This is a genomic window from Blautia sp. AM28-27 (assembly GCF_003480905.1).
In the GTDB taxonomy this organism is placed as follows: domain Bacteria; phylum Bacillota; class Clostridia; order Lachnospirales; family Lachnospiraceae; genus Fusicatenibacter; species Fusicatenibacter saccharivorans.
This window is the reverse complement of the sequence record NZ_QUJK01000021.1, coordinates 7560-48054: the sequence shown is the minus strand read 5'-3', so window position 1 is coordinate 48054 and position 40495 is coordinate 7560. Positions and strand designations below refer to the sequence as shown.

The 40495-nt window shown below is 42.9% G+C and carries 33 protein-coding genes; 18 read left to right on the top strand and 15 right to left on the bottom strand.

Going from position 1 to position 40495, the window contains the following annotated elements; genetic code table 11:
• Window positions 1-219: 219 nt before the first annotated feature.
• From DW743_RS16280 to DW743_RS16265, 5 genes are all read right to left on the bottom strand, one after another.
• Complete coding sequence (locus tag DW743_RS16280; protein ID WP_028086473.1) at window positions 220-399, bottom strand: hypothetical protein; 180 nt, start codon at window positions 397-399, stop codon at window positions 220-222.
• 124 nt (window positions 400-523) lie between these two features.
• Complete coding sequence (locus DW743_RS16275) at window positions 524-1531, bottom strand: ATP-binding protein (RefSeq protein WP_243004563.1); 1008 nt, start codon at window positions 1529-1531, stop codon at window positions 524-526.
• Between the two features lie 30 nt (window positions 1532-1561).
• Window positions 1562-1945 (bottom strand): AlbA family DNA-binding domain-containing protein, encoded by a 384-nt coding sequence (locus tag DW743_RS18560; protein ID WP_243001899.1) that lies wholly within the window; start codon window positions 1943-1945, stop codon window positions 1562-1564.
• 139 nt (window positions 1946-2084) lie between these two features.
• Window positions 2085-2258 carry a hypothetical protein gene (locus DW743_RS18015; RefSeq protein ID WP_158565955.1) on the bottom strand — a complete coding sequence of 58 codons (174 nt, stop codon included), beginning with the start codon at window positions 2256-2258 and terminating at the stop codon, window positions 2085-2087.
• A gap of 23 nt (window positions 2259-2281) precedes the next feature.
• Window positions 2282-2965, bottom strand: a complete 684-nt coding sequence (locus DW743_RS16265; RefSeq protein ID WP_243004562.1) for an 8-oxo-dGTP diphosphatase — start codon at window positions 2963-2965, stop codon at window positions 2282-2284.
• Window positions 2966-3321: 356 nt separating this feature from the next.
• On the opposite strand from DW743_RS16265, the gene DW743_RS16260 reads away from it, so the two are divergent.
• Together DW743_RS16260 and DW743_RS16255 are read left to right on the top strand one after the other, a co-directional pair.
• A complete protein-coding gene (locus DW743_RS16260) occupies window positions 3322-3645 on the top strand; it encodes a MobC family plasmid mobilization relaxosome protein (RefSeq protein ID WP_117761217.1) in 324 nt (107 codons plus the stop codon).
• On the top strand, window positions 3612-4982 hold the full coding sequence (locus DW743_RS16255) for a relaxase/mobilization nuclease domain-containing protein (RefSeq protein WP_117761215.1): 1371 nt from the start codon (window positions 3612-3614) through the stop codon (window positions 4980-4982). Before DW743_RS16260 ends, DW743_RS16255 begins: the two co-directional genes overlap by 34 nt.
• A 76-nt stretch (window positions 4983-5058) precedes the next feature.
• Here DW743_RS16255 and DW743_RS16250 read toward each other — a convergent pair whose 3' ends face one another.
• From DW743_RS16250 to DW743_RS16220, 7 genes are all read right to left on the bottom strand, one after another.
• On the bottom strand, window positions 5059-5790 hold the full coding sequence (locus DW743_RS16250) for a pilin N-terminal domain-containing protein (RefSeq protein WP_117761213.1): 732 nt from the start codon (window positions 5788-5790) through the stop codon (window positions 5059-5061).
• On the bottom strand, window positions 5775-6656 hold the full coding sequence (locus tag DW743_RS16245; RefSeq protein WP_117761211.1) for a class C sortase: 882 nt from the start codon (window positions 6654-6656) through the stop codon (window positions 5775-5777). Before DW743_RS16245 ends, DW743_RS16250 begins: the two co-directional genes overlap by 16 nt.
• Window positions 6657-6753: 97 nt before the next feature.
• Window positions 6754-8298 carry a SpaH/EbpB family LPXTG-anchored major pilin gene (locus DW743_RS16240; protein WP_117761209.1) on the bottom strand — a complete coding sequence of 515 codons (1545 nt, stop codon included), beginning with the start codon at window positions 8296-8298 and terminating at the stop codon, window positions 6754-6756.
• A 31-nt stretch (window positions 8299-8329) separates the two neighbouring features.
• Window positions 8330-16441, bottom strand: coding sequence for a Cna B-type domain-containing protein (locus DW743_RS16235; RefSeq protein WP_117761207.1), 8112 nt, complete (start codon window positions 16439-16441; stop codon window positions 8330-8332).
• Between the two features lie 36 nt (window positions 16442-16477).
• A complete protein-coding gene (locus DW743_RS16230) occupies window positions 16478-17923 on the bottom strand; it encodes an Rrf2 family transcriptional regulator (protein WP_117761205.1) in 1446 nt (481 codons plus the stop codon).
• Between the two features lie 273 nt (window positions 17924-18196).
• Window positions 18197-19855, bottom strand: a complete 1659-nt coding sequence (locus DW743_RS16225; protein WP_117761203.1) for a PucR family transcriptional regulator — start codon at window positions 19853-19855, stop codon at window positions 18197-18199.
• 298 nt (window positions 19856-20153) lie between these two features.
• Window positions 20154-21029, bottom strand: a complete 876-nt coding sequence (locus DW743_RS16220) for a tyrosine-type recombinase/integrase (RefSeq protein WP_242998507.1) — start codon at window positions 21027-21029, stop codon at window positions 20154-20156.
• Between the two features lie 217 nt (window positions 21030-21246).
• Between DW743_RS16220 and DW743_RS16215 the strand changes: the two genes are divergently transcribed.
• Together DW743_RS16215 and DW743_RS16210 are read left to right on the top strand one after the other, a co-directional pair.
• Window positions 21247-21621 carry a helix-turn-helix domain-containing protein gene (locus DW743_RS16215; protein ID WP_117456480.1) on the top strand — a complete coding sequence of 125 codons (375 nt, stop codon included), beginning with the start codon at window positions 21247-21249 and terminating at the stop codon, window positions 21619-21621.
• 108 nt (window positions 21622-21729) lie between these two features.
• Window positions 21730-22971: an IS256 family transposase gene (locus DW743_RS16210; RefSeq protein ID WP_117761201.1), complete on the top strand. Its 1242-nt coding sequence runs from the start codon at window positions 21730-21732 to the stop codon at window positions 22969-22971.
• Between the two features lie 237 nt (window positions 22972-23208).
• Here the strand turns inward: DW743_RS16210 and DW743_RS16205 are convergent, their stop codons facing one another.
• Together DW743_RS16205 and DW743_RS16200 are read right to left on the bottom strand one after the other, a co-directional pair.
• Window positions 23209-24558, bottom strand: coding sequence for an aminomethyltransferase family protein (locus DW743_RS16205; RefSeq protein ID WP_117761199.1), 1350 nt, complete (start codon window positions 24556-24558; stop codon window positions 23209-23211).
• 20 nt (window positions 24559-24578) lie between these two features.
• Window positions 24579-25523 (bottom strand): NmrA family NAD(P)-binding protein, encoded by a 945-nt coding sequence (locus DW743_RS16200; protein ID WP_117761197.1) that lies wholly within the window; start codon window positions 25521-25523, stop codon window positions 24579-24581.
• Between the two features lie 248 nt (window positions 25524-25771).
• Here DW743_RS16200 and DW743_RS16195 point away from each other — a divergent pair, with 248 nt between their 5' ends.
• Window positions 25772-27319: a PucR family transcriptional regulator gene (locus tag DW743_RS16195; protein ID WP_117761195.1), complete on the top strand. Its 1548-nt coding sequence runs from the start codon at window positions 25772-25774 to the stop codon at window positions 27317-27319.
• 85 nt (window positions 27320-27404) lie between these two features.
• On the opposite strand, the gene DW743_RS16190 is transcribed toward DW743_RS16195, so the two are convergent.
• The gene (locus DW743_RS16190) at window positions 27405-28325 is read right to left on the bottom strand and encodes an MFS transporter (protein ID WP_158568550.1); all 921 of its coding nucleotides are present in this window, start codon (window positions 28323-28325) and stop codon (window positions 27405-27407) included.
• Between the two features lie 370 nt (window positions 28326-28695).
• Between DW743_RS16190 and DW743_RS16185 the strand changes: the two genes are divergently transcribed.
• The 13 genes from DW743_RS16185 to DW743_RS16125 all read left to right on the top strand — a co-directional run bounded on the left by DW743_RS16185 (window position 28696) and on the right by DW743_RS16125 (window position 40203).
• A complete protein-coding gene (locus tag DW743_RS16185) occupies window positions 28696-29217 on the top strand; it encodes a DUF5720 family protein (RefSeq protein WP_117538719.1) in 522 nt (173 codons plus the stop codon).
• Window positions 29218-29247: 30 nt separating this feature from the next.
• Window positions 29248-30120 (top strand): DUF6017 domain-containing protein, encoded by an 873-nt coding sequence (locus DW743_RS16180; protein WP_117538720.1) that lies wholly within the window; start codon window positions 29248-29250, stop codon window positions 30118-30120.
• 72 nt (window positions 30121-30192) lie between these two features.
• On the top strand, window positions 30193-31176 hold the full coding sequence (locus DW743_RS16175; RefSeq protein WP_117538721.1) for a DUF3991 domain-containing protein: 984 nt from the start codon (window positions 30193-30195) through the stop codon (window positions 31174-31176).
• A 13-nt stretch (window positions 31177-31189) separates the two neighbouring features.
• A complete protein-coding gene (locus tag DW743_RS16170) occupies window positions 31190-31414 on the top strand; it encodes a hypothetical protein (protein ID WP_087301649.1) in 225 nt (74 codons plus the stop codon).
• 34 nt (window positions 31415-31448) lie between these two features.
• Complete coding sequence (locus DW743_RS16165) at window positions 31449-31733, top strand: helix-turn-helix domain-containing protein (RefSeq protein WP_117538722.1); 285 nt, start codon at window positions 31449-31451, stop codon at window positions 31731-31733.
• Window positions 31734-32651: a hypothetical protein gene (locus DW743_RS16160; RefSeq protein WP_117538723.1), complete on the top strand. Its 918-nt coding sequence runs from the start codon at window positions 31734-31736 to the stop codon at window positions 32649-32651.
• Between the two features lie 30 nt (window positions 32652-32681).
• A complete protein-coding gene (locus DW743_RS16155; RefSeq protein ID WP_117538724.1) occupies window positions 32682-34706 on the top strand; it encodes an LPD1 domain-containing protein in 2025 nt (674 codons plus the stop codon).
• Between the two features lie 16 nt (window positions 34707-34722).
• Window positions 34723-35553: a hypothetical protein gene (locus DW743_RS16150; RefSeq protein ID WP_117538725.1), complete on the top strand. Its 831-nt coding sequence runs from the start codon at window positions 34723-34725 to the stop codon at window positions 35551-35553.
• On the top strand, window positions 35550-36653 hold the full coding sequence (locus tag DW743_RS16145) for a DUF3846 domain-containing protein (protein ID WP_117538726.1): 1104 nt from the start codon (window positions 35550-35552) through the stop codon (window positions 36651-36653). The genes DW743_RS16150 and DW743_RS16145 overlap by 4 nt, the downstream gene beginning before the upstream one ends.
• 6 nt (window positions 36654-36659) lie before the next feature.
• Window positions 36660-37460, top strand: a complete 801-nt coding sequence (locus tag DW743_RS16140) for a hypothetical protein (protein ID WP_006861277.1) — start codon at window positions 36660-36662, stop codon at window positions 37458-37460.
• 51 nt (window positions 37461-37511) lie between these two features.
• Entirely contained in the window at window positions 37512-37982 is a 471-nt protein-coding gene (locus DW743_RS16135) for a PcfB family protein (RefSeq protein WP_040782631.1), read from the top strand.
• On the top strand, window positions 37979-39823 hold the full coding sequence (locus DW743_RS16130) for a VirD4-like conjugal transfer protein, CD1115 family (protein ID WP_117538727.1): 1845 nt from the start codon (window positions 37979-37981) through the stop codon (window positions 39821-39823). Before DW743_RS16135 ends, DW743_RS16130 begins: the two co-directional genes overlap by 4 nt.
• 239 nt (window positions 39824-40062) lie before the next feature.
• Window positions 40063-40203, top strand: a complete 141-nt coding sequence (locus DW743_RS16125) for a Maff2 family mobile element protein (RefSeq protein WP_117761191.1) — start codon at window positions 40063-40065, stop codon at window positions 40201-40203.
• Window positions 40204-40495: the final 292 nt, after the last annotated feature.

The following is a 40495-nucleotide window of genomic DNA, read 5'->3' as shown; positions in this document are numbered from 1 at the left end:
ATATCTAATCCATTTCGGAATAAATATCTTCTGCTTTTAAGTTAATGACATTGCATAAATACAGGCTTTCGGCATTTTAGTCCGTTACTCGAACTCCTTTGCGGACTGCGTTTCATGACACGCAAAGGCTGTTATTAGAGGTTTATATTTCGAACATGTGTTCTGTTTTTGCGTTTTTCGCACCGCTTATGAAGAAATAAACTCCAAAATAACTCCATTTTACTCTTTATTATTTTGTTGTTCTTCTCTTGCGTACAGGAGATCCAATGCCTGACATACAACACCACTCATGCTCTGATAGTGTCTTTCTGCATACTCAACAAGTCTCTGTTTTTGTTCTGGAGTCACCCGTACTCGTATGTTTTCTTCTTTGCCATCTTTTGGTGTTTTTCTAGCCAAACATATCACTTCCCTTCCACAAGTACAGTTTACTACTGATTACTACAAAATGTCAATCTATTTTTGTTATTTATATATATATTCTCTTGGACTAATCTTGAGTTATCTTGGACTAATTTACTTCTCACTCCTGTAGATCTTTATCTACAATCTCCCAGTAACCATTCTTTGGAGATCCATGTCTTATAAGAATACCATACTCTTTTAACTTCTTAATATTGTTCTCAATATTTCGACTGGCAACCCCAATTTTTTCAGCTAACTTAACTGCTGATAATTGATGATCTTCTGAAAGTAACTTTATAATCTTTTGCTGTGTATTGTTGAGGTCTGTTCTCCACACTACCTCCGATGCTTCTCCGATGCTTTCTTTTCCATTTGTCATCGGAAATGAACTACGGAACAGCTCTACCCGAAACATATTATCGAATTCCTGAAATCTCGGCTTCGAAAGTCCATACTCTTCTGCAGCATTAAGGATTCTTTTTATTCCGCTTCCCCATGCTTCTACAAGTCCCATCTGACTGAATATATTGGCAATGCCTTTATTCCGGATCTTCGAATGACCATTCATGACTTCCTCATAAGTTAATCCGTTATATAATCCACCCGTAGAAGTCACCTCCAGTCTTTCATCATAAACTGCGACCTGAATACAAGATTCATCCAACAGGTTACGGTGACAATGGGCGTTAATGATCATTTCCCTGATTGCTTCCGGTGGTAGCTCATATTTCTCTTTTCGCACCAATCCGTCAATTGTTGCTCCAAGTCGAATATTTCTCAATACAAAATCTACTGCTTCTTCGATTTGTGTATAGATTGGTCCTATAAATTCTCTCTTATCAAGAAATACTGCACGATCTATTCCCTTGAATACCGCACATTGGGTTTTAGAAAATGAGAAATAATCTGATGTCAGCAACGCATAGGCATTCGTTGCCAGAAGCTGTCCCTCACTCTGCTTTAAGATCTTCCAGTTTATCAGCTGCTCTTTCTTCACAGAATGCTCTGACATTCCTGCTTTTTTCCGGAACTTTTCAATATCCTGGCAAAGTTTCTCTGTAGCTTCTTCTGAAACTGGATATCCTACACAGGTAAGTTCATCCCAGGAGATTCTGTCTCCTTCCATCTCCAATTCTTTTATTTTCTCTGAAAATGCCTACCTTGATGTACCTGCAACACGGATATAAGTACCATTATCTTTTCCCTTTGATTTTAGATAATATGGTCTATTCTTTCCTGCTTCTACTGATACAACAATAACTGTTTTCCCGTTTACCGTCTGCGGCTCAATATCAGGAATGATCTGTGGCACACAGGAATCAGAAACTGCATTGGCAATTCCATCCATCAGCTGAAACAACACATCATTTTCCACACCAACAATCTGGTGTGTTTTATCATCTACTCCAAAAATCAGCTTGCCACCTTGTGTATTGGCAAAAGCTACGATTGTCTTCATGTACTTTTCACTTTTATCAGGTAAGGATACCTTGTACTCAATATTTTTCGATTCCCCGGAAAACATAGTATCTTCTACCATTCTTTCACTCCTAATCTATACTCGCACCATTGGTGCGAATAATTCTATTTCCAGAGTAAACCTCTCTGGATCATTAACACTATTATACATTCTATCCTTCTTTTCTAGCAAGCAAGAAAACAAAACAGTTCATTTTTTCTTACCATTTTCTTCTGTTCTTTTTAGATGCCAGATAAAGTCTCGTCATCTCATCCATGAAAGTAGTTTTGTCCTCATTGTTCATAGTTCCACTGGCAAATAAAGCAGCTGCCTGTTCAAGAATCTTCCTTGCCTGTTTAGCACCAGAATATTCACTTGGCTCATCATTACCCAAGCACACATTTCTCATATAATTCTTTAATACAAGTCTCCCACATATCCATCTGCTTCCAGATGCATATAGCACTCATCCACCTTCTCTGATTCCAGAATCCGCAAAACGTGTTCCATACCTGTAGCAAGTTCTTTTGTTTTTAACTCTTCCAGCGGAATCCAATAAACTCTTCCTTCCTCAGAACTCTTTAATTCTCCGGTAAACTTATCCGCTTTATACAGGGTAATAACATAGTGCACTCCGCTCTTATGCCAATGATATAATCCTCCAAGCTTCGGTGCTTCAACCCTAAGTCCTGTTTCTTCCCAGACTTCCCGAATCATAGATTTCTGAAAAATCTCATTTGCTTCTACGTGACCGCCTGGAAAAGTTGTACCGGTATAGCTATCATTTACTTTATCCAGAGCCAGTACATTTCCTTTATGATCCTGAATCATACACATATTCATAAAACAGACCTTCTCAATCCGACTCTCTTCTTTTTCATTCAGAGATTTTCTGACATGTTTGTTGATATCCGATCGTTTGGATTTATAATGCTTGAAGACCTCTCCATACGGAATCCAAATTTCTGCATCTTCAATTTTTTCATAAACAGAATCCACCACTTCTTCCAGATGTTTGTCACTCGGAAAAGTACATTTTTTCATATAATAATCTCTGGTTACCTGAAACATCCATTCTGCAATCTTTTCTTTCTGCTTCATTTTTAATTGGGAATACTTCTTATTCGTTTGCAGTAGTCTCCCATCTATCATCTTATGGTTTTTCCGTGACATCGGTTTGACCTCTTTTCTTCTTTTTCATTCAGATTTTACTATACCACAGAATCATGCCTGCGTCATACTTCTGAGCTTCGATGTCCTCTTTTTCTTCTCTCAGTACCTTATTTATAGAGGAATCTTTTTAAGGACTCTCTTCCGGCGGCTGTGCCACCGGTAAATAGCAAGGACAGGAAGTGAGGATACACTTCCGGGAAATCCCAATTTAGGGTACCCTGCCCTAAATTGAAAAACGCTGAAAGCAACGATACTACTGCCCTCTCAGAAAGGAGAAACTGCTAATGGCTGAAAGAAAAAGAAACAAAGAAATTCATTTTTATGTCACCGAAGAAGAAAGGAAGCTTATCCGCAGAAAGATGATAGAGTCAAAAACTAAAAACATGGGAGCTTATCTGCGAAAAATGGCAATCGACGGTTACATCGTCAACACCGATACCACTCCACTGAAGAAACAGTATGAGGAAATGCACAAGATTGGTGTAAATATCAACCAGATTGCAAAAAAGGTAAATACCACCGGAGATCTATATCCGGAAGAAATGCAAGAATTGAAAGAGATGGTAAAAGAAATATGGCATATCTTAAAATCTTCCCCATTAAAGTAACAGACAAGAAAGCTCTGGACTATATTACAAATCCAGATAAGACAGATGAAAAACTTTTAGTTTCCAGTTTTGGCTGTTCCCCGGAAACTGCAGATCTTGAATTTTCTATGACAAGAGAAATGGCAAAAAAGAATGGAATGGACAAGGGCGATAACTTGGCATTTCATCTGATCCAGTCATTTAAGCCTGGAGAAGTTGATGCCGAAAATGCCCATCGCTTAGGGCAGCAATTTGCTGACGAAGTACTGAAAGGAAAATATGAATATGTGATCAGTACGCATGTTGATAAAAATCATATCCATAACCATATCATCTTCAACGCCGCAAGCTTTGTTGACCATCACAAGTATGTTTCCAATAAGCGGAGCTACCATAAACTCTGCAGAGTCAGTAATCGTATCTGCCATGAAAATGGACTTGCCACAAGCATGCCAACCGGAGAAAAAGGTAAAAGCTATAAAGAGAATATGGAATATCATCGTGGCACCAGTTGGAAAGCCAAGCTACGTGTTGCAGTTGATAAGGCAATCTGGACTTCCATCAACTATGAGGAATTTCTACAAAAAATGCAGTTAGCCGGATATGAAATCCGGCAGGGAAAGCACCTGTCATTCCGTGCACCGGAACAGCAGAACTTCACTTATATGAAATCTCTCGGAAGCTATTATTCCGAAGAAAATGTTCGCATCCGTCTGGCTAAAAATCGTAGCAAAGTAAAAACTCCAAGACATCTGTCCAGAGAAGCTCGCTTGTATATCAATATCTCCACTTATGTCACAACTGGAAATCGTGAAGGTTTTGAACGATGGGCAAAACTCAATAACCTGAAAGAAGCGGTTCGTACCTTCAACTATCTTTCCGAAAATAACTTGCTGAATTATGACGATTTCAGGCAGCATGTATCTGACATTGAAGCTTCTATGAAAGTTGCCGACCAAAGAATAGCACAAATCAACAGTGAGCTGAGCACGCAGAAAGTCATTCAGAAACACTGCGATTCTTACCGGCTTTGTCGTAAAGTAATTGAAGATTGTAAATCTGCTAAAAATCCAAAAGCATACCGCACCAAACATCAGGCAGAATACCAGCTCCACGATTCACTAAAAAAAGAGCTTCAGGATCTGGGTGTTACCAAAATCCCTAGCTCTGAGAAAATCCAAAAGCGGATTGAACATCTTGAATCTGAACAGGCTGCTACTGTCCGAGAAAAACAGGAATTGCAGAAAAAACAGAAGACACTAGATATCATCCAACAGAATTTCACAGCACTGCTCAATGCTCCTCAAATATCAAACAACGATATCAATCGTACCGTTGCACCACCACTTCAACATTAATATTAGAAACGTTTTAAACCATATAACACAAGAAAACTGATTCCACCGCAATGGATCAGTTTTCTTTAAATAATGCCTACTTCATTTTTCTCTTTTTATATAATCCTACAATCAAACCAAGACTAACAATCGCTATTAAAAACCATGCAACTATATTTGTTATATCTCCGGTTTTTACCGTATTTATTATTTTCTGAATAGTATTTGGTTTATCTGGTTTTGAAGGTGACGGATCCTTTGGCTTATCTGGATTGCTCGGTGGTGTTTCTGGTGAAACCCATTCAGCCTTTGGTTCTATCGTTACATTATATTCTACATTCCCATTGATTTCAGATGGAATATTAACAAGGAATGGCGCAGATTCAAATTTATCTGTACCACTTTCCACATTTTCAATCTGTGCAATCAGATAAATTCCTTCATCCAATCCTCCAAAACTCGTGCGTCCCGAACTATCTGTTTCTTGCATTAAGCCGGAAATATCATTTTCCTTCGCAAATGCAAACAATTGTTTTGCCTGTTTTTCTCTTGCTTCTGCACTGGTATCTTGTAATGATATACCTGAATCTTTAAAACTATCTTCCCAGACCAGCTCATCATTTTTCATATATTGAATTGGAAATATTGAGAACTTTGCTCCGGAAAGAGTCACTTCTTTATCCGAACTATTTCTCCCCTTGTAAATAATTTGAATGCTTCCTGTTCTGCTTCCTGCTTCAGCATGGATTGTTGAAATATCTATAAAACTACCGACAAGAAAAAGCATAACGAATAAAATAATGTGAATACTTCTTATCTTCTTTCGCACCTTACTTTCCTCCTTTTTCTATCTCGTATACTATAAATTACAGCAATCAGCAACCCTATAAAAATTACTATAATTGTTACAATCAGCACTTTAGCAGTAAAAGATAACTCCGGTTTTATATTTGTATCCGGCTCTTGCTTCGTTGCCTCTTCATAAGGTATTCTCTCTCCACGTACTAAAAGTCTGTGTGTATTGATTGCAAATGGTGTACAAGTAACAAGTGTTGCATAATCCTTGCCTGGTTCAATAGATAACCCATCTGTCTCTTCCGGTAAAACTGTTAATATCTGATCAATCTGATATGCCAGTGTTTCATCTAAAACCTTAATGTAAAAAATATCCCCTACTTCCAGTTTATCCATATTGGTAAATAGTGTCTTTGTCGGAAGACCTCTATGTCCGGTCAGAACTGTATGTGTACTTTCTCCACCAACTGGAAGAGATGTACCCCAAAAATGTCCGACACCTGCCTGTAGCACAGCTTCACTTGTTCCATGATAGATTGGAAGTTCTACATTAATCTTAGGAATGCGAATGTATCCCATCATTCCAGAACCATCTACATTTAACAGGCTCTCATAACGAGCATCTATTTCCACATCTTCCTGCGAAAATGGATCAATCAAATCAATATTTCCCAGCATTTCCTTATTGTATGCTCTCGCATCTTCCAGCATTTGCTCTTTTTCTGCCTTACTTAACTTTACGCTTTCCTCATCATAATAGGATACAACTTTGGAACCATTCTTTTCATTCAAATAACTACTAAACGTTGGATATAACAATACGGAGAATGCAACCAAAAGCACAATCAGACGAATAATATCTTTTATTGTTACCTTCTTTTTTTTCTTCTTACTCTTCATTTCATTCTCCCTGTTGTTATACTTGGAATTGCGGTTACCTTCCGTGGAAGATAACCGCCAATTCCTTAAATATTATCTTATATCTCTGGTAAAATTATTATGCTTCTTTTCTTTTGTCACGGATGAAGCTTACTGCTACACCGAATACAAGAAGAGCTGCGATTACAGAAAATGCAATTGCTCCACGTCCACCAGTGGATGGAAGAAGGGAACCAGTGCTGTTCTGAATATCGATGATTTTATCATTTTCTGGAGTTTCATTGTTATCTTTTGTAATAGTCCATTCAGTGTCGCTGGTCTTTTTGATTGTGACCTTAACTGGAGCTGACAGCTTGTTATAACCATCTGGTGCCTGTGTCTCTTCCAAATAATAGATTCCTGCTGCCAGACCGTTAATGTGTAAATTGTAATTTCCATCAATTGCACTTGCAACTGTTACCATTTCGTCAATTGTATCTGCTGCACTTTGATCAGCTGCATAAGTGTATTCACCATCAGTATTTTCTACATCTTTTGTTACTTTGATTACTGCATTTTTATCGATGTTACCATCTGTAGTTGAAGCATACAGCTTAAAGTGTGCCCCTGCTAACATAATATCTTTTGTGTCTGTTTTCTTTACATCCAGTGGATATGTAGGTGTTACAACTTCAGACGGTTTTGTTCTTCCTGTTGCATCTGTACCTGGTTTATTGCTATATTCTAATGTCGCACTATTCTTTGTTTCAACAACTGCATTTTTGTTTACTTTTGCTTGATAAGTAACTTCGATTTTAGCTCCTGTAGCAGCTGTTTTCACTTTTTCAGATAAGTCAATTGTCATATTTCTTTCGTTATCCTTAGAAATTGCACCTACTACATCATTATAAGTTGCTTCTCCAATTTTAACTGTTACAACAACGTTTCCTGCTTCATTTGTTACAAAATCCAAACCATTTGTTAATGTATCGTGGATTTTATATACGTAATTGCTATAACCTGTCATATCAGGAACCTGTCCTGTAATTGTATAAGTTACAGTCTGTCCTACGTGAACTGTAGTTGCATCTTTATCTGCTGTTTTTGTAATATCTGGTGCTTGAGTTTTTAAGTTCACTGTTGCTGTTGCACTGACTACTGGAACTAATGAAGACTGAATTTCTTTTGTACCAGTCTGGCAAACCAGATAGTAACCAAAGTCTAACCCCTCAACATTAAAAGTTGTATCTGTTGCATCTTCATCAAATGATCTAGTACTTGTTTCCTTAATCATTTGGTCTGGATGTTCTTTATTATACTTTAATAATTTTTTTGTGAAGTCATTTGCAAATTTCTGCGTATTCGTTCCATTATTAGTATCTGTAGCTTTCTTCACTGCGTCATAATATCCCTGATCTGTTTTATCAGTGAAACCATCACCTAAAACTTGATCCAAAATTGGTGTGTACAGACTATTTACTTTGTAACCATAATTAGAACCGCTGACTGTCATATCAAATAATTTGTAGATATTAACTGTCTGATTTGCTAATGTCTGTCCATCTTTTACATTTACTGTAAGTGTGCCTTTTGTTGCTCCTTCTGCGGCAAATGCTGTGACAGACATAGCCATCATCATAATCGCTGCCAGCATTAATGCCATGATTTTTTTCATTCTCTTCATGTCCTTTATCTCCTTTTCTTGAGAATTTTTTTTATAGTTTTTCTGCTTTTTTATTTTCCTTGCATTTTTTATATCTCATTACGAAATATACCAGGAAAAGCAGAACAGCTATCAGGTAAATCAAATAGCTTCCGTATCCTCCGGTATCCGGAAGACCTGGGAAATGTCTATTAGTTATTGTGAAGGTAAATCCATCTTGCGATTTATCTATCGTTGTTGTATAACCATCCACTTTTGCTTCTGTGATGGAATACGTGTAATAATAAATATCATCTCCAACTGTCTTGTATGCTGGAAGTTTCTTTATCACCTCCTGCCACTTAGATTTATCGCTGGAACCTTTTATGGTGTAACTATCGTAACCCGAAACTGGTTCTGTGTGTTCTATACTGCTCGCATCTGTCCAGGTACGTGATATTGTTACCGTGATACTATCTGGTCGTTTATGATCAAAATTGTTTAAATCCTTCCAGATTTTATTGATTGTCAGCTTGATGTACTCATCACATGGATCCTGCGACTCGGATGGTTCCGGTGTATCACTATCTCCTGTGTTCAGTGTTGTTTTTGTATCTGACATCAATACTGCTTTTGCTGGTGATTCATAAGCTTTAAGCTCTGCTGTCGTAGACGAAGTATCATCTGTCAGCTTTGCATTTTGCAAAGTTTCATAGCTTTTTATCGAATTCATATGACCCAGCGTGTAAATATCCCATCCACTGGAAGTATCTTTTTCATAGCTTAGATTCAGCTTGTCTGAACCCTTTTTGATTTGATCCAGCGCTACATCCAGCTTTCTGTAAATACGGTAATTATTATTCTCGCCTTCCACCTTCTCCTGTGTGTTAGCTTCATATACAGAATCCAACTTACTCTTTCCGCTAAATGGTCCAACAAGATCTTTTGTTCCACGAACCACATCACAGTAATACATGTTGTTGTTCTTCAAAAGTCCTTCATCGTTGAATCCAACAAAGCCACCACTTCGTCCGTCTTTAGCATCACCATCATTGTTATTTCCGGCTCCACCGGCATAGACATCATATCCTTGACTGACACCGTAGACATTACTATCTGTGATTTTTGTTCGATTCGCCTTGATCAGACTCACACTGATATTGGATTTGGCATCATTATCATTCAAAAGTCCATTTTCATCGCATGGAAGTTTGATGGATGAATCTCCAATCGTAATAATTGCAAGGTCTGTCTGTTGATTGTTATCCGTTGACTTTTTTGAAAGTCCTACAGAAATATCCAATCCAAGCAGATTTACATGAAGCAGTTTGCCATCATACAGCGCATCCACTTTGATGATTCCAAGATTAATCTTCAGAAGATCGGAATCCTGGATTTTATCCAGATATAGTGCTTTTACAAGTTGATTAACAACTGAGAATATTACATTCACTGCTCCTGAATCCAACTTCAAATCTGCAAGATAAGCGAAACTTGTTCGTCCTGCAAATCCACCGGCTGTTCCACCTGACGCTACCTGTTTCAGTCCAATTTTCTGGTTTGTCTTGTCACCTGCTGTACAATTCGACATTCTTGCAAGATTTGCATATCCGATAAATCCTCCGGCAATCTGCTCTTCTCCATTTGTACTCTGCACAGTGTAACCCTCATCAGTTCCTGTAACTGCACAGTCATCAATGTGAGAACCAAAAATGTCCATAACTCCAAGAGCTCCACCCAGTAACTGTCCTGTATTGTCTCCAATAACGTCTATCTTGTCTGCCTTAACTACTCCACTCTTTCCAGAATAGCCGACAAATCCTCCGACACTATTTAAACCTCTTACATTACTTAATTCTGTTACTTTACTGTTTTTCACAGAACCATTTAACAGTGAGCCGCCAAAACCTCCGGCCGTTCCGCTATAGGTAACCTGATTGTTCTGTCCGGATTTTATCGCTGTGTTTGCGCTGACACTTAAGCCAGCATCCTTACTTCCACTTACAGTTCCGTAATATACATAACTTCTAAACGCATCCAGCACATCGGTTCTTCCAAGCTCTAATAATTTATCAAGGAGCGAGGTCTCATTTCCTGCACTGATATTGGCAACTCCGGCCACGTCAGCAACACCAAAGCATCCTCCGGCATATTCACCTGCGACTACGGAACGGATATTCTGTACAGAAACTCCTGCCTCTTTCGTACCCTTCTCACCGAGTACAGTTCCTTCCAGATTTCCGGCAAATCCTCCGGCTGCTTTTGCATAAGAAGTGTTATTACTTCTACTTGCGTAAGCACCATTTACGATGATTCCCCAGTCATCCCAGGATTCCACATCCGCATAACGGATAGTTGCGACTGTGGCATTTAATACTTTTATCAAATCTGTCGGTGTACTTAACAGTTTATTCAGAAGCTGGCTAAGTAATCCTTCTCCTGCAGTAGGATCCACTGTTGCTACACTTCCTGGTCTGGAGCTTCCGACAAATCCTCCGACATAGCTTCTTCCGTCAACTCGTCTCAGCTTTGTGACCTTGCAGCGTGCATCATTTTCGCCCCAGATCTGCCCACCGATCAGTTTTCCTACATAACCTCCGGCATAACCACAGGTATCTTTGTCATCTACACCTTCTGACTGGACAATCAGTCCACTCTGATAACCCTCTACCGAAGATTTCTTGATTACTGGCACAAAGACATTAAGTACCTGCAGCATTTGTCCTAATTGCAGATTAAGACCGAGGATATCAACTCCTCCAAGCTTTGCTGCTCCGCCGTTTATCATTTCCCCTGCAAAACCGCCGGCACATCGAAGTCCTTTAATTGTCTTCGCCTGATAAGCCTGTCCATTTGTAATAGTTCCGGTCTGCATTGATCCGACATAGCCACCGGCTGCTCCGCCATTTGCCAGTTTTGTCTCATCTCGGTAATTGACTCTTCCTGCTACAACATTGTATCCGTAAGCATACTTTCCTATGATTGCATCCAGTTCAGCCTGATTACTTACTGTTCCATGCTCCGCAAGATCACTTCCGTAACCACCCTTTTTTCCGACAAACTCCACCCATTTATTCCAGGTTTCATAATCCATCAAGGCAAGTGGTCCGTAAACTGCCGTATTTTCTTCCGTCGGATAGACAACACTAAGAGCTCCCAGGATGTTATCTACTTTTACCAGTCCCCACAACAAGGACAGGTTTCCGGTACTTGCCGTATCTGCTGACTCCATAAGTCCTGTGAAGCCACCAGCAATTTCTTCTCCGTATACCGAGCGAATCCGGACTGCTTTGCAGACACTTGTTGGTCCGGTATAGTCTTTACCTTTCCATTTCTTTGTATTGTTTCCCCAGATGTGACCACCTTCATTATGTCCTGCATAACCTCCGGCCATACCTCGTTGTACCTGTGTTGTGGAATCAGCATCTGCACGAACTGCACCACCACAAGGAATACAAGTCGTAGAGCTGTTTCTGATCGTCGGTACAAAGTCCTCCGCTAATGATGCCAATGTATCTGACACATTAACAAGATCATCTAAGATACCAGTATCGCCAAGGACATTTGCCACATTTCCTGGCTGCAAGTCTCCCACATAACCACCGGCTGTAATCTGGCCAATGATATATGAGAAGTTATTTGCGTTGGAATTCTGAATGTGTCCACCGGAAATCTTTCCGGCAAAACCACCTGCATCACCAAGTATGTCATTTGCCGATGCATCAGATGCTGTATTTTTCCAGGTCGCTTTTACTGCAAAACCTCCAACATTTCCTGTAACATCAGAATGTTCTATTGTAGAAACAACGACATTCAATGCATCCAGCACATGATTGATTCCTATCGATTTACCAAGTACGCTCAAACCTTTTCCAATTGAAGCCGCAGAACCAATATCCATATATCCGATATATCCACCTGCATATCTGGCACCGGTTACTGCATATGTGCTTTTATTTTCATCATAGTATGTTGGTGCTTCATTTGCTTCCAGATCCTTCGGTTCCTTTACAGTAGTATGCTTCAGATTCGTAACATCACAGTAGCTTATCTGTACACCGCTTCCGTAACCGATAAATCCTCCGGCACTTCCAGAATTGCTATCGTCTGTTTTCATTTTGTTGGCAGTAACAGTAAATCCGTTGTCTGACTTGACTCCTGCATACTGCACATATGGAATGTAGGCATTGATCAGGTTCAGCAAATCTCCGACATTAATATTCAGCCCCTTGATACCTCCAAGAATGCTGATTCCACCTCCAGCATCTGCCAATGCTCCGGAGTAAACATTTCCGCCAAAGCCTCCGGCATAAGACTGCCCGTTTACATGATCCAGATTATAGACAGAATAATAGCTACCTTCTCCTGCGCCTTGGTTGTTAACCGTTCCACTCTGGAAGTTTCCGACAAAACCGCCAGCTGTATCTGCAGCAACTCCGCCTTTATCAACATAAGTAACCGTGCACTCTGTATAAGAAGGAAGCAAGTACGTGACAGCACCTAACAACTTATTTGCATTTAGCAAAGCCTTGACATCCGCTTCACCAGCTACATCTGCAAGACCTCCGGTCTGTGAAGAACCTACAAATCCTCCTGCAAAACCATCTGTATCATTTGCTGTTACTTCTTTTAAATTTTTCACATCAGACTTAATGATCTCACAGCTGTTACTCTTTCCGATGAAACCACCGGCTGTATAATCCACTACTTCGCCATTGGAATTTGCACCTGTTGCTTCTACAGTCATGCCTCCTGCGATGCCATTTACATGAGCTTCATTGATTTTAACTCTGACACCTTCTGCCACAGAAAGCAGATTTCCTACTTTCAGCAAATTGTTTAGTCCTAACAGATTCAAAGTCAGTCCGTTTCCACCAGCCAGATCTCCCGGACCTGCACAACCGATAAAACCACCTACTCTGTTTTTTGCTGTAACAGATTTTACCTGATTCAATGTTACAGTATCCACATCTCCACCGACAGCTTCACCAATCGCTCCGCCGGCGTAGTTTTCTTTTGCTTCTACTGTATATCCATCATTTACTCCCGTCACTGTTACATGATGCACAGTAAATCCAAGGAAGTTTCCGATTCCAAGCGTATTATTTAAAAGTCCTGTGACATTTGCTGTTGTTACACTTCCGGCAATACCCCCGGCACGATTTTCACTTGCCGTAACTGTTTTTAATCCTGTGAGCACATTATCTCTTTGGGCTACACTGCTCGCATCTCGTCCGCCATGTTTCCAATACGGAAGTTTATTTAAATATTCGGAACTGGATTCTGCAATATAGACGCCATCACCACCACCAAGAATACCACCGGAATAGCTCTTACCAGCCTCAACTGAAACTGATGAACAATCCATGTTACATCCCAGGATTGCTGATGGTGCAATTCCTACAAGTGACAAGAGCATACCTGCTTTTTCCGGATTACTCGACAAAAGACCTGTCAACAAGTCTTTCACTGTTGTTAAAAGGCTTGCATCCTTGACTTCTTTATTTCCAAGGTTTGTAATCCATCCAACTGTTGAAATACCACTCACACCACCGGCATAACTTCCGCTTGCTTTAACTGCAATGCTTCCGCTCACTCCGCAATTGACTGCATAGCTGTTTGTCTGTGCTCCTACAATACCACCTTGATAATTTTCACCAGATACTGAGACATTACATCCTGTCAGATTGCAATTTAACAAGATACTCTGTGGCTGCATTACTCGAATAAGTTCAACACCTACATCACTTAACAAACCTCGGATTTCTGCATCTCTGCTGATTCCTGCAAATCCTCCGCCGTATTCTTTTGCCGTTACAGAATAACTACTGTTTTTCACGGAGCAGTCAAAGATTCTTGTTCCTACCTGCTGTCCTACAAAACCACCTGCATAATCTTTATCCGCAGCTCCGATAGTTCCTGCCAGATTCTCTACATGACAGTATTTGATATTTACATTTTTGTATCCAGTAGGGATTAAACTACCAACCGGCAATGCATTGTCCAGAAGAATTGTGATCAAATCTCCAAGCCCAAGTCCCGGAATTGCATTTAACAATGATGATAATGCATTCACCGTTACTCCAAGAGCTTTTGACAATCCGTCATACTCTGTTACACCTTCTGTATAACCGACAAACCCACCAGTACGATCATTAATATTCGAAACACTGACTTTTCCTGTCACATCACAGTTTTCAATGGAAACATCACCCACTAGCCTTCCGGCGAATGCACCTGCTGCATAAATCGTCGGATCCTTTGCTCTTGCATTTAAAAGTGCTGATAATGTATCTTGCAAATTCAGTTTTACGCTTCCAAATGATAAAACTCCTACTAATAAATCAACTACACCACCTACAAGCCATCCAAGTCCCGATGTAAGTCCACTTATTATGGTCTGTGTATTTTTATGTTTATTCGTGTTATTTTGTACATTTACATTTTGTAATTCCAGGTTTGATACGGAAACCGTTCCGGCGCTGACACCAATGTTGTTTACATTCACCTCATTCGTAATTGTTCCAAAAAATCCAATTCCTATATACTTAGAACCATCCATTTCTTCTGTCTGGTTCACATTCACATTAGAAATTACAGGTTTTCCAGTTGCCAAAATAGAATTTCCATCCGTAAGTGTCGCCTGTCCATCTGCTAACTTTGCACCTTTGATGTCCCCCGACACCATAAGCGGTGTCCACAGATCATCTTCTTTATTTGAGTTCACACCATCCTTGGATAAGTCAATATCTCGAAAAATGATGTAATTTGCATTGGATGAATATTTTAAACCACCATATTCTTGCTTTAACTTCATCAGACTCGCTGTTTCATTGTCAGGTAACCCTTGGTCGTTAACGCCACATAAACTACCAGTTCCTACTGTAAGACCACCCAATAATGTCCCTAACAGTCCACCTACTCCCTTCAACAGACCCGTAACAATATCATCGCTTGTCAAATCGACATCTGCCAGCTTATACTTACCATTATCTTTATAATATAAATACGAGTTATCACCTTTCACTGTATCTGGCTTTTGTTGGAATCCAGAAAGATGGGTAGTTGCCCCTTCTGCAGCAACAGCATCAAGTCCAAGATCCGCATCGCCTGGATAGTATGGTGTGTAGAAAGGCTTTCCGCCAAGTAATCCGCTTACTAACCCCTGACGGTAATAAACATACAGTCTCGGAGTTACGCTCTTATTGCTTCCAATCGCCCGCAACTGTGACTCATTTCCGATCAGAATATATTTCTTCCCGGAAACTTCTACATATAATTGTCCCGGTTTTGTTCTTCCATCTGCATGTTCACCATCTAGCCACTGAACTCCATTCGCTGATTTTTCTGTCAATTGATCTGCAACCAGTTCTGGCTTATCCGAATTAAACTTCTGCGATAACACATAATTATGAGACTTACTATAAGTCAGATACTCCTGATCTTCTCCATCCGGGTAAATCATCTGCCCCATACCAAACTGTGGTGCATCATAATCTAATGTCATAACAGGTTCTGTTTCAGATTCTTCCTGTGCAAGTACCATTAACTGATATGGATTATATATGTAGATTGTATCCGTTTCCTTATCATACAGCGTTGGTGTTTCGTTTTCTTCTAGTTTCGTACCTGTGATAGTTCCGGTAAAGGAATCCGGTACTAACCACATCTGTTCCGAGTTCATCTGGATGTCATTCATCAAAATGTACTGAGCATCTGCACCGTATTTCAGCTCTGTGCCTTCATTCTTTACTACTTCTCCAGAACCAATCTTTCCATCCTTATCACCTGTGTAAATATAAGCATCTGAACCAATCTGTTTTAATTGTTCATAATTATAAATGCATATTTTACTATCCTTATAATAAGCATCTATATTATCTGTTGATTCCGCTTTAACATTTCCACCGGACGATTCCGATTCGTCATTTTTCGAGTTTTCACTTGTTTCCTCCGATATCTTAGATTCGGATTCCGTGGTGCCATTTATTTCATCTGAAACTGTGGATTCGGTTGATGCTTCATCATTGCTCATATTGGTTTCATCAGAAAGGACCACTTGACTCGTGTTGGTACCTGATGGATTCAGATCTGCCGCATCCGCAATATTCACTTGAGAAAATAAGATAGCTATACATAATATTACTGCGATAATTCTGTTCTCTATCCTTCTTTTTTTCTTCATATCTGGACCTCTAATCTTTTGCCTTCATTTGTTACTTTAATTTTGCCTTTTTAACCAGTTTTGCTGCTTTGCTGCCTCCTGAAAGCATTGCATCAGCTGATTGGAAAATGCTCCGCATTCACCATTTGAAATCATCCGTATCGCCTCTTCAGGTTCATACTTTCTTTTGTATGGGCGATCATTGATCAATGCATCGTAAGCATCAACAATTCCAACAACCTGTGCACACATTGGAATCGCATTCCCTTTTAAACCGTCCGGGTATCCTGATCCATCATATCTTTCATGGTGATGTCTGCATATTTCATAGCTATATTGATTCAGCTTTTCCGTTGTTATCCCTTCTGGGAATCTCTGGGTCATCGCTGCACCTACTAATGGATGTTGCTTCACTACATTCATTTCTTCATCCGTCAATTTTCCATTTTTATTTAAAATTTCAAGTGGTACTTTTATCTTTCCAATATCATGAATCGGTGCCAAATGAGCTACTGACGCTATTTCTTCATCCGTAATCCCGTATTCCGGATATTTTTTCTGCAATTGAAGATATACCTGTTTCGTATAGAAACTGATATCGTCTTGGTACCCTGTTTCAACTAAATGATTATGATTCAATACGGTAGTTAAAAGTGATACCATATCCCAATACTGCTTTGCCATATCCTGTTCTTTTTTTATGAGTTCACGTTCCATCTTTATAACTGTGTTCTGGATAATCTTCTCATTATGCAAGGTAATAATTGCAGTATTCTCATTTACATCTATATATTTTTTTGCTTCCATCCAAACATATGCATTCTTATCTTTTCCAGTAATTCTGCGATACGGAAGATCTTTTTCCATACATCCATCAACTAGTCTTTCTTCTAATCCTTCACTTGATAAGAAGTCATGAACCATTTTTTTGTCAGAATCATACACGTATCTTTCTACATATTGGCTTATGAACTCTTCATAGCTTTCTGCTTTTCTCACTTTCTCATACACTTCACGGATATGTGAATACACACATTCGTAGCTTTTTTCCTTTAAGTTCAGTTTTAATACAACATAAAACCGTCCAAAATATTCATCTTCTCCAGGGCGGATAACGTCTGAAACCTTTACACTCTCTAATTTATTATTGTATGTATTCTGCAGACTCAACAATATTTTATGTATCTTGCAGGTATCTTCTAAATTTCCGGAACAAAAACGATCTTCTTCCAAACAACGATTAATTGCCATTGTTTCCTCTACACACGATATAATATCCATTAAAGAAATGTTCTCCGGTTGTTTTGCCAGCATATAGCCACCATTTGTACCTTCACAGGCAGTGACTATTTTTGCATTTTTCAGTTTTTTCGCTATTTTAGGAACATAATTAGCAGAAACATTTAGCTTCCGTGATAATTCTGATGTAGATACCATCCGTTCCTGTGCTGCTAAGTAACACACAATTCTAATTGCGTAATCTGTTGAATTTTTTAGTTGCATCGTTATCCCTCTAATCTAAACCCTGCAAGGTCTTAGTTTGTATCAAAAAAATACTATCCTCTGTAGCAGTGATTCTTTTCCTGAAATATTTTCTCATCAGTTTCCCAATTATACAGATTGAAACCGGTTAATATAATGTACAATCAATGAAAATATTTATCCGTTTTTTTGTAAAATCTGTTCCATTGTATCGATATTCTCCATTAATATCTTTTTATGAACTTCGTTCAAAAAAAAAGAAACCATGCCTCAACACGATTTCTCTTTCTTTTTCTATTCTATTTCTTTTAACATTTTATAAATAATCAGACCATTACTGACTGCCAGCACTTCATTTGCATTGTCAAAATTAATTCCAGAAATTTGTTTTATTTTTTCAAGTCTGTAAGATATCGTTCTATAATGAACAAACATTGCACCTGCAGTTTTCTTGATGCTTTGGTTATTTCTAAGATACATCTGCAAGGTTGTAATCAATTCTCCCTTATGTTCATCCTCATATAAATATAATTTCTTTAATGTTTCCGGAATGCATCTTTCCAATTCCGTCATATCATCAACTTTGCCGAATATCTGGAAAAATCCGAGGTTCGAATAATGTACTACTGACTTATTCTTATCACCAGTCACCAGGCGGATAATCTCAATATACTTGATAGCCTGACTTGCTTCGTAATAAGATTCTTTCAATCGTTGATACCCTTCCACACTTTTTCCTATACCAATCTGAAAGTCTGTATCTTTCTTTCTATAAAGGATGCTTCGCTGGATAACCTCCTCTATTTCTTCCATCTCTTTCTGATATTCCAGTTCTGTCTGATTGGAATCTACCTGTTGAATCATAACAATCTGATCCATATTTCTGTAAATAAGCGCATCCGGCAAAAGATGCATCAATTCACCCTCGATAACACCTACTTCGTGAAGCTGTTCTTTTGTATATTTTCTTTGTACATTTTTTGTGATGGTATGAAAATCAACAACCCTGTAAGTATCGCTTTCTTTCATTCCGAGCTGTGCTGCCGCTTCAGTCATTTCTTTCGAACTCAGTAATCCATTCAGAATATTATGGATAATATCTCTCTGATACTTCTTTTTCACTTCATCCTGTGCAAATTCACTCAAAAATTCATACTGCAAGTTAATAATCGCATTCTCGATTGCCATATAATCAAGTTCTATCAGTTCTCTATTTTCTTCTGTTATTGTTATATATATATCCACCTCACTCAATATGGCAAATTTCACTATATATTGAACACAGCTTCCTTTCATCTGCTTCATATATTGAAATTTCGTAATAATATTGGGTTTATATGGCTGAATTTCATCTGACAATATTAACTTGGAGTTATCCAAGTTTGTTGAAACCATACAATTAAGATTACCATAATACAATACAACAGGATTCTCGATCATGATGCTTAAAAATTTGATAATATCACTTGCTGTATTGCTTGATCCATTATTTTTTAAAATAAACGTATTAAAATTATCATGTGTAATTTTAAAATACTTTAAGCGTGCAGTGTCTTTATCGAATACCTGCATCATAACATGACGGATAATTCCCCAGTAATATAAATCTCCTGGAATTTCTACCAGAGGAATTTCATATTTTTTGCAGTGTTTTTCTAATAAACTCAATCTGCGTCCTGTAGGATCATATTCTTTTCTTTTCTTTACAATGAATCCACTTATATCACTTTTAACTAAATCTTCAAAATGCTGCTCTACTTCTCGATCACTGCATGATAAATATACCTGAAGACTGGTTATGAGTATTTCACCACCCGTCAGGTATCGCTCCATATCTTCAATTTCGATTATTCGAATGCCTTTCACTTCCAAATCTAGACCTTTTTCACCGCAAAGCAGCTTCATTTTTGGAAATTGTTCTGATTCAAGTAATTTTCTTACAGTATATGCCATCGTTACTCCTTATCCATTGCCAAATCAATACAACATAATATCTGTTATGTTGTTTATGGACAGATTAAGTTTCGTACGATATAATGTTAAATAACACCCTGCTATCTGTTATGCTGTTCATATTACATAGTTCCTTTCTGATTTTTTGGTAGCTGTGCCCTATTTAAGTACCGCTCTTGGTAAATTGGCTATAATCTTTATTATTTTTATTGCTTAAAGTTCTCTTTTAGAGAAAATGAATGACTTGCAGAAATAGGGTAGAACAGGTTAATAGAGGCACTGTACAACATAACAGATATTATGTTGTACATTCCAATATTTCCTGTTCGACAATCTTATCCAGCTTCTTTTGGAACACTGTTTCTGTAGTTGCTGTATATATTCTCGTTACATTGATACTGCTATGTCCAAGTAAATCAGCAAGACCTGTAATATCTTTTGTCACTTTATAATAAATTCTTGCAAATAGATGTCGAAAATTATGCGGGAATATTTTTGATTCTGCTACTCCTGCCTTTTCTTTTAATCGTTTCATTTCTCTCCAAATATTACTTCTGTCTTTTAACTTCCCATTTTTCGTGACAAATATCCAACCTTCTGCTATTTGGTTATTATGGCAATAGGAAAGAAGTTTCCTTTGCAATACCTTCGGCAAAAAAATCCTTCTATACTTTCCTTTATTATAAATCTCTATCTTTCCAGATTTTACACGCTCCACTGTAAAAAATTTTATTTCGCTAATCCGAATTCCTGTACATGCTATTGTTTCAATACACAATGCAAGCTGTTCTTTTCCTTCTGCCATAGCTGTTGCAATCAATTTCCTGCATTCTTTTTCTGTCAATTCTTTCTGATCCTGTAAAAAAGGCTGCTTCTGCACTTTTATTCTTTTCACTTTCAGCTTTCCTACATTCAAAAATTCCAGGAACTGATTCAAGGCGGCAAGCATTGAATTAACACTATTGACAGCATATTTTTGAGCAAGCCATTCTTTATATTGCAACAATACTTTTTTATTGATCCGCTTATCATCTGCCAAAAAAGATAAAAACTTTTTTATATCTGCCATATATTTATTGATTGTTGCCTTTGCATTTTCTTTCTGGTATAGATAATCTGCAAATTTTTCTATCTCACTTTCTGATAGCTCTATTGAAAAATCCATCTGTTCCATAATCATAGTCCTCCTGAGAATTCATTTTCTTTCATTATAGCTGTTCGCTTTTTTGTATTCCCATACACTACTTTTTCTACTTGTTATGCATCCAAGATTTTTCAATATTTATCTCCGATTATATATCGTATTGTTGATTTTAGTCAACAGTAGACGCTTATTTTTATCATCTATTGTGGATATAATTTAACAATACGAGAGGAGATGTCTTATACTAATGTCGGATAGCGAATTATGTTTACAGGAAATCGGAAAAAGAATTATGGATCGTCGAAAAAAGCTGGGACTCACTCAAGAAGCACTTGCAGAAAAAGGGGAAGTCACTACCCAGTTTGTTTCTTATGCTGAATCAGGGAAGCGAGCAATGAGGCCTGAAAATCTGCTAAAAATCTCCTCTGCTTTAGAAGTAAGTGCCGATTATTTACTCACTGGTGAAATTATAGATAAGGATCTGTTGATTCTTTCAGATAAGCTCCGTCGACTCACTCCTTCACAGGTACGCACAGTTGAAGCTATTATAGATGAATGTAACAACCTTTTTAATCAGAAAGAAATTACCCTTCTCTCTCAAAAAAGGAATGGAAGCTACTAAAACAGTAACTTTCCATTCCTTTTTTGAGAGGATGAAACTTTTTCTGTAAAATAATGTTTATAAGGTTCTTCTATGATACAATAAATATCATTAGAAGGGCCTTTTATTATGGCAAGACAAAAGAAACCTGTACATCGTGTACAAATGACAGAAGGAAAACGAAACATCATCCATCAGCTCCTGGAAGAGTACGATATCCATTCTGCAGAAGACATTCAGGATGCGCTCAAGGATCTTTTAGGCGGCACCATTAAGGAAATGATGGAAGCTGAAATGGATGATCATCTTGGTTACGAAAAATCCGAACGCTCAGATAATGATGATTATCGCAATGGTTATAAGCGGAAACAGGTCAACAGCCGGTATGGCTCGATGGAAATCGAAGTGCCACAGGATCGCAAATCAACGTTTGAACCACAGATTGTGAAAAAACGTCAGAAAGATATTTCCGATATTGATCAGAAGATCATTTCCATGTATGCCAAAGAAATGACTACCCGGCAGATTTCCGAAACCATCGAAGATATTTATGGCTTTGAAACTTCTGAAAGCTTTATTTCTGATGTGACTGATAAGATCCTGCCACAGATCGAAGACTGGCAGAACCGGCCACTGGACGAGGTCTATCCCATTCTCTACATTGATGCAATCCATTATTCTGTAAGGGATAATGGCGTGATCCGAAAGCTTGCTGCTTACGTGATTCTGGGAATCAACACGGAAGGAAAAAAAGAAGTTTTAACCATCAGTGTTGGCGATAACGAAAGCGCAAAATACTGGCTTTCCATTATGAATGAACTGAAAAATCGTGGTGTCAAAGATGTATTAATCATCTGTGCCGATGGTTTAACCGGAATCAAAGAAGCGATCGCAGCAGCTTTTCCAAAGACGGAATACCAGCGCTGTATTGTACACCAGGTAAGAAACACGTTGAAATATGTCCCGGATAAAGACATAAAAGCCTTCGCTACGGATCTGAAAACCATTTATCAGGCCACAGATGAAAAGAAAGCTCTGGCAGCCTTAGAGCGTGTAACAGAAAAATGGACACCGAAATATCCGAATTCCATGAAGCGCTGGAAGGATAACAGGGACGCAATCTCGCCGATCTTTAAATTTTCAACGACGGTCAGAACGGTGATTTATACTACAAATGCTATTGAATCCCTGAATTCTACCTACCGGAAACTGAATCGCCAGAGAAGCGTATTTCCAAGCGATACAGCTCTATTAAAGGCACTGCATCTTGCCACATTTGAAGCTACGAAGAAATGGACCAGTACGATCCGCAACTGGGCACAGGTGTATGGTGAACTGAGTATTATGTACGAAGGACGCCTCCCAGAGTAACGAATAAACAGGCGAATAAGACGGGCGGAAAACCGCCTGCTCTTGACATGCCATTCAACAACTGTTATATATAAAACAAGGGTGAGAAGCCTGATTTTCAGGCTTGCCACCCTTGCATATCATAGAAGAATCTTATTTACAGACTTTTTCTCACAGTCTCGCAGATCCCCTGCAAAGCTTGAAAACTCTGCAGGGGAACACATAAATTTTATTTTCCCTATGTAATCATCTCCGGTTTCATCTTTCAAAAACAGGTATATCCGAAACATCCCGCTTTTCATTACGGATATAATCCTGATTATACGGGAATCTGGCAACCTTTGCGCGAACCTTCATCTGGCGGGTTCCCGGCGTTCCCCAGAGTATTTCAAGCTCCGTTCCTTCTTTGGCATATTCTGCGGAAATAAAGGCCAAAGAAATCATGCTGTTATAGGTATAAGAGATGATTTTTCCGCTTGTGATCCCGATCTCCTTATCTGCAGCCAGCACCTTATCTGCCCGGTACTCAAAACCAAACTCTCTGACACAGAAATAGTATTCAAGAGCGGATGGTTTGGTAATATCCTCGCAGGGTTCCTCCCCAGGGCTGAGCATGGTTGCAAAGACTTCTGCCACATCCTTGGCGTTCCATTCCAGGGTTACGCATTTTTTTTGTGGCTTTTTCGACATTTCAAGAAGGGCTTCTTTTCCAATGAAGTCATGATTATATTTAATCAGGAAATCCCATCCCACATCATAGGGAGTAACAAAGCGAGCCTGAAGATCATCCCCCACACTTCCGAGAAGCCTTCGATTGAGATTGAACATGGATAACTGAGGCACTGTGCGCATATATTCTGTCATTTTCTCGCTGGTTTCCAGCCACGGAAGCGGATAGTGAAGATTGATATTCGGGAATCCAGCCTCCGTATGGTTAAACAGGTTATAAGCCTGGAGCCCAAGCTTTCTTGCTCCCAGCTTTTCACCTGCCGCCCATACCAGATTATAGATCTCCGCATAATCCGCCATATCTCCGTGAATTTCATAAGCAAGGTTGCCGGACATGCCAAGCCGGATGATGCGTACCTGTTTTCCGTTTACCTCCTGGATTCTATGTCTGCCGAATTTGATGTCGTGAAGATTGGCCTGGAATGCGTTTTCCAGAATCTCTAAGGACTTTTCACCGTCAATCTGGATAAAATATTCCTTTCCGCTCATGTTTTCGCCATGCACATCCAGATCTGATGTATTGACATAATAAGAGATCACCGGATCAAGCCAGTAGGTTCTGTAACGATCTTCTCCGATACGGATTACAACGCCGTCTGTCAGAATCTGACCTTTCTCATTGCACATTACGGCATGGCGTATGCCGTTCATTCCCAGCGTGGTAAAATCATTTGTACAAACCTGTCCCATTAATTTAACGGCATCCGGTCCGTATACATCATAAATGGGGGATGTCATAAGCGCCGTTCCAATCCATGCGCTGGTCTGATATGCCTTGATCTCATCCTCCACGCCCGTATAAGCATATGCCGTAATAAAAGATCCCTGTGGGAACAATAAGGTGGCGCCTTCCAGCGCCGGATTCATCATTTCTGCCATTTTTCGTCCTCCTACTGTTTTTAATTATCTGTAGATGTTCTTGTTCCGATTAAATGATTTTCCATATCTTCAAACATTTCTCTTACCGTGATGGGCTTTTGCCCCGTCAGCTTTTCAAAATCATCTGTAAATGTACTCATTTGATTCAGACGGATTGCCCTGCCAAAGGACACCATTCCATCTGAGCAAAATGGAAAGTTCTTCGCCGTGTCCGCCCACATTTCCTCCGTTGTCCTTGGAACGCCGATGGAGTCAAAGAACTCATACATCTCATCATCGTTGATATATTGATATTCCGTCTTTTTACCCGTAACCTCCGAGGCGATTGCCATGTACTGTGCAATTGTCAGAAGCTCGGCTCCATTTATATCAATAATTCGATCTTCCCAATCAGACATTGCCGCACAGGCCGCCGCAAGCGCACAGTCATCCCTCGAAACAAATGCCATTTTCCCATCTCCCATGTTATTGCGGATGATGCCGTTTGTATTTTCAACTGCTTCCACAAATGTGGAGACCATTGCTTCCGCATATTGGGAATCCCGAAGAATCAAATAATGGATGGGCTGTTTTTTGATATACCTTTCGGTCCATACATGATCGTTTACTTCGTAAGCATTGATATCCTCATGTCCGGCTCCTACAATCGATGTATAAACCAGTTTGTTTACACCTGCCGCCACAGCCGCATCAATTGCAATTTTATGTGCCGCTCTTCTTTTCGGTCCAACGAATGGCATGGAGATCAGAATAACTGTATCCGCATCTTTAAATGCTTCCGTCAGTTTTTCCGCATTGTTAAAATCGGCAATTCTGGTTTCAATGCCCATTTCCTGGTATTTTTCAAGACCATTTTTTGTTGGAGCCGTAAAAATCAAAGCTTCATGAGGATATTTTTCCAGCAATACACGGGCTGATCTGCTTCCAAAATTTCCGTCTACTCCATTTAACAATATCTTTTTCATAAAAAATAATCCTTTCACTATATAGTTATAATATTAAAAAATCGATACCCCTTTATAGGATGCTCCCTCAGCTCTTTTTATTGCCTCCTTCCTTTTGTCTGAATTATATTATCTCCTCTCTAACTGTCGGCGCCTGAATAGTGTTTCCTATATATTCATAGTAAAGCAGTTGCCATCTCCCGTCATCAGTTATATAATTCATTTATACTGTCTTTTTTCGTCAAAAATAACCAAAGGAGTTTTTTGCAATGAAATCTATGAGCATTTCTGTCATCCTTGACTGGATTCCTGATAAATACAGGATTTTTTATAAATCTACGGGCTTAGATCAATTATTCCGGCATGCCCGCATGCTTGATGATTCCATGGAAATAATCGATAATGATTTTCTGTATTTAACACAAGAGAGCTCTTTCCTTGATAGGGAATGGGATATACGTAAGCCCCGGTTCCTGATTTTCTGTACCAAAACCGGATCAAAGGAGGGACAGATAAACCCTTCCTGGATGGAGCATGCCGCCATCTTATATACGGACGAGCCTTTTCATAAGGTATTCCATGAGTTTCTGGATATTTTTGATAAGTACTATGCCTGGTATGAGCAATGCCTAAAGATAATTATCGAAAACAAAGACGTTTCAGATCTGCTTGATTATGCGGCCACCTTTCTTTGCAACCCGATTGCCCTTTTTTCTCCAACCGGAAAGCTGCTGCATTATACCGGGAAATTTCAGGAAAAAATCGAGGGAACTCTCTGGGACGAGGTTATCAATTTCGGCTTTACACCGACAGAATCCATATATCCTGACGAACACCAGAGAGTTATGCAGGAAATTCACAGCGGAAACCGCTTAATCTCCAGCGTCTTTCGTCAGGATCCATCCCATCACTCTCTGACCGCTCCGCTTTATTTTGAGGGAAAAAACTTTGGAGCATTCGGTACGACAGATATGAACGGTCCCTTTACGGAAGCACAAAAGGCTTTGTTATTAGAAGTCGTTCATTTTACAGAGCTTGCTATGAATCACCAGATTCAGCCTTTTCTTTTGCAGGATGAAGAAAACTATTATGTTATACGGCTTTTACAGGGATATCCGGCAGATGAGCTTTCTACCTCTTATTATCTCCAAGCCAGAAATTATACGAACGAGGATATTTGGTATCTTTATCAATTTTCCCTTCCAGAATCTGACGTCTCGGATACCCGTCAGTCTGCCTATATTCACCAGATAAAAAACATTCTGCCTCATGGAGTTGTCCTCTATTTTGAACATTCTATTGTTGCGGTTTGCCGCAGGCGGGATTTTGATCCTGATTATGAAAAATCATACGCCGCACTGGAGGATTTGCTAAAACGGCTTTCCCTTAAGGTCTATATAAGCACCCGTTTTTTTAGATTCACGGATCTTTCCATGGCATATGGACAATGCAGGCTTATGAAATCTTACCCTTTGGAGCCTCAAAAACATATTCAAAGGTTTGATGAAGCCTTTCTACATGTTTTATATGGTGTCCTTAAGGAAAAAAACTCCTTGCCGGGCTTCTGCCACCCAGCTGTTTTATCCCTGTGGCAAAGCCATATGGAGCAGGATCTCACACTCATTCATAATTTAAAATGCTATCTTATCAACGGAAGAAATATAGCGGAGACTGCCCGGACGCTTCATCTTCATAGAAACACCTTGATCTACCGGCTACGAAAAATCGAAGACCTGCTCCATATTTCACTGGATTACCTGGATGAAAATATGCTTCTCTATTTATTAATATCCTGCTTCATCTGCGAAACACTCTAATTTGGACATCCTCCTATGCTTGAAATTTGGCTTGCGACAGCAATTTCATTGCAACATAGGAAGATTTTCATTTATTTTGTGATTCTTACTTTTGATTGTTTCCGAACTGAGGGAGTAACAGCCCACAGAGGAACATAATTACCATACATATGGATGCAAGCATAAACAACAAACTATAATTATCTCCCGCAATTGGTGTTAAGATATAAGTTGGAATCAAAACAGCTCCAAGAAGCTGTAATGTAGAGATGACACCCGCCGCACTTCCTGCATATTTAGTTCCAATTCCTTCTAACAAAACCGGTGCGGAAAGGAAAATAGGCATTGACGCTCCAAGCATAATTCCAGTATAAAGAACCAGTATGTGTAAAACGAATATGGACGGAAATCTCCAACACATAATAATTCCGGCAAAACTCAACACGGCAGCTCCTGATACAAACACTTTAACATTTTTGATTTTAGAGAATACAATGGGACCTGTAATAGAACCAATACAATTTCCCAATGTCAACATAGATGCAATCGTACCACATACTTTCAAATCTATTCCATACATGGTCTGCAATGCCATCGGCATAAAAGTGGATAAAGTTACCGTACTGCCAAGAGCCATCATAATGCAAATAGAAACCAGCCATATACCTTTATTAGAAAGTACTACCTTAAGAGAATCCCCAATGGAAGGTTGATTTTCCTGATCTATCTTCTCCCTTTCTTCCATTGTATCCTCTGGCTTATCTTTCACAAAAAACAACCATAAAACAAATACACTAATACAGAATATTGCTGATACAATAAAAGCAGATGTCCTGCTATCAAACAAAACTGCCGTCGTTGCTGTCGCAAAGGCTCCCGGAAGTTGTCCGCAAAATGCAAATATACCCATCAAAATTCCTAGCTTTTCCTGCTCAAACCAACTTGCAGTAATCTTGGATGCATTAATATTTACAAACATATTGGAGAAACCGGTTAATGCCATGCAAAGAAAAAATGGCATATCCATACTAAATCGTGATCGACGTGAATCAGCACCGCCAGATTGATGCATGTCCCATTCGGTCTGCGATTGCTAATCCCGTAAATCCCATATTAATCAATAACGATACATGGGAATGCCGTTACGGTATAATAACGACAAACGGAAAAAGCCTTTATTTTCAAGGGGTTTGAGCGTTTGCCGTCATTTATTCAATTCCTTTTCCAAGTTGAAATGCGACGAGAAAATCATCGAAAAAAGGAGGTTGTTTCATTAACGACAAAATTTAATAGTGCCAGCGGTCCGGTATTGCCGGATCGCTGATTGCCGTGGGCGTTTCACTTTTACAGGTGGACGCCCTTTTTTCATACCCATTTTCAAGAGAAAGGATATTCACATGGAATTAAATGAAATGGAAAAACGGCTGCTGTTTCAGGTTGAGGGTGACTATCAATCCAAAGTCCTGAACGAGCTTTGCATGACCGCCCGGTACACAAAGAATCCCGAACAGCGGAAGGCAGCGGAGAATCTGATGGCAAAGCTGCGCGTTCTGACGGATGCCGAGTGCATGGACATTGTGCGAGATATTCAGAAGAATTACCGTCTGCCTTACCCTCCCCGGACGATTGGGGAAAAGATTGCCGAGGCCAGGCAGCAATCCGGTGCGGAGAAATTGAAGGGGCATGACATCATGGCGCTGGAACGCTTCGACCCGGAGGTACGCCACATGATCGTCTTTGATGTGCTGTCTTATGATTCCCCGGTGGGTGACAAAGGTGATAAGATGCGCCTGTTCCTTACGGATGCCGGCTATCAGAAATTCTTAGACAGCCAGGAACGGGGCGAAGTCAAACTGAAAAACCATGCGAAGGTTTCAGGCGGGCACCTCCACTATGACCGCAGGGACCGCGCCTTGTAACGGAAATAACCGGAGAAAGGAGGCTGTGAAATGGCTGTATTCCGGGTAGAAAAAACGAAGGACTTCACGATCATGTGCAACCACCATCTGCGCAATACGGAACTGTCCTTAAAGGCAAAGGGGCTTCTCTCCCTCATGCTGTCGCTGCCGGAAGATTGGGACTACACCACAAAGGGGCTCGCCCATATCTGTAAGGACGGTGTGGATTCGATCACTACCGCCCTGAAGGAGCTGGAGCGGCACGGGTATCTCACCAGACAGCGCCTCCGCTATGAGAACGGGCAGCTCGGAGATATTGAATATACCATCCATGAAAAGCCTGTAAACGCTGAAAAACAGGCGTTTCCACCTAAACGGGAAAATCCAGGACAGGTAAATCCAGGACAGGCAAAGCCTGAACAGGCCGAACCTGGACAGGAAAATCCCGCACAATTAAATACTAATCCACAAAGAACTAAAAAATCAAAAACGGATATATCAAGGACTCATCAATCAATCTATCCGGCAGAGCCGGAGGCGGCGGGCCGCCCGGATGGGATGGATCGGATAGAGTTGATAGACGCTTATCGTGAAATTCTGAAAGAAAATATCGAGTATGACTGTATGGTCTCCCGGTATGGGAAGGAACGCTTAGACGAGACTGTGGAACTTATGCTTGAAGTGATTTTATCCAAACGTCCATATATCCGTATCGCCGGGGATGATTTTCCCAGGGAGGTGGTAAAGGGCCGTTTCCTGAAGATCAATTCCGGCCACTTGGAGTATGTCTTTGACTGTATTGACAAGAACACCACAAAAGTCGGGAATATCAAGGCATACCTGTTGGCGGCGCTGTATAATGCCCCGGCAACAATGGACAGTTATTACCGTGCCGAGGTCAACCATGATCTGTACGGCTGTTAGGCGCCTCTGGGCGTCTTTTTTCATCACAGGAAGGAGGCGGGGCACGATGAAAAGAAATACTGTGCCGGCACTATGCCCGGCGTAACCAAAGAACAGATTCAGGCGGCGCGGGAGGCGGACCTTTTCGCATACCTGCAGTTCCATGAGCCTGGGGTACTGAAACGGGACGGGCTCAATTACCGGCACAAGGAGCATGACAGCCTGGTCTATGTGACCGGGAAAAGGTACTGGTACTGGAACAGCCGGGGCCGGAGTATCAACGCACTGGATTATCTGATCCAGATTCGGGGCTATGGGCTGGTGGATGCGGTCCATACGCTGGTAGGCGGAGAAATCCAGCAGACACCGGCCTATCGGAGTACAACAATAACAGCCCATGTGCAGAAAGAACCGGAGAAGAAAATATTTTCCCTCCCCTGGGCCAGACGGTGCGCTACCTCTGCCGTTTCCTATTTACAGCGGCGCGGGATCAGTTCTGATGTGATCAGCCGGTGTTTCCGGGAAGGGCTGTTCTATGAGGCACGGTATCATGGCGAGCCGGTCTGTGTGTTTGTGGGAAAGGATGAAGCCGGCAAAGCGAAGTTTGCCTGTATGCGGAGCATTACCGGCAATCTTAGAAAAGATGTTTACGGCAGCGACAAGGAATACAGCTTCTGCTATCCACCGAAGAATCCAGGCAGCCGACATGTTGCAGTGTTTGAGGCGCCCATTGACGCCCTCTCCCATGCCACGCTGCAGGAATTGGAAGGCTGGAAATGGGATGGCTACCGGCTATCGCTGGGCGGTACTTCCCATGTGGCGCTGATTGCATTTTTGGAACGCCACCCGGAAATCCGACGCATCAATCTCTACATGGACAATGACCTTGGCGGCCTTAAAAATGCCAGGAGGATTCAGGCAATGCTCCATGAGGACCGGCGTTTCAGGCATATCCGGGTGGGGATCAACCCGCCCCGCACAGGCAAGGACTATAACGAAAAGCTGCTGCGGATCAGGGAGCAGATACAGGAACGCCAGCAGCCACGCCGCCAGAAAGAGGCGGCTGTTTCTATTTAAGGGGGATTTGCTTATGAATGAAAACCAGCAGATTTGCTTTACGGACAGCACAGGAAAGGAACTGTTTTCGCTTCCGGACAACGGTGTGCTCTGCCTGTTCTATGGGAACGGGGATACGCATTTTTCTCTCTGCCGGTTCCTGGACCAGTCCCATGCGGAGATTGACGGAGTGAAATATGCCGTCCAGGAATTTGCCCGGAGGATGGAACACAACAAAATCAGCTTTGCCCCGGCTTAACAGCGAGGGGCCAGAATAACAGGAGGAATTTACAATGACAAATACAGAAAATACCGCTTTACAGATGATTGCCGAAGCTGCCAGGTGCCCGGACTATGGCCCCGATATGGTTAAGGCTCTGATGGAAAAACTGGATATGAACGAGAAAGGCTTTGCGCTTCTGATGAATGTCGCCCCTTCCACGGTCCGGCTCTGGACCAGTGGTGCCGTGCAGCCCAGCGGAACGGCCAAGCGGCTCATGCAGATTTACGAAACCGGGCCGGAGATCGTCGGCAAGATTGCCGGAGGCCCCATTCCAACGGACGGGAGAGATTCGTAAATGACGGAGGGAAGAAACCGGAAAAGCGAACCGCTGCCGCAGATTTATTTGATCCGGGACACGGACCTGACTACATTTGCCTACGAGCTTCATATTTTCCCCGGTGATTTTTTGCGGGAAAGTGAATTCAATATGCGCTCTCTGATGACAAATACTGGAGCGGATTCTATCGCTATCATGGGAAAAAACCACATATGGCTTGCTGATGCCCTGTCTGCCTACTATCCCACAGGAGAGCTTTACCGGATGGCCGCCATGACGGAATACCCCGGCGCCAGGGCTTTCCTGTTCCACACAGAGCGTAAGGAGGACGGACGGCTGTACGGGGATGTCCTGATGACGGACCTTGACACGCTGCGGCAGGACATAGAACGGAATACCCTCTACCCTTACGGAGTCAACATGGAATACCGGGACGGCACGAAGGCGGAGGCAGGCATTGAAAAATGGGAGGCAATGGAACTATGCGAAAAGGACGCCCTGAAAACCTGGCGCTACCTCTATGCGCCGGAGCAGGTGACGGAATGGCAGCACCACTATTCCAACCTGTTCAGCCAGTGGAAGGCACAGGCATTTTCCTATATGCCCCAGGATTTGGAGGAACGTCTGAATGTGGAGTATATGGAGGAGGCGCAGAACCCGGACACAGATATGTACCGCATACCCCTGGGAACGGCGAAGCAGTTGCTTCTTGACGGGGCTTCGGTCTACCGCCTCCTTCCCGGAGGGGCGGAAAAGATTGCGCCTATTGCGGCTGTCCGGGCGGGCCTCTGGTATGAGCATTATCGGGAGTTTGCCGTTACCCCGGAGGACCTGGGCGCGCTTGACCGGCTGGTCCGCAGGGAGACAGACCGGCTCATGAGAATACGCCCGCAGCTTGATAAATCACAGGAACGCCGCCCTTCCCCGGAGCGGTGATTTTTTATGACAGACTGGAGGTGATATTGATTGGCGGATAACATACAGCATGAAGATTTCGGGGAAAAGATCGGCGGCGCGAAAAAAGACTTATGGAAGGACCGGGGGCTCTATGTGAACGACCTGGACGCCATGAATGAGCGCGAAGCCGAGAAATTTGTAAAAAAGGATAATATCTGGAAGAAACCGGATTATCAGGCCATGCTTGATGATGGGATTCCCCTTGGCGTGGTGTATTTCATCAAAAAGGCGAGGGACGGGCTGAACGCCTCCCCGCAGTATTACCGCAGGGATGATACGCCGGAGAAACGCCTTGCAAGGCAGAAAGAATATATCCAGACGGTACGGGAGCTGCAGGGCGCGGTTTCGGAAGTCCGCACCGTGGAGGACGCCATGCAGGTCTATGACCGTTTCTTTGTGGAAAACGGGTATCTGGAACAGGTGCAGGGCTGGGGCAGCGGAATCCATTACCAGGCAACGGAAAAGGGCCGTGAGAACCCGGCCATTACAAACAAGCTGTCCAATACCCTGATGGTCCGCTCGGCAGGATATTTTGAGCGGAACTTCACACAGAAAGCACAGAAGGAACAGTTTGGCGTTTCCAAAGACCAGAAGGTGCCGAAGGGCTATGCGATCCATTTCAACGACGGGAAGAATACTTATTCCAAAAATAATGACTGGAAACCTGATACCTGGTATGTGACGAAGGGCTATTCCATCTTACAGACAAATTTTGAAACGCGGGAGGCTGCCCTGAAATGGGTGCAGGAGCTGGCAAAAGGCCGCAGCAAAAGCGGAAAGACGCGGTTTGTGCCTCCACAGCTTATCGCTGTGCGGCGAACCGGGCCGGATTACAGAAACGGCGCAGAGATTACCGGTCAGCACTACCTTGATACTTTCGGATTTCGCGGCGGTGAGTTTGGGAACTGGATGAACCAGAATGACCGGCAGGCTTCCCTCAACATGGGGTTTGAAGCGCTCAAAGATTTGGCGGCAGCCCTGCAGGTCAGCGACAAAGATATTGCCTATCAGGGGACGCTTGCTATCGCTTTCGGCGCCAGGGGCAGCGGCAATGCGGCAGCCCACTATGAACCGCTTCGCAAGGTTATCAATCTCACGAAGATGCACGGGGCCGGCTCTTTGGCACATGAATGGTGGCACGGGTTGGACGATTACCTGGGTACGAAAATGGGCGCAAAGGGGATGCTCTCAGAACAGCCCCGCCTCTATGCGCCATTTCAGAAGTTAATTGAAGCCATGAAATATAAACCGGAGACACCGGAGCAGGCGGTGGCCCGTACCGAAGCACAGACGGAGCGCACCCGGAAAAATGCGGCAAGCTGGCTGGATTCTGCGGTGCTCGGTTCTCTGAAACGGCATGGCAATGAGGAACAGATGGAAACTTACGCGGTTCTCAGGGAGGCGTTTCTGTCCGGCGAGGCCGGCTCCGTGGAACAGATCAGTGCCTTTAAGAAGTCTGTCACCGGGCGGGTGATCCCCAAAAGTGAGCGGGAAAGGCTGGAAATATTCGAGCACATGCTGTCCGGGATGCAGGCACAGGAGGCCCCGCAGATTGGACGTGTGGAGACCGATTTTTACCGAAATTCCGTGCGCATGGGAAAGGAATGTGAAAAGGACGGCGGCTATTGGGACAGCAACGTGGAAATGACCGCCAGGGCCTTTGCCTGTTACATCAAGGATAAGCTGCCCTATCAATCGGATTATCTGGTGGGCCATGCGGATTGTGCCGTTACCTTTGTTTCCGATAAAGACGGAAAAATGGAGGTTTTGAAAGCCTATCCTGAAGGTGAGGAACGGCGGGCTATCAACGCGGTATTTGACGAGATCGTGGCAGACCTGAAACGGGAGCAGATACTTACCCATTCGGATGTGACGCTGCCCCTTCCGGCGCAGCCATTAGCAGAGAATGAGCAGATTTCCATATTTACGGCAGAGCGGCCTTCGGTCATGGCACAGCTTGCAGCGGCGAAGCCGGCAGAAAAAACTACCCCGGCACAGGCGGTCCCGAAAAAGAGCCGTGTGCCGGAGATTTAAGGAGGTGTGAAAGATTTTGGAAGAAAATAAAGATTACCGTGCTTACCGGTACGGCGATCATTTGGAACCAGGTGCAGAGCTGAAAATCGAGCACAGTGTTTCTTGTGAAGATGTGGATATTTCCTCCCTGATTACAATGGGCGCCGAAAATCTGGAGGCCATGCGCCAGGGAAGTATCGACGGTGAACAGAAAGCCTATGAGATTGTGGTCGCGGCGGCAAAGCAATGGGAAAAGCAGGCAGCCGCCACGCAGATGATCAACCGGGCGCTTTCTTACCTGCGAACCCCGGAGGTGACGCATACCGCAAATGAATGGCGCAAAACCGGCAACTGGCGGAATGACGAAGAAATCAGCAACCGCGTCTACCGCATGAGTTGTGGTATTTGGGAAGATACCAAATATGACCGGGAAACCAAACAGAGCGTACCGGTTGCCTGGTATGTGACCTGGGATGTCTATGTGAACTCCCCAAAGCAGGGCTATGGCGAAAAGATTGCCGGGCAGAATCAGAAACGCTACACGGACAAGGCCGCCGCTGAAAAGTATCTGGAAGGCCGGAAAAAAGCCTACTCCCATTTATTCACGGAAATTTCCCCGCAGATACCAAAACAGTATGAGCACCATTTCACTGTATATGGAGCACTCCTGCCGGGGTACACGGTGGAGGGTCAAGAACCGGTAAAAACAGACCGTACCGCCGCCGATGTTTCGGAGGGCGGTATTTCTATGCCTGAAAAACCGGAGAAACCTTCCGTGCTGGGAAAGCTGTCTGCGGCCAAAACGCAGGAGAAAACATCTGCTGCTCCCGGTGCGGCAAATAAAAAGAAGGAGGATATGCAGCTATGAAGGTGTTAATGGTAGAGCCGGGCAAATCGCCCTATGAGACTGAAATTGAGGGCGGGCTGGAATCCTTGCAGGCAGCCGTTGGCGGAGATATTCAGGCAACTTATCCCTTTGACGATCTGGTTGGGCTGATCTGCAATGATGAAGGCAAGCTCATAGGTCTGCCCTTAAACCGGGCACTTTATGATGATGAGGGCCATTTGTACGATATTGTTCCCGGCAATTTTTTGATCGTCGGTTTGGGCGAAGAAGATTTTACAGACCTTCCCGCTGACCTGATAGAGAAATACACGGAGCGATTCAAATACCCGGAGAAGTTCTTCCGGCTGGCGGGTGAGATCGTTGCGGTGAAGCAGCCCCTCCCACCGGAAGAAAAGCAGCAGCCGGCTTCTGTCATGGAGGAACCGGGCAGGGATGACATAAGGCTTGACGATACCACGGATTTGGCCTTTGACCTGGATGAATTTTTCAGGCAGAACAGCGGGGCCTATGCAGACCTGTACCCGGATTCCCATGCAGAGAAAGAGCGCATGGCGGACGAGCTGCTTTCAGGAGATACCGGAAAAATCCGAATGAGGCTGGCGGCATTTGAGCGCGAGGAACACATGGAGGGAGAAACAGCGCCGCTTTTAGCGCGTATTTCTTCCTATGAAAAAGAGTACGGGATCAGCACTTATTCTATTTATCAGCTTGGCTTATCGGACAATACAGATAACCTCCGTTTTATGTCTCTGGACTGGCTGGAAAGCAAAGGGTTTTCCGTGGATCGGGATCATTACCAGATGGTCTATGCAAGGCAGCGGGAACCGGGCGAAACACTGGAGGATATTTACAGGCGGTTCAATATCGACCACCCGGAAGATTTCAGGGGCCACTCCCTTTCCGTTTCCGATGTGGTGGTCCTGCATGAGAATGGCGCGGATGCCGCATATTACGTGGACAGTATCGGCTTCAAGGAGCTGCCGGGCTTCTTTGACGCAGGGGCACCGGAGGCCAGGCGGGATGTTTCGGTGCGGGAACAGCTTGACAATGCAAGGAAACAGGCAGCGCAGACAGAGCCGAAAGCACCGGATAAAAGGCCCAGAGAGCCGGAAAGGAGCTGATAGCTTATGCTGATGGCAGTAGAAGGTCCCTATGCCCTGATGGTGCAGCCGGACGATATTTTAATCTCTCCCCGTGAGGTAGACGAGCATTTTGGAACGATGGTCTGCTTCCACTCCCGCTACGCACTGGGTGACAGCCACAATTACATGGATAAAGACGATTTCCTGCGGGAGATGTATTTAGATACCGTGGGACATGATGAAGCGGGCCTGAAACGCTATGAACACATGGTGAACATTGTGAGCAGCCGGTTCCGGCACGGGCCCAAGACGGAGGAACAGGCGGTTGATGACGCCATGCTGAAGGTGATCTCCGAAAAATACATTACGCTGCCCCTTTATCTGATGGATCACAGCGGCCTTGCCATGCAGACCACAAGTTTCAATGATCCCTGGGACAGCGGGCAGGTGGGATGGATTTATGTTTCCAAAGAGGATGCCCTAAAAGAGTTCGGCGGCGAAAAAATGACCGGCGCCCTTCGGAAAAAGGCGGAGGATCTGATGCGCAGCGAAGTGGCCGCTTATGATTCCTACCTGCGGGGCGAGTGCTACGGATTTGAGCTTTACAAAAACGGCGAACTCACGGATAGCTGCTGGGGCTTTATGGGCGACCTGGCCGATGTCTGTAAAGATATGGCTGAATATCTCCCGGAGGGCTGTAAGAATATGGTGGACCACCTGGAGGAACAGGATCACCCGGCGACCATCATCAAGACGCTTTTGAAACATGCGAAAATCCAGGTGAACCAGGCGGCAAAAGCCTTTGAACATACCCCGCGCCAGCAGGTGATCGGGGACGCTCGTTAAACAGTTATTTCCTATTTATTATTACAGATTCTATCAGGAAGGAGGATGCACATGCAGGAAGAATTGGAACAGCGGACCGTTTCGGTCTCCATCCAGGCGGCAAAGCTGTCCGGGCGGGTGCTGCGTTCTGCGATTGCCGCTGTGCTCAGGAAAATGGAGCAGGAACGCACTACCCCGAAAGTCGGCAGGAACAGCATGAAACGGCTGACCTATAAAGACCCTGGAGCCAATACCATTGAAGTGTCCGGCAGAATCCGCTCTTTTGAGCGGTACGCCAGGAAACACCAGGTCCGCTACCATATTGAAAAAGAGCTGGGGACCGATCCCCCGAAATGGACGGTCTATTTCAAAGCAAACCAGGCGGACGCACTGACAGCGGCTTTTAAGGAATTTACGAGGAAGGATCTTACCCGCAGCACCAGGCCGTCGCTTCTTTCCCAGCTTCATAAATTTAAGGAGCTGGCGCAGGCGCTTGGCCGTGACCGGGTAAAGAACAAGGAACACGGAGGGCCGGAACGATGAAGATAGATACCGATGCCCTGAAAAAGCAGGTGATCCTCCATCTGCCCTATCTTCTGTTCCTTCTGGTCTTTGCGAAGCTGGGCGAGGCGGTTCGCCTTGCCCCCGGAGCGGATGCCTCACAGAAATTATTAGGGCTTTCCGAAGGTTTCTCACTGGCTTTTCAGAGTATGTGGCCCGGTGCGGCGCTGGACTGGCTGGTGGGATTATGCGGTGCGGTGATTGTGCGGCTGGCAGTCTATCTTAAAGGAAAGGATGCCAAAAAGTACCGCAAAAATGTGGAATACGGGAGCGCCCGCTGGGGCAACAAAACAGATATTGCCCCTTTTATGGACCCGAAACCGGAAAACAACATTATCCTGACGCAGACCGAGGGGCTTATGATGTCCGGCAGGCCGAAGAATCCGGCCCATGCCCGCAATAAAAATGTGCTGGTAGTCGGTGGTTCCGGCTCTGGCAAGACGAGATTTTTTATCAAGCCCAATCTTATGCAGATGCACAGCTCCTATGTCGTCACCGATCCGAAAGGTACGGTCTTGATTGAGGTGGGAAAGCTGTTAAGCCGCGGCACACCGAAACTGGATAAGGACGGCAACCCGGTCCGGGGAAAGAATGGAAAAATCGTGTATGAGCCTTATAAGATCAAGGTATTCAATACGATCAACTTTTCAAAAAGTATGCACTATAACCCTTTTGCTTACATTCACAATGAGAAGGATATTCTGAAACTGGTAACGGTGCTGATCGCAAATACCAAAGGAGAAGGAAAATCCGGCGACGATTTCTGGGTCAAGGCCGAAACTTTGCTTTACACAGCATTGATCGGCTATATCTATTATGAGGCCCCCACAAACGAGCAGAATTTTTCCACTCTGGTAGAAATGATAAACGCTATGGAGGTCCGGGAGGATGACGAAAGTTTCAAAAATGCCGTTGACCTTCTCTTTGACGCACTGGAACAGAAAGACCCGGACCACTTCGCCTTACGCCAGTATAAAAAATACAAACTTGCGGCGGGCAAGACAGCAAAATCTATCCTTATTTCCTGCGGTGCCAGACTTGCCCCCTTCGACATTAAGGAAGTCCGGGAGATCACTATGTATGACGAGTTGGAGCTTGACTTGGTTGGAGATAGGAAAACGGCGCTGTTCTTTATTATCAGCGATACGGATGCGACATTTAATTTCCTTGTCAGCATGGCCTATACGCAGTTGTTCAATCTGCTGTGTGAGCGTGCCGATGACAAGTACGGCGGCAGGCTGCCGGTGCATGTGCGGTGCCTGATCGACGAGGCCGCCAATATCGGGCAGATTCCAAACCTGGAAAAGCTGATGGCAACGATCCGTTCCAGGGAGATTTCGGCCTGTCTGGTCCTGCAGGCGCAGAGCCAGCTAAAGGCGCTTTATAAGGACAACATGGACACCATCATCGGCAACTGTGACGCTTCCCTTTTCCTGGGAGGCAAGGAAGAAACCACGCTGAAAAGCTGGAACTCCCTGCTCGGGAAAGAGACCATCGACATGTATAACACCAGCGTCACGAAAGGCACCCAGGAATCCCACGGCCAGAATTTTCAGAAGCTGGGAAAGGATTTGATGTCGGTGGACGAGCTGGCCGTGATGGACGGAGGAAAATGTCTGCTGCAGATCAGAGGCGTGCGCCCTTTCCTTTCCCGGAAGTACGATATTACCAGACACCCAAATTACCGGCTGCTTTCCGATTTCAATGAGAAGAACGCTTTTGACATTGAGAAATTTTTATCTACAAAAATGCCGATGCGTCCCGGCGAGCTGTACCGCAATTATGAGGTCACAGCGGAGGATTTGGAGGCTCCGGCTATGTGATGATGTAGCTGCCTGTTAAGGTTTCTGGCTTTGACGGGCTTTTTCTTTTCACCGGAAGGAGGTTTTATTGAGGATTCGTGCCCCTCCCTGACAACTGAATATTTTTTCAGGTATATCCTGAACTCTGCCGCCCCTGTGCTTTTTGTAGATGTTCTTGAAGCACAGGGGCGTTTTTTCGTTTCCGGCCTGATATGGCCGCAACACAAAAACAATATTTCTTAAATTAAAGGAGGAACTATATGGCTTTTTTTGCAAGTGCGATTGATACCCTGAAAATCCTGGTTATTGCTCTGGGCGCCGGCCTCGGCGCATGGGGCGTCATCAACCTTCTGGAAGGTTATGGCAATGACAACCCTGGTGCCAATGCTCATGTGCGGTAAAGTAATAAAAAGATTTAGGTAGCCGCCTTAACTATTCCTAAATAAGATAATATGCACAGTATTTTCTCGTAAATAGAAAATAAATTATTGCATTTTACCAATTATTATGTTAAAATGACAATGTAACAAAGAGCTATGTATTTTTAAGGAAAGGGAGGAACTTATGAATTTAAGAAAATCTATTTTAGCACTTTCAGTAGTAGCTGGAATTGTAGCTGCTCCAATGACTGTATTTGCCGCTCATACTCATAGTTGGGGTTCTCCCCAGTACTATGGATATGAAGATGAAATG

What these genes read in the sequence shown, in the direction of transcription:
- DW743_RS16160 (WP_117538723.1), top strand. Translation starts at nt 31,734, where the DNA reads ATGACGGAGGGAAGAAACCGGAAAAGCGAACCGCTGCCGCAGATTTAT.
- DW743_RS16265 (WP_243004562.1), bottom strand. Translation starts at nt 2,965, where the DNA reads ATGAAGCAGAAAGAAAAGATTGCAGAATGGATGTTTCAGGTAACCAGA.
- DW743_RS16145 (WP_117538726.1), top strand. Translation starts at nt 35,550, where the DNA reads ATGAAGGTGTTAATGGTAGAGCCGGGCAAATCGCCCTATGAGACTGAA.
- DW743_RS16235 (WP_117761207.1), bottom strand. Translation starts at nt 16,441, where the DNA reads ATGAAGAAAAAAAGAAGGATAGAGAACAGAATTATCGCAGTAATATTA.
- DW743_RS16140 (WP_006861277.1), top strand. Translation starts at nt 36,660, where the DNA reads ATGCTGATGGCAGTAGAAGGTCCCTATGCCCTGATGGTGCAGCCGGAC.
- DW743_RS16200 (WP_117761197.1), bottom strand. Translation starts at nt 25,523, where the DNA reads ATGAAAAAGATATTGTTAAATGGAGTAGACGGAAATTTTGGAAGCAGA.
- DW743_RS16215 (WP_117456480.1), top strand. Translation starts at nt 21,247, where the DNA reads ATGTCGGATAGCGAATTATGTTTACAGGAAATCGGAAAAAGAATTATG.
- DW743_RS16165 (WP_117538722.1), top strand. Translation starts at nt 31,449, where the DNA reads ATGACAAATACAGAAAATACCGCTTTACAGATGATTGCCGAAGCTGCC.
- DW743_RS16275 (WP_243004563.1), bottom strand. Translation starts at nt 1,531, where the DNA reads ATGGAAGGAGACAGAATCTCCTGGGATGAACTTACCTGTGTAGGATAT.
- DW743_RS16125 (WP_117761191.1), top strand. Translation starts at nt 40,063, where the DNA reads ATGGCTTTTTTTGCAAGTGCGATTGATACCCTGAAAATCCTGGTTATT.
- DW743_RS16220 (WP_242998507.1), bottom strand. Translation starts at nt 21,029, where the DNA reads ATGGAACAGATGGATTTTTCAATAGAGCTATCAGAAAGTGAGATAGAA.
- DW743_RS16135 (WP_040782631.1), top strand. Translation starts at nt 37,512, where the DNA reads ATGCAGGAAGAATTGGAACAGCGGACCGTTTCGGTCTCCATCCAGGCG.
- DW743_RS16170 (WP_087301649.1), top strand. Translation starts at nt 31,190, where the DNA reads ATGAATGAAAACCAGCAGATTTGCTTTACGGACAGCACAGGAAAGGAA.
- DW743_RS16195 (WP_117761195.1), top strand. Translation starts at nt 25,772, where the DNA reads ATGAAATCTATGAGCATTTCTGTCATCCTTGACTGGATTCCTGATAAA.
- DW743_RS16210 (WP_117761201.1), top strand. Translation starts at nt 21,730, where the DNA reads ATGGCAAGACAAAAGAAACCTGTACATCGTGTACAAATGACAGAAGGA.
- DW743_RS16130 (WP_117538727.1), top strand. Translation starts at nt 37,979, where the DNA reads ATGAAGATAGATACCGATGCCCTGAAAAAGCAGGTGATCCTCCATCTG.
- DW743_RS16260 (WP_117761217.1), top strand. Translation starts at nt 3,322, where the DNA reads ATGGCTGAAAGAAAAAGAAACAAAGAAATTCATTTTTATGTCACCGAA.
- DW743_RS16255 (WP_117761215.1), top strand. Translation starts at nt 3,612, where the DNA reads ATGGCATATCTTAAAATCTTCCCCATTAAAGTAACAGACAAGAAAGCT.
- DW743_RS18560 (WP_243001899.1), bottom strand. Translation starts at nt 1,945, where the DNA reads ATGGTAGAAGATACTATGTTTTCCGGGGAATCGAAAAATATTGAGTAC.
- DW743_RS16185 (WP_117538719.1), top strand. Translation starts at nt 28,696, where the DNA reads ATGGAATTAAATGAAATGGAAAAACGGCTGCTGTTTCAGGTTGAGGGT.
- DW743_RS16245 (WP_117761211.1), bottom strand. Translation starts at nt 6,656, where the DNA reads ATGAAGAGTAAGAAGAAAAAAAAGAAGGTAACAATAAAAGATATTATT.
- DW743_RS16175 (WP_117538721.1), top strand. Translation starts at nt 30,193, where the DNA reads ATGCCCGGCGTAACCAAAGAACAGATTCAGGCGGCGCGGGAGGCGGAC.
- DW743_RS16240 (WP_117761209.1), bottom strand. Translation starts at nt 8,298, where the DNA reads ATGAAGAGAATGAAAAAAATCATGGCATTAATGCTGGCAGCGATTATG.
- DW743_RS16180 (WP_117538720.1), top strand. Translation starts at nt 29,248, where the DNA reads ATGGCTGTATTCCGGGTAGAAAAAACGAAGGACTTCACGATCATGTGC.
- DW743_RS16230 (WP_117761205.1), bottom strand. Translation starts at nt 17,923, where the DNA reads ATGCAACTAAAAAATTCAACAGATTACGCAATTAGAATTGTGTGTTAC.
- DW743_RS16225 (WP_117761203.1), bottom strand. Translation starts at nt 19,855, where the DNA reads ATGGCATATACTGTAAGAAAATTACTTGAATCAGAACAATTTCCAAAA.
- DW743_RS16205 (WP_117761199.1), bottom strand. Translation starts at nt 24,558, where the DNA reads ATGGCAGAAATGATGAATCCGGCGCTGGAAGGCGCCACCTTATTGTTC.
- DW743_RS16190 (WP_158568550.1), bottom strand. Translation starts at nt 28,325, where the DNA reads ATGGATATGCCATTTTTTCTTTGCATGGCATTAACCGGTTTCTCCAAT.